At 63.1% G+C, this 57,671-nt stretch carries 48 protein-coding genes (1 of these 48 running past the window's edge); 16 read left to right on the top strand and 32 right to left on the bottom strand.

The annotated features are described in order from the left end of the window. The 5 genes from CN311_RS01315 to CN311_RS01295 all read left to right on the top strand — a co-directional run. Positions 1-1,097: the 3' portion of an aldehyde dehydrogenase family protein gene (locus CN311_RS01315; RefSeq protein WP_097571631.1), read on the top strand. Its footprint begins 337 nt before the window's first position; 1,097 of the gene's 1,434 nt are visible here — the last part of the coding sequence; its start codon lies beyond the left edge, outside the window; the stop codon is at positions 1,095-1,097. Positions 1,098-1,592: 495 nt separating this feature from the next. Further along, the gene (locus CN311_RS01310) at positions 1,593-2,318 is read left to right on the top strand and encodes an ABC transporter permease (RefSeq protein ID WP_097571671.1); all 726 of its coding nucleotides are present in this window, start codon (positions 1,593-1,595) and stop codon (positions 2,316-2,318) included. After that, positions 2,315-3,082: an ABC transporter ATP-binding protein gene (locus tag CN311_RS01305; protein WP_097571630.1), complete on the top strand. Its 768-nt coding sequence runs from the start codon at positions 2,315-2,317 to the stop codon at positions 3,080-3,082. The genes CN311_RS01310 and CN311_RS01305 overlap by 4 nt, the downstream gene beginning before the upstream one ends. Before the next feature lie 74 nt (positions 3,083-3,156). Beyond that, positions 3,157-4,119, top strand: coding sequence for an ABC transporter substrate-binding protein (locus CN311_RS01300; protein ID WP_097571670.1), 963 nt, complete (start codon positions 3,157-3,159; stop codon positions 4,117-4,119). 75 nt (positions 4,120-4,194) lie between these two features. Then, positions 4,195-4,875 (top strand): TetR/AcrR family transcriptional regulator, encoded by a 681-nt coding sequence (locus CN311_RS01295; RefSeq protein WP_097571629.1) that lies wholly within the window; start codon positions 4,195-4,197, stop codon positions 4,873-4,875. Between the two features lie 3 nt (positions 4,876-4,878). On the opposite strand, the gene CN311_RS01290 is transcribed toward CN311_RS01295, so the two are convergent. Together CN311_RS01290 and CN311_RS01285 are read right to left on the bottom strand one after the other, a co-directional pair. Next, positions 4,879-6,417 (bottom strand): trimethylamine methyltransferase family protein, encoded by a 1,539-nt coding sequence (locus CN311_RS01290; RefSeq protein ID WP_097571628.1) that lies wholly within the window; start codon positions 6,415-6,417, stop codon positions 4,879-4,881. Positions 6,418-6,423: 6 nt separating this feature from the next. Further along, the gene (locus CN311_RS01285) at positions 6,424-8,589 is read right to left on the bottom strand and encodes an oxidoreductase (RefSeq protein WP_245440678.1); all 2,166 of its coding nucleotides are present in this window, start codon (positions 8,587-8,589) and stop codon (positions 6,424-6,426) included. 204 nt (positions 8,590-8,793) lie between these two features. Here CN311_RS01285 and CN311_RS01280 point away from each other — a divergent pair, with 204 nt between their 5' ends. Both CN311_RS01280 and CN311_RS01275 read left to right on the top strand, forming a co-directional pair. Continuing rightward, a complete protein-coding gene (locus CN311_RS01280; protein ID WP_245440680.1) occupies positions 8,794-9,081 on the top strand; it encodes a type II toxin-antitoxin system RelE/ParE family toxin in 288 nt (95 codons plus the stop codon). Beyond that, positions 9,082-9,372: an addiction module antidote protein gene (locus tag CN311_RS01275; RefSeq protein WP_097571627.1), complete on the top strand. Its 291-nt coding sequence runs from the start codon at positions 9,082-9,084 to the stop codon at positions 9,370-9,372. A gap of 114 nt (positions 9,373-9,486) precedes the next feature. On the opposite strand, the gene CN311_RS01270 is transcribed toward CN311_RS01275, so the two are convergent. The 12 genes from CN311_RS01270 to CN311_RS01215 all read right to left on the bottom strand — a co-directional run bounded on the left by CN311_RS01270 (position 9,487) and on the right by CN311_RS01215 (position 25,455). Next, a complete protein-coding gene (locus CN311_RS01270; RefSeq protein ID WP_097571626.1) occupies positions 9,487-11,196 on the bottom strand; it encodes a trimethylamine N-oxide permease in 1,710 nt (569 codons plus the stop codon). Positions 11,197-11,516: 320 nt separating this feature from the next. After that, entirely contained in the window at positions 11,517-13,886 is a 2,370-nt protein-coding gene (locus tag CN311_RS01265; protein ID WP_097571625.1) for a trimethylamine N-oxide demethylase, read from the bottom strand. Between the two features lie 127 nt (positions 13,887-14,013). After that, positions 14,014-14,643 carry a sarcosine oxidase subunit gamma gene (locus CN311_RS01260; protein ID WP_097571624.1) on the bottom strand — a complete coding sequence of 210 codons (630 nt, stop codon included), beginning with the start codon at positions 14,641-14,643 and terminating at the stop codon, positions 14,014-14,016. Continuing rightward, on the bottom strand, positions 14,636-17,617 hold the full coding sequence (locus CN311_RS01255) for a sarcosine oxidase subunit alpha (RefSeq protein WP_097571668.1): 2,982 nt from the start codon (positions 17,615-17,617) through the stop codon (positions 14,636-14,638). Before CN311_RS01255 ends, CN311_RS01260 begins: the two co-directional genes overlap by 8 nt. After that, positions 17,617-17,892 (bottom strand): sarcosine oxidase subunit delta, encoded by a 276-nt coding sequence (locus CN311_RS01250; protein WP_097571623.1) that lies wholly within the window; start codon positions 17,890-17,892, stop codon positions 17,617-17,619. The genes CN311_RS01255 and CN311_RS01250 overlap by 1 nt, the downstream gene beginning before the upstream one ends. Positions 17,893-18,022: 130 nt before the next feature. Then, a complete protein-coding gene (locus CN311_RS01245) occupies positions 18,023-19,276 on the bottom strand; it encodes a sarcosine oxidase subunit beta family protein (protein WP_097571622.1) in 1,254 nt (417 codons plus the stop codon). 92 nt (positions 19,277-19,368) lie between these two features. Further along, entirely contained in the window at positions 19,369-20,676 is a 1,308-nt protein-coding gene (gene glnT, locus CN311_RS01240) for a type III glutamate--ammonia ligase (protein ID WP_097571621.1), read from the bottom strand. Between the two features lie 35 nt (positions 20,677-20,711). Next, complete coding sequence (locus CN311_RS01235) at positions 20,712-22,040, bottom strand: FMN-binding glutamate synthase family protein (RefSeq protein WP_097571620.1); 1,329 nt, start codon at positions 22,038-22,040, stop codon at positions 20,712-20,714. Positions 22,041-22,046: 6 nt separating this feature from the next. Then, complete coding sequence (locus tag CN311_RS01230; RefSeq protein WP_097571619.1) at positions 22,047-22,778, bottom strand: GltB/FmdC/FwdC-like GXGXG domain-containing protein; 732 nt, start codon at positions 22,776-22,778, stop codon at positions 22,047-22,049. 4 nt (positions 22,779-22,782) lie between these two features. After that, positions 22,783-23,679: a class II glutamine amidotransferase gene (locus CN311_RS01225; RefSeq protein WP_097571618.1), complete on the bottom strand. Its 897-nt coding sequence runs from the start codon at positions 23,677-23,679 to the stop codon at positions 22,783-22,785. A gap of 134 nt (positions 23,680-23,813) precedes the next feature. Then, a complete protein-coding gene (locus CN311_RS01220; RefSeq protein WP_006330135.1) occupies positions 23,814-24,032 on the bottom strand; it encodes a hypothetical protein in 219 nt (72 codons plus the stop codon). A 22-nt stretch (positions 24,033-24,054) separates the two neighbouring features. Then, positions 24,055-25,455, bottom strand: a complete 1,401-nt coding sequence (locus tag CN311_RS01215) for an ammonium transporter (protein ID WP_097571617.1) — start codon at positions 25,453-25,455, stop codon at positions 24,055-24,057. Positions 25,456-25,626: 171 nt separating this feature from the next. On the opposite strand from CN311_RS01215, the gene CN311_RS01210 reads away from it, so the two are divergent. The 5 genes from CN311_RS01210 to CN311_RS01190 all read left to right on the top strand — a co-directional run bounded on the left by CN311_RS01210 (position 25,627) and on the right by CN311_RS01190 (position 29,708). Further along, on the top strand, positions 25,627-26,760 hold the full coding sequence (locus CN311_RS01210) for an aminomethyl transferase family protein (RefSeq protein ID WP_097571616.1): 1,134 nt from the start codon (positions 25,627-25,629) through the stop codon (positions 26,758-26,760). Positions 26,761-26,800: 40 nt separating this feature from the next. Further along, positions 26,801-27,397 carry a dimethylamine monooxygenase subunit DmmA family protein gene (locus CN311_RS01205; RefSeq protein ID WP_097571615.1) on the top strand — a complete coding sequence of 199 codons (597 nt, stop codon included), beginning with the start codon at positions 26,801-26,803 and terminating at the stop codon, positions 27,395-27,397. Beyond that, a complete protein-coding gene (locus CN311_RS01200) occupies positions 27,394-28,359 on the top strand; it encodes a PDR/VanB family oxidoreductase (protein WP_097571614.1) in 966 nt (321 codons plus the stop codon). The genes CN311_RS01205 and CN311_RS01200 overlap by 4 nt, the downstream gene beginning before the upstream one ends. Positions 28,360-28,368: 9 nt before the next feature. After that, a complete protein-coding gene (locus CN311_RS01195) occupies positions 28,369-29,409 on the top strand; it encodes a heme-dependent oxidative N-demethylase family protein (RefSeq protein WP_097571613.1) in 1,041 nt (346 codons plus the stop codon). A 92-nt stretch (positions 29,410-29,501) separates the two neighbouring features. Further along, positions 29,502-29,708 (top strand): hypothetical protein, encoded by a 207-nt coding sequence (locus CN311_RS01190; protein WP_245440677.1) that lies wholly within the window; start codon positions 29,502-29,504, stop codon positions 29,706-29,708. 33 nt (positions 29,709-29,741) lie between these two features. On the opposite strand, the gene CN311_RS01185 is transcribed toward CN311_RS01190, so the two are convergent. Then, positions 29,742-30,458: a helix-turn-helix domain-containing protein gene (locus tag CN311_RS01185; RefSeq protein ID WP_097571612.1), complete on the bottom strand. Its 717-nt coding sequence runs from the start codon at positions 30,456-30,458 to the stop codon at positions 29,742-29,744. A gap of 345 nt (positions 30,459-30,803) precedes the next feature. On the opposite strand from CN311_RS01185, the gene CN311_RS01180 reads away from it, so the two are divergent. Next, entirely contained in the window at positions 30,804-32,162 is a 1,359-nt protein-coding gene (locus CN311_RS01180) for an NAD(P)-binding domain-containing protein (protein ID WP_097571611.1), read from the top strand. A gap of 19 nt (positions 32,163-32,181) precedes the next feature. Here CN311_RS01180 and CN311_RS01175 read toward each other — a convergent pair whose 3' ends face one another. The 6 genes from CN311_RS01175 to CN311_RS01150 form a co-directional block, all read right to left on the bottom strand. Further along, the gene (locus tag CN311_RS01175) at positions 32,182-32,559 is read right to left on the bottom strand and encodes a GFA family protein (RefSeq protein ID WP_097571610.1); all 378 of its coding nucleotides are present in this window, start codon (positions 32,557-32,559) and stop codon (positions 32,182-32,184) included. A gap of 35 nt (positions 32,560-32,594) precedes the next feature. Further along, on the bottom strand, positions 32,595-34,574 hold the full coding sequence (locus CN311_RS01170) for an ABC transporter permease (protein ID WP_097571609.1): 1,980 nt from the start codon (positions 34,572-34,574) through the stop codon (positions 32,595-32,597). Then, entirely contained in the window at positions 34,571-35,650 is a 1,080-nt protein-coding gene (locus tag CN311_RS01165; RefSeq protein WP_097571608.1) for a quaternary amine ABC transporter ATP-binding protein, read from the bottom strand. Before CN311_RS01165 ends, CN311_RS01170 begins: the two co-directional genes overlap by 4 nt. Positions 35,651-35,722: 72 nt before the next feature. Then, on the bottom strand, positions 35,723-36,697 hold the full coding sequence (locus CN311_RS01160; RefSeq protein WP_097571607.1) for an ABC transporter substrate-binding protein: 975 nt from the start codon (positions 36,695-36,697) through the stop codon (positions 35,723-35,725). 629 nt (positions 36,698-37,326) lie between these two features. Next, the gene (locus CN311_RS01155) at positions 37,327-38,217 is read right to left on the bottom strand and encodes a DUF427 domain-containing protein (protein WP_165779544.1); all 891 of its coding nucleotides are present in this window, start codon (positions 38,215-38,217) and stop codon (positions 37,327-37,329) included. A gap of 2 nt (positions 38,218-38,219) precedes the next feature. Continuing rightward, positions 38,220-39,875, bottom strand: a complete 1,656-nt coding sequence (locus CN311_RS01150) for an ABC transporter substrate-binding protein (RefSeq protein WP_097571606.1) — start codon at positions 39,873-39,875, stop codon at positions 38,220-38,222. A 116-nt stretch (positions 39,876-39,991) separates the two neighbouring features. On the opposite strand from CN311_RS01150, the gene CN311_RS01145 reads away from it, so the two are divergent. After that, positions 39,992-40,903 carry a LysR family transcriptional regulator gene (locus CN311_RS01145; RefSeq protein ID WP_097571665.1) on the top strand — a complete coding sequence of 304 codons (912 nt, stop codon included), beginning with the start codon at positions 39,992-39,994 and terminating at the stop codon, positions 40,901-40,903. A gap of 6 nt (positions 40,904-40,909) precedes the next feature. Here CN311_RS01145 and CN311_RS01140 read toward each other — a convergent pair whose 3' ends face one another. The 8 genes from CN311_RS01140 to CN311_RS01105 all read right to left on the bottom strand — a co-directional run bounded on the left by CN311_RS01140 (position 40,910) and on the right by CN311_RS01105 (position 50,713). Continuing rightward, a complete protein-coding gene (locus CN311_RS01140; RefSeq protein WP_165779543.1) occupies positions 40,910-42,973 on the bottom strand; it encodes a dipeptide ABC transporter ATP-binding protein in 2,064 nt (687 codons plus the stop codon). Further along, a complete protein-coding gene (locus CN311_RS01135; RefSeq protein ID WP_097571605.1) occupies positions 42,966-43,856 on the bottom strand; it encodes an ABC transporter permease in 891 nt (296 codons plus the stop codon). The genes CN311_RS01140 and CN311_RS01135 overlap by 8 nt, the downstream gene beginning before the upstream one ends. Further along, the gene (locus CN311_RS01130) at positions 43,853-44,806 is read right to left on the bottom strand and encodes an ABC transporter permease (RefSeq protein ID WP_097571604.1); all 954 of its coding nucleotides are present in this window, start codon (positions 44,804-44,806) and stop codon (positions 43,853-43,855) included. Before CN311_RS01130 ends, CN311_RS01135 begins: the two co-directional genes overlap by 4 nt. Before the next feature lie 70 nt (positions 44,807-44,876). After that, entirely contained in the window at positions 44,877-46,541 is a 1,665-nt protein-coding gene (locus CN311_RS01125; protein ID WP_097571603.1) for an ABC transporter substrate-binding protein, read from the bottom strand. 248 nt (positions 46,542-46,789) lie between these two features. Further along, positions 46,790-47,974 (bottom strand): mandelate racemase/muconate lactonizing enzyme family protein, encoded by a 1,185-nt coding sequence (locus tag CN311_RS01120; protein WP_097571602.1) that lies wholly within the window; start codon positions 47,972-47,974, stop codon positions 46,790-46,792. A gap of 1 nt (position 47,975) precedes the next feature. Then, the gene (locus tag CN311_RS01115) at positions 47,976-49,082 is read right to left on the bottom strand and encodes a mandelate racemase/muconate lactonizing enzyme family protein (protein WP_097571663.1); all 1,107 of its coding nucleotides are present in this window, start codon (positions 49,080-49,082) and stop codon (positions 47,976-47,978) included. Between the two features lie 34 nt (positions 49,083-49,116). Continuing rightward, positions 49,117-49,809: a GntR family transcriptional regulator gene (locus CN311_RS01110; protein ID WP_097571601.1), complete on the bottom strand. Its 693-nt coding sequence runs from the start codon at positions 49,807-49,809 to the stop codon at positions 49,117-49,119. Positions 49,810-49,924: 115 nt separating this feature from the next. Further along, on the bottom strand, positions 49,925-50,713 hold the full coding sequence (locus tag CN311_RS01105; protein WP_097571600.1) for a HalD/BesD family halogenase: 789 nt from the start codon (positions 50,711-50,713) through the stop codon (positions 49,925-49,927). 109 nt (positions 50,714-50,822) lie between these two features. Between CN311_RS01105 and CN311_RS01100 the strand changes: the two genes are divergently transcribed. Then, entirely contained in the window at positions 50,823-51,761 is a 939-nt protein-coding gene (locus tag CN311_RS01100; protein WP_097571599.1) for a LysR substrate-binding domain-containing protein, read from the top strand. Positions 51,762-51,770: 9 nt separating this feature from the next. On the opposite strand, the gene CN311_RS01095 is transcribed toward CN311_RS01100, so the two are convergent. Genes CN311_RS01095 through CN311_RS01085 form a run of 3 tightly spaced genes read right to left on the bottom strand, consistent with a single transcriptional unit; the run spans position 51,771 to position 56,385 of the window. Then, the gene (locus CN311_RS01095; protein WP_097571598.1) at positions 51,771-52,925 is read right to left on the bottom strand and encodes an efflux RND transporter periplasmic adaptor subunit; all 1,155 of its coding nucleotides are present in this window, start codon (positions 52,923-52,925) and stop codon (positions 51,771-51,773) included. A gap of 17 nt (positions 52,926-52,942) precedes the next feature. Continuing rightward, positions 52,943-56,131 carry an efflux RND transporter permease subunit gene (locus CN311_RS01090; RefSeq protein WP_097571597.1) on the bottom strand — a complete coding sequence of 1,063 codons (3,189 nt, stop codon included), beginning with the start codon at positions 56,129-56,131 and terminating at the stop codon, positions 52,943-52,945. Then, positions 56,125-56,385 carry a hypothetical protein gene (locus CN311_RS01085; RefSeq protein ID WP_097571596.1) on the bottom strand — a complete coding sequence of 87 codons (261 nt, stop codon included), beginning with the start codon at positions 56,383-56,385 and terminating at the stop codon, positions 56,125-56,127. Before CN311_RS01085 ends, CN311_RS01090 begins: the two co-directional genes overlap by 7 nt. 264 nt (positions 56,386-56,649) lie before the next feature. Here CN311_RS01085 and CN311_RS01080 point away from each other — a divergent pair, with 264 nt between their 5' ends. Beyond that, positions 56,650-57,231, top strand: coding sequence for a TetR/AcrR family transcriptional regulator (locus CN311_RS01080; protein ID WP_097571595.1), 582 nt, complete (start codon positions 56,650-56,652; stop codon positions 57,229-57,231). Positions 57,232-57,671: the final 440 nt, after the last annotated feature.

The raw sequence follows: 57,671 nt of genomic DNA, 5'->3' as shown, positions 1-57,671 counted from the left end.
CGGCGCTGCATGGCGAGACGATCGAAAACTCGCTGCCGGGTGAGGTCGTCTCTTTCACCCGCAAGGAGCCGGTCGGCGTCGTCGGCGCCATCATTCCGTGGAATGCGCCGACCGCCGCCTCCGTCTGGAAGATCGGGCCGGCGCTGGCGACAGGCTGCACCATCGTGCTGAAGCCGTCGGAAGAGGCGCCGCTGACGCCGCTCTTGATCGCCGACATCATGAACGAGGCCGGCGTTCCGCCAGGCGTGGTCAACATCGTGACTGGGACCGGATCCGAGGCGGGTGCGGCACTTGCCGAGCATATGGGCGTCGACAAGGTCGTCTTCACAGGTTCGACTGCCACAGGACAGTCCATCGTCCGCGCTTCGGCCGGCAATCTCAAGCGCGTCTCGCTGGAACTCGGCGGCAAGTCGCCGGTCATCGTCTGCGCCGACGCCGATCTCGACAAAGCGGTGCCGGTAGCGGCGATGTCGGTGTTCGCCAACTCCGGCCAGATCTGCATCGCCGGTTCGCGCCTGTTCGTCGAACGCTCCATCCATGACGAGTTCGTCGAGCGGCTGGCTGCCCATGCCAAGGGCCTCAGGGTCGGCGACGGCATCGACCCGACAACTGAGATCGGTCCGTTGGTTTCACTGCGGCAACTCGAACGGGTCACTGGTTTTCTCGAAGCCGGTACGGCCGAGGGCGCGACGCTCGTGACCGGCGGCGCACGGCTGACGGAAGGCGTGCTCGCGGCCGGCAATTTCGTCGCGCCGACCGTCTTTGCCGGCGTCTCGGACGAGATGAGGATTGCGCGCGAGGAAATTTTCGGGCCGGTTATTTCGGCGCTGCCCTTCGATACGCTGGACGAGGCGGTCGAGCGCGCCAACAATACGCCCTATGGCCTTGCCGCCGGCGTCTTTACCCAGAACGTCGCCAAGGCGCATCAGCTTTCACGGAAGATCCGCGCCGGCTCGGTCTGGGTCAATACCTATCACGCCATCGATCCGGCCGTACCCTTCGGCGGCTACAAGATGAGCGGCTACGGTCGCGAGGGCGGCGCCGAGCACCTCGATGAGTATCTCAGCACCAAGGGCGTGTTCATCAAAATCGACTGAGCAGGCCGCCAGTACAGACCAAACATTCGAAAAATGCTCACGGGGAAGTTTTGTGGTGCCGGCCCGCTCCTGGACACCGGTCATCCGCGTGGGACAAGCGGCGGCTCTCCTTTTTCAACGCCGCCGCAAACAGAAAAATTATCCGCGGTTTTCCGTCGTGGCGAGCATCCATTCCTTTCTCTCAATCGCAATGTCTATAAAAAGTGGACATCGCAGTCGGGCTGCTTCGCAGCCGCGTGCGTGCAAGGGTTGCCGCCGAACAGGCGAGGCCGACGTCTCCGAGGACGCCTTCAACTGACCACGGCAAAGTTGGCGAGGCGATCTGGCGAAATAGCGGAACTAAGGCTAGAGCGATCTGCCGGGGGGCATGATGCAAGTGAGATCCTCATGCTTGTCGACTATTCGCCTGTTTCCAGGATCGTGGGGCAACTGACCAGTCCCGGAAAGCGCCTTGGCGCCGCAATCAGCGCGGCCTGGCCAGCGACGGTCCTCGTTATGACGATAATACTCGTTTGGGAGTTCTATACCCGCTATTCCGGCATCAAGCCGACGACGCTGCCGGCGCCGTCGCGCGTCCTCCAGCAGATTGTCGAAAACCGTCAGGCGCTGATCGACAACGCGCTTCCCACGGTCGCCGCGACGTTGAGCGGTTTTGCGCTTTCGGTGGCGTCCGCCTTCATCTCTTCGATCCTGGTCGATTTCGTGCGGCCGCTGCGCCGTGCGCTGTTCCCGGTGTTCATCATCAGCCAGACGCTGCCGCTGGTGGCGATCGCGCCGCTCGTCGTTCTCTGGTTCGGCTTCGGCCTGCTGCCCAAGATATTGCTGGTCGCGCTGGTCACCTTCTTCCCCATGATGGTGGCGCTGGTCCAGGGCTATGACTCGACCGACAAGGACATGGAGTGGCTGCTGCGCTCCATGGGCGCCACCCGCGCGCAGGTGTTCCTCAAGGCGCGGCTGCCATCGGCCATTCCCTTCTTTTTCACCGGACTGCGCATTTCGATCACCTATGCGGTGGTCGGTGCGATCTTTGCCGAATATTCAGGTGCGGCGAAGGGACTCGGCATCTACATGCTTGCCGCCAAGAACAATTTTCGTCCCGACCTCGTGCTGGCGGCGGTCTTCTGCAGCGCTCTCATCACGCTTGTCCTCTTTGGCTGCACGGTCCTGATCGAGCGCTTGTCCATGCCTTGGGAGCAAGTGCGCAAGGACGACCGCAAATGAGCGCGCCCAGGCTTTCGTTACGCCATGTCGCCAAACGCTTCGACACGCTCGACGTGCTGGGCGGCATCAACCTCGATGTCGCGCCCGGCGAATTCGTCGCCATTCTCGGCCCGTCGGGAGCCGGCAAGTCGACCCTGTTCCAGATCCTGACCGGCGCCACCACGCCCGGCGCGGGAACCATAGCCTTCGACGGAGCTGACCTGACCGACCCTGCCGGCAAATTCGCCTTCATGCCGCAGCGCGACGCGCTGATGCCGTGGCGGCGCGTCATCGACAATGCCGTGCTCGGCCTCGAAGTGCAGGGCATGCCGCGCCGTGAGGCGCACCGGCGTGTCGTCCCGTTGTTGGAGCAGTTCGGGCTTGCCGGCTTCGAGCGGCACTACCCCAGCCAATTGTCGGGCGGCATGCGCCAGCGCGTCGCGTTGTTGCGGACCGTCGTCCAGGACCGGCAGATGCTGCTGCTCGACGAGCCGTTCGGCGCGCTCGACGCGCTGACGCGCACCTCCATGCAGCAATGGCTCGAACGGATGTGGGAACACCATCGCTGGACCGCGCTGCTCATCACCCATGATGTGCGGGAGGCGGTCTTTCTGTCCGACAGGATCTACGTGCTTTCTGCACGTCCGGCCCGCGTGATCCACGAGATCGCCGTGCCGCTCGGCCGTCCGCGCACCGTGCGCGACCTTTCCGCTCCCGAAGCGACGCGGATAGAAGCCGAGCTTCTCGACGCGCTGCTTGGCAGCGCTTCGCCCGAACTTGCCTGAATTCAACAAAGGAGACTGAATTGATCGATCGCCGCAACGCAATCAAACTCGCCGCCACCGCATTGACCGGGGCTATGGTCCTTGCAGCCCCCGCCCATGCGCAGGAGGCAAAGAAGGTGACCGTGGCGCTCGACTGGACACCGAACACCAACCATATCGGCCTCTACGTCGCGCGCGAGAAAGGCTTCTACAAGGAGGCCGGCCTCGACGTCGAGATCCTGCCCTATTCCGACACCGCCGCCGGCACGCTGGTCAGCAATCGCCTCGCCGATTTCGGTGTCGCCGGCGTCGGCTTCTATACCCAGCACGCGGCCGGCGCCGACCTCAAGGCGGTCTACGCGGTGGTCCAGCATGAGACCGGCCGTGTCGTCTTCAACTCCGACCGCGCCGATATCAAATCGCCGAGGGATCTCGACGGCAAGATCTATGGCGGGTTCGGCAGCGCCTGGGAGACCGCGCTGATCGGCAGCATCATCAGGCACGATGGCGGCAAGGGCGACATCAAGACCGTCACGCTGGGCACCTCCGCCTATGAGGCGCTGGCCAATGGCTCGGTGGACTTCACGCTCGAGGTCGTGACATGGGAAGGCGTCAAGGCTCAGCTGATCGGCGAGAAGCAGAAGGCGTTCAAATACGCCGACTATGGCGTGCCCGACCAACACACGACGCTTCTGGTTTCCAGCGACGCCTATCTCAAGCAATCGCCTGATGCCGCCAGGGCGTTCCTCGCCGCGACGCAGAAAGGCTATGCCTACGCCGTGGATCATCCCGACGAGGCCGCCGATCTTCTGATTGCCGCCAACCCGGACGCGCTGACCGACAAGGATCTTGTCCATGCCTCGCTGAAGGCGCTTGTCGACGGACACTATCTTCGCGGCGAGGATGGCGCCATCGGCACGATCGACCCCGCCAAGAACGCCGGCATCGGCGAATATCTCTTCGCCAATAGAATCCTGAAAGACGGCAATGGTGCTGCGCTGGCCACCAAGCCGGATTTCGCCAGCTACATCTCCAACGACTATCTGCCGAAGGACTGAACGGTCCGTGGCGGCAGGCAGCGCTTTGACGGCAGGACGTGGACAGGTTCACGGCAATCGATTAGCTGAAGTTCCATGACGGAAGCAGAACCGGCAACTCCCAAACGCAAGCGCGTCGCGAAGAAATCGCCGCCGCGCTTCAGCCGCGAGCAGCCGGATGTGCGCCGCGCCATGCTGATCGAGGCGGCAGCTCGATGTCTCTCGGTCGGTGGCATCGGCGCCTTCACCGTCGACCGCATCTGCAAGGAGGCGGGCGTCTCGCGCGGCCTGATCAACCACCATTTCGAAGGCCGCGACGGGCTCCTGGTCGAGGTCTACAAATCCTCGCTCTACGCCAGCGTCAACAACCAGATCGCCGAGGCCAAACGGCGGCGCGCCGAGAAATCCGACTGGCCGCCCGAGGCGTCGCTCGCCGCCCTGGTGCGATCCAATTTCTCACCCGACTATTTCAGCCGGAATAACCTTTTGATCTGGCTATCCCTATGGGGCGAGATCGCCGTCAACCCGCGTCTCAAGGCGGCGCATCGCGAACTCTATGACGTCTACCGCGCCGAACTCGCCGAGGACATCGCTGCGGTCGCCGTTCCGCGCGGCAGGAATGTCGATGCGCCGGCGTTGGCGCGCAATTTCATCGCCCTGGTCGACGGGCTCTGGCTCGAATGGTGTCTCGACGAAAGCGTGGTGACGCCGCCAGCCGCCGAAGCCGCCGGCTTCGAGATGCTCGAGGCACAGGTTGGGCCTTTGCGGGGCGTGTAAGGTTCAATTCAGCGGCGAGCCACCTTCGCGCTTGCGGCGCTCCATATAGTCCCGCAATGCCTCGTCGATACCAGGATCGATCGGTGGCTGCTCATATTCGGCGACCATGCGTTTCCAGACGACATTGGCGCGCTCGCGTGCCGTGACCTGGCCACGCTCCATCCAGGTGTCGTAATTGTCCCAGTTGGACACCAGCGGCGAATAGAACGCCCGCTCATAGCGCTGCATCGTGTGTGCCGCGCCGAAGAAGTGCCCAGCCGGGCCAACTTCGCGCACCGCCTCCAGCGCCAGCGTGTCGATGTCGACCACCGGCGGATCGAAATAGGCCGACATCATCTGCAGCATCTCGGCGTCGATGACCAGTTTCTCGAACGACGCCGTCAAGCCGCCGCCGAGCCAGCCTGCCGCGTGCAGCACCAGATTGGCGCCGCCCATCAGGCAGCCCCACAGCGACATCGCGCTTTCATAAGCAGCTTGCGCGTCGACGGAATTGGCAGCCGTGACGTTGCTTGAGCGGAACGGCACGCCGATCAGCCGGCACAGCTGGCCGGTGATTTGCGCGGCCTGCGTATATTCGGGCGTGCCGAAGGCCGGTGCGCCGGTCTTCATGTCGACATTGGAGGTGAAACCGCCATACATCACCGGCACGCCCGGCCGCACGATCTGGGTCAGGACAATACCGGCCAGCGCTTCGGCATGCTGCTGCGACAGCGCCCCGGCCAGCGTCACCGGGCTCATCGCGCCGGCCAGCGTGAATGGCGTGATGACATTGACCTGGCCATGCTCGGCCAATGCGATCAGCCCTTCGGCCATTGGCTCGTCGAGCTGCAGCGGCGAATTGGTGTTGATGATGCCGGTGAAGACAGGCATCTCCTGGGCAAGGTTCTCGCGCGTCGTGCCGAGCGATATCGCCACCATTTCCAGCGCGTCGATGGCGCGACCCCGACCAAGGGTTTGCGGCTGCCAGTTCTTGTCGAGCAGCGTGATCTCGGCATAGTAAAGGTCGAGGTGGCGCGTGTTCTGGTGCAGGTCGAGCGGCTCGAATGGCCCGCCGCCTTCCTGGTGCAGCACGTTGAACGACTGGATCAACTTGAGGTAGTCGCACATCTCGGCATAGGTGCCGGGGCGGCGGCCGCGATCATTGTCCATGACATAGGCCGGCCCACCGACCGACGACAGGATGCAGTGGCGGCCGCCGACCTTGACGTTCTTCGCTGGGTTGCGGGCGCGCAACTCGAAAGACGACGGCACAATGGCGACGCGCTCCATGACCATGGCACGGTCGAAGCGTACCCGCATCTCGCCTTCGTCGACATCGCAGCCGGCCGCGCGATAGAGCTGGCGCGCCTGCGGCTGCAGCACCCGCATGCCGATCTCCTCGAGAATGGTAAGACCCATCTCGTGGATGGTCTGGACCTGGTCGGCCGACAGGATCTCGATCGGCGCGTAAGGCCGTGTCAGCTGCTTCCACGGACGTTGCTCGATGCCGCCAACCTCGCGCTGCGGGCGGCCGGGTCTGCGACGTGCCGTGATGCGTTCCATGGCGTCCTAGAACTCCTTGTTTGACGCAATTCCGAAGGAAGACCGCCTCACACTTTTCCTGGAATTGCTGTATTCGGCTGCCGTGCGCATGTCGAAATCCGCCACCGCATCGACGATCGGCGTGTCGCGGCGATAGTGCTGCCAGCGGATATCTGTGCCGATCTCGCGAGCGAGTTTATGACCACTGTGGACGGCATGGGCGATGGCGCCCGGGGCCAGCGCGTCGCCGATGCGATCGACACCGCGGATGCCGGCGGCCGCAAGCCCGTCCGCCCGTTCCGTCAGCGTCTGGAAGAGTTCGCCGCGCGGCAATCTCAACCCCACGATCACCAGCGAGCGGCAGGCCACGCGAACCTCCTCGCCGGTGAACAGATGCGCCAGCGTCGCCGTCTCACCGTCGAAGGCTTTTAAGAGATGCAGCGTGGTGACAGCCACCTTGCGTCGCGCCAGCGCCCGATGCACCAGGGGCAGTTCGTTGGTCATGATCGTCCAGGCGGACGCCTGGCCTGCCGGCGTCACGTAGCTGACCGGTATCCCCTGCGCCGCAAGATGTTCGGTGAGGACGCCGCCCATGTAGTAATTGTCGAAATCGAAGACGAGAGCCGGCCCCTTTGGAAGCCGGCCCCCAGCTATATCGTCCGGGGTCAGGACATCGGGATGGTCGAGCCGGCCGACCGGAATCTCCAGCGAGGAATAGAGCATATCGGTCCAGCGCGCGCCGGTTGCCAGCACCACTCGATCCGGTGAAAGCTCGATGATCTCGTCCGCGCCCAAGGGACTCTCAGGATAGAGCGAGACATTGCTCATCTCGTTGAGGCGCCCGAGCCGGTAGTCGACGACACGGTTCCAGGCCGAGAGGCCGGGCAGCGTCTTCTCGAAGGTCAGCCGCCCGCCGAAGGTCCGGCTGCTGTCGGCGAGCATCACCTCATGACCGCGACGGCCGAGCGTGAGCGCGCATTCGAGCCCGGCCGGTCCGCCGCCGACAATCAGGATCCGCTCCGGCTTGTCGGTACGCCCGACACGCTCGGGATGCCAGCCGCGCCGCCACTCTTCTCCGGCGGTCGGGTTCTGGGTGCAGCGCACCGGCACACCGTCATGCCAGCTCGAAATGCAGATGTTGCAGCCGATGCATTCGCGGATTTCGGCCTCGCGACCCTCGCGGATCTTGGCCGGCAGGAAGGGATCGGCGATGGAGGGCCGCGCGCCGCCGATGAAGTCGAGCACGCCGCGCCGGATCTGCGACACCATGGTGTCGGGCGAGGTGAAACGCCCGACGCCGACCACCGGCTTTTTCGTCAGCGATTTGACGAAATCGATCACGGGCTCGTGGCTGCCTTCGCCGGTGAAGCGCGACGCCGAACAGTCGGTCGGACTGGAATCCATCTTGACGTCGAACAGGTCCGGCACGTCGGCCAGCAGCTCGACAAGCTCGTGCGCCTCCGAGGGCTGGTTGCGGCCGGGCCGGCCGCGCAGTTCCTCGAGGCTCACCCGCAAGGCTACGCCGCAATCCTTGCCGACGGCATCCTTGGTGATCTCGATCATCTCGCGCACGAAGCGCACCCGGTTCTCGATCGAGCCGCCATAACGGTCGGAGCGATGGTTATATTCGGGCAGCAGGAACTCGTAGCCGAGATAGCCCATGCCGGCATAGACATAGACGATGTCGAAGCCGGCCGTGCGCGCCTTGCGCGCCGCGTCCGCCTGGCATCTCAGGACGCCGCGGATGTCAGCCTTGTCCATCGTCTTCGGCCTGAGATTGCCCATGAAGCCGACATGCGTGGCCATCCACGGAATCCCGGACGGCGACAGCGGCGGCAGGCGGCTCGTTCGGTTCATCACCGATGCGCCACCATGCCATAGCTCCACGCCGGCAAGCGCGCCGTGGCGGTGCACCGCCTCCGTCATCAGCGCATGCGCCCGGATATCGTTGCCGTCCCACATCGTAGCGAAAGGCAGCGGCGCATCGTCGGAGCTGGGGTCGATCGAACAGGCGCCTGTGCAGATGACGCCCCAGCCGCCCTCGGCCTTGGCTTCGCGGAAGGCGGCGCGAACCCGCGGCAGCGCGTTGGTCATGCCGCTGGCATGCGGCACTTGATAGAAGCGGTTCGGCGCCGTGACAGGCCCGATGCGCACCGGTTCGAACAGGATCTCGTAGCGGGGATTGCAGGGCATCTGGGCTTCGCGATAGGCTTGTTGAACGATCGTATAACAAGATATTCTTGCGCGTGGAATAACGCAATGGCCTGCACCCAGCATAGTTGCCCGTGGCATATCAAGCGGCGGGGATGACGCCGAAACAGGCTCGTCCGAATGGCCGACAATCATTTTCACAGCCGGATTGATTTTTTCCCGACCGTGAACTATAGTTCACAAGTGATCGTCGTCGTTCAACAAACCGCCGAATTCCGAGATTGGCTCAAGGGTCTGAACGATAAACGGGCAGCCGAGCGAATTGCCATTCGCATTGCCCGTGTCCAGTCCGGGCTGGTGGGAGACGCGAAGTTCTTCGATGGCATCGGCGAGCTTCGGATAGACTACGGTCCAGGCTACCGGCTGTACTTCGTCAAGCGCGGCAGCGCGATCATCATCCTGCTTTGCGGTGGCGACAAGTCCTCGCAGAAGCGCGACATCAGGAAGGCCATCGAAATGGCCAAGGAGATCTGAATGCCCCTCGACACCATCCCTTTTGATCCTGCCGAACATCTGGGCCGTGCGGAGGCCCAGGCCGAACTCCTTGCCGACGCCTTTGCCACGGGCGATACCGGCTATATCGCGAATGCTCTCGGCATAGTTGCCCGGGCCCGTGGCATGTCCAAGGTGGCGAAGGATGCCGGCGTCACCAGGGAGGCCTTGTACAAGGCACTGAGTCCTGACGGCGATCCACGCCTGTCGACACTGCTCGGCGTCGTCAAGGCATTGGGGGTGAAACTCACCACCGAAAAGACTGAAGCCTGAGGTCGTTACGCAACCCGTCGAGCGGCGGAAGCCAATGGCCGCGAGCTTCCGACTAGCCTTTGGAAGCAGGAGGATCGAGCGCTCCGACACGCGCCCGATCCATTCAGCTTCCCGTCAGATGACGAAAAACCAGTTGGCCAGCAGCATCACCACCACGCCGGCGACCAGCGTCAGATAGGGCAGGATACCTGCCTTCCTGACCCTCAGATCCGACGACTTCATGCCGAGGTCGGCCAGCATATGATCGGGAAATTTGCCCTTGTCCTGGATGTAGTGGCGGAAGCAAAACACCGGGATGATCAGGGCGGCGGTGATCAGCCCGGCCCACAGCGCCATCGGGTTCCAGACCTTGGCGCCTGCGCCCATGAAGATCGCATTGACATAGGCGAAGATCGCTCCGACGCCGAGCAGCCAGCTCGGAGCGCGCCATGGCCGCTCGATATGGCCGTTGTCCATCCGATGAATCCAGCCGGCATTGAGGTTGAGGAAGTTGAAGATGATGTAGCCGCAATTCGACACGGCGAGGATGAAGAAGAAGCTCGTCGCGTCGGCCGAGGCGATGGCCAGCACGATCAGGTTGAAGATCAGGTCGGTCCACATCGCCCGCGTCGGCGCGCCATGTTCGTTGACATGGCTGAGATAGCGCGGCAGCCAGCCGTCGACCGAGCCCTGGTAGAGCGTGCGCGAGGAGCCGGCCATCGCCGTCATGATGCACAGCACCAGCGCCAGGATCATCAGCATTACCAGCAGGCTGTGGATGAGCTGTCCGCCGCCGACCATGCCGGCCAGCGCGTCGGCAACGCCGGAGCCGTCGACGATCGGCGTCGCCAGCATGCCGTTGAGGCCGAGCACGCCTTGGAAGGTGAAAGGCACCAGGATGAACAGCAGCATGCAGAGCAGGCCGGAATAGAAGATCGCCTTGAACGTGTCGGTGCCGGGGTTCTTGAACTCGGACGTGTAGCAGACGGCGGTCTCGAAACCGTAGGTCGACCACGCCGCGATGAACATGCCGCCGAGCACGAGCGTCCAGCCGGCGATGTTCCACGCGCCGGGCTCGGGCGCATAGGCGGCCGCCAGTGGCACCAGTGGCGAGAAGTTCGCCCAGTTGATCTGGCCGGTGAAGATCGGCACTAGGCCGACGATCAGCATCGGGATGATGACCAGCAGGCCGATATATTTCTGCACATTGGCCGTGCCAAGAATGCCGCGATGCTGGATGGAGAAGATGATCAGCATCAGCAGCGCGCCGATGAAGAAGGTAGCGTTGAGGGTGAAGGAGACCGGCCCCAGCGTGTGACCGTAGAGCGTCCAGCTGCGGATCACTGGTGTGGCGGCGGCGGTCACCGCCGCAATCGCGTCGGCGGCACTCGTTCCCGCATGCGCCGCGATATAGGCAGCCACTTCCGGCGAAGTGTCGGTGAACAGCGGCACCGGCGCCAGCGCGTTGAGGATGTAGGCGGCGGCGATCGAGCAGCCGAGCGACAGCACCGGCGACCAGGCGAACCAGTTGCACCACACCGACAGCGGCGCGATGAACTTGGAGTAGCGCAGCCATGCGGTGGCGCCATAGATCGAGGCGCCGCCGGACTTGTTCGGGAACAGCCCGGCGATCTCCGCATAGGTGAAGGACTGCAGGAAGCCCATGATCATGGACACCGTCCAGATCAGGAAGGCCAGCGTGCCGGTGGTGCCGGCAATGCCGCCGATCGAAAACAGGACAAGGGCGGGAACGCCGCTTGCCACCCAGAAGGCGCCACGCCAGTCAATGTGCCTGAGCAGCCTGCCTTCGACAGGCTGCTCCAGGGCAGTCGTTATCGTGCTCATGTGTTTGGCTTCCCCATTGGTTATTCCCGTGGCGACGGCCCCGGCTGCACGGAGCTCAATCGTCATTTCAACGACCGCGTGTGTTTCCGCACAGTCGTATTTTTTTCTTAACAGTAAAGATTGATCCGTCGCGCTTTCACGTCAAGCGTTTTGTGAGCTTGTGCACATCACGGTTGTGAGCGCGAGCTTTTGCGGCGCTGCCCGGTAGTCTGAAACGAAAAAACCCGCCTGAGGCGGGTCGCGGCGCAAATCAGCACCATACGCAAATCAATAGCATAACTGCCGTCAATTGTCGATGACCATGGCTTGGCTGCGATGCCTCAGGAGCGCGGTCTGGTCTTCTGCGGATCGTAATGCGCAAAGGCCACGACGCGCGCCGGCAGCCGCTTGGCATGGCCGTCGAGCTTGCCGATCTCGACCTCGGTGCCGATGGCGGCATGGGTCACGTCGAGCCTTGCCAGCGCGATGTTCTTGTTCAGCATCGGCGAGCGCATGCCCGAGGTGACGACGCCGATCTGGGCGCGGCCGACATGCACGCAGTCGCCATGGCCGACGGCCGCATTGGCGTCGATGTCGAGGCCGACCAGTTTCGTCCGCGGGTGTTCCTTGCGCCGGATCAGCGCCTCGCGGCCGATGAAATCGTCGGACTTGGTCTTCAGCGGCACGGTGAAGCCGATGCCGGCCTCGAACGGATCGGTCTGGTCTGAGAATTCATAGCCGGCAAAGATCAGTCCGGCCTCGATGCGCACCATGTCGAGCGCCTCCAGCCCCATCGGCTTCAACCCGTGCGGCTGGCCGGCTTCCCATATGGCGTCGAACACCTTTTCGGCGTCGCGCGGATGGCACCAGATCTCGTAGCCGAGCTCGCCGGTATAGCCGGTGCGCGAGACGACGACCGGAACGCCATTGCCGCCGCCGATGCGGGCGACCGCGAAGCGGAACCATTCGAGCTCGTCGATCGACGGCTGCAGCGGCGAGGTCCAGATAACCTCCCTCAGGATGTCGCGGCTCTTCGGACCCTGTACGGCGATGTTGTGCATCTGGTCGGTCGACGAGCGCACCAGCACGTTGAGGCCGAGTTTTGTCGCTGTCTCGCGCAGCCATTCGCCGGACAGGTCGTCGCCGCCGACCCAGCGGAAATTGTCCTTGCCGAGCCTCAGCAGCGTGCCGTCGTCGATCATGCCGCCATGCTCGTAGCACATCGCGGAATAGACGACCTGGCCGACGCCGAGCTTCTTGACGTCGCGGGTCAGCGTGTATTGCAGCAGCGCTTCGGAATCCGGGCCGGTGACCTCGAACTTGCGCAGCGGCGACAGGTCCATGATCACGGCGGCCTGCCGGCAGGCCCAATATTCGGCGATCGGCCCCTCCTTGGCAAAGGAATTGGCCAGCCAGTAGCCCCTGTACTCGACGAAGTTGCGGGTGTGTTTGGCGAAGCTCGAATGAAATGATGTCTCGCGGGTCATTTTCGGTTCCGAATCGGGCGTCATGCGTCTGGCGATCGCTCGCGAGAATTTGTGCTGGCCGGAATAGGTGCGCACATGGATGTCGGTCGGGTTCCAGCCGTTGGCCGGCGTCGTGTCGTCGGGGCAGGCGGAGGAAACACAGACGATGTCGGTCAGGGCTCTGAGCAGCACATAGTCGCCCGGCCGCGACCACGGCTCGTCGGACACCATCACGCCATGGGCGTCGATCGCCGTGTTGAAGAAGAAGTTGATCGCCATCCAGCCGGCGCGGGGCGTGACGCCCTTGTCGGCCAGCGCGCCGTTGAAATTCTCGGAGCAGTTGGTGTGACCGGGATAGCCTATGTCGTCGTAATATTTGGCCGCGCAGGCGAGCGCGAACGCATCGTGCCGGCCGCATGTGTCCTGCACCACCTCGACCAGCGGCTCCATGTCCTGGTCGTAATATTTCGAATGCAGCCCGGGCATCGGATAGCTCGCGCCCATCAGCGTGCGGGTCGTCGTCACATCGAGCGGATGGTCGCGGCCCTTGTCCAGCTTGCGCGCCGAAAAACACTGGAAGTCGGTGCATTGCCGCCCGTCGACATCGATGATCTGCAGATAGTCGCCCGCCTTGACGAAGTAGGATTCCGCCGTCGCCGAATGGACGCGCAAATCGAGCACCGGGTCGGCCAACGGGTCGCCAAGCTGCGACTTCGCCGCAGGGCGGATCGTGGCGCGCCGCACGATCACACTGAGCGGCGTCGCCGTGTCGTGGCCGTCGACCAGCATCGGTCCGCCGGGGGCGGCTATGAGCATCGATCCATCCCGGGTGACGGTAAAACCTTGTTCGGCGCCGGCAGGGGTGACGCCGCTGAAGATGCGCACCGCCTTGGCCTGATCGAGCTGCACCTGCCGGCGCTCGAGCCCGCGGCGCAAGGAAGCGAGGCTGTCATCGCCATCGGCCAGCAGCGCCTTGATGCCGGCGGTATTGCTGTTCGATTTTTCACCGAAGATGCCGGGATCGGTCACGCCGGCCCCGTCCCATGCCAGCAATTCGCAAGCCTGTCCGCCCTCGACATTGCGCACCGTGACCGTGTCGCCGGCCTCGACCTCGATAAGCACCGCGCCATTGCCCTGCACGGTATAGCGCTCCATGCCCGGCGGCAACGCGATCTGGCCGGGCCGCAGGATGAGGCTTGGCCGGGGTGGTCCGGCTGCAACAGCGGGGTAGGGCGACTGGCTCATCTCAGCCTTGCGGTTCGAGAAACAAGTTTGCCTGTACGTGAAATTATTTTAGCAGCAAGAATAGGCAGCAAGACTCGAGTTGGCAAGGCGGAGGTGCCGCCCACTCACCGCCGACGCGGATGAAAAGCTACGCCAATCTCTCGGAGTATCGGATATCGATGCCATATTCGGCACCGGCGTCCAGCACCGTGTGCCAAAGGCTTTCGGCGAAAGTCGCGAAGACCAGAAGGTTGAACACAGAATGCCCATCCGGCTGGTCGCCGCCGCGCCAGAGCGTGACGCTGGTATGGTCGATCGAGGTCGCGGCGGCTGCGCCAACCGGGAATACCGCCGGGTGCAGATCGAGCGACGACAGCTTGGCGAGCATGGTGCGCGCCTTGGCTCCGGAGATGCTGATCAGGGCGCGTGCGTGCGACTGGTCGGACAGCGAGGCGAGGCCGGAGAACACTGGCGCCAGAGTGTTCATCGTGTGCTTGCCGTCTTTCGACAGCACGAGGAACTGATCGGGACCGGACCAGATCAGTGCGGCGTCCTTGGCCTGGATGGCTTTGGGCCCTTCCGGAACCGCCACTTCGAAGCGCGTTTTGGCGGCCTTTGCCAGTTCGGCCCAGTTGCCGCGCCGCGCCATGACCTGAATCAGGTCGAAATTGCGGATTTCGGTTAGCGATACGCCAGCCTCGGTACCGCGTGCGCCATGCACGCCGGTGGCAAGAGCGTGCTCCAGGGGACTGCGGCTAGACCAGGAAAATTCAGCCACGCTGGCGCCCTCCTTCCGGATCGTAGAAGACGGGATTGCAGAGCTCGACATCGTAGCCTTCGCCGCGCAGCGGATCATGCGCATGGACGATCTCGCCGATGCGTTCGCGGCCGCGTTCGACCAGCCCAAGCCCGATCCACTGGTCGAGCATCGGCGAGAAGCAGACCGAGGTGACGTAGCCCTGGTCGTTGCCCGGGCCTGGAATCTCGCCCTTCGGAATGACATGCGCGCCGGAGCGCAGGCGGCTTGCCTTGTTCGTCGGCTTGATGCCGACGACGACCTGCCGGTCCGGCGCGATCAGCGCCTCGCGCCCGGCCATGACGCGGCCGATGAAATCCTTCCTGGTCGACATCATCTTGCCCAAGCCCAGGTCGGCTGCGGTTGTCGTGCCGCTCAGTTCCGGCCCGGCGACATGGCCCTTTTCGATGCGCATGACACCGAGCGCCTCGGTGCCGTAAGGCGTCACGCCGAACGGCTTGCCGGCCAGCATCAGATTGCGCACCAGCGCATCGCCAAAGCGCGCCGGCACGGAAATCTCGAACGCCATTTCGCCGGAGAACGAGATGCGGAACAGCCGCGCCCTGATGCCGCCGCGCAGCGCCACTTCGCGCGCGCCCATGAACGGAAAGCCTTCGTTGGACAGATCCTCGGCTGGATCGACGAGTTCCCGGAGCAGATCACGTGTCCTTGGCCCTGCGATCGAGAACTGCGCCCACTGGTCGGAGACTGATGTGAGCTGCACGTCGAATTCGCTGAACAACACCTGCCGGCAGAATTCGAGATGCTGCATCACCGGCCCGGCCTTGGCGGTGGTGGTGGTCAGGAAATAATGGTCCTCGGCCAGCCGCGATGTGGTGCCGTCGTCATAGACCATGCCATCCTCGCGCAGCATCAGCCCGTAGCGCGCCTTGCCGACAGCAAGATTGGAGAAATTGTTGATGTAGACGCGATCAAGGAAGGTGCCGGCATCGGGGCCGTGCACGTCGATCTTGCCGAGCGTCGAGACATCGCAGAAGCCGACGCCGCCACGCACCGCCCTGACTTCGCGCGTGACGGATTCCAGCCAGTCCTTCTCACCAGCGCGCGGATACCACTGCGCCCGCTTCCACAGGCCCGTGTCGACGAAGATCGCCCCCTGTTCGGCCGCCCAGTGATGCGATGGCGTCAGCCGCGTCGCGTGGAAATTCTCGTCGCGGTGATAGCCGGCGAAGGCGCCAATGGCGATCGGCACATAGGGCGGGCGATAGATCGTCGTGCCGGTCTCGGGAATGGATTTGCCCGACACGGCAGCCATGATGGCCAGCCCGGCGACATTCGAGGTCTTGCCCTGGTCGGTCGCCATGCCGAGCGTCGTGTAGCGCTTCAGATGCTCGACCGATTCAAAACCCTCGCGCTGCGCCAGTTCGATATCGGAAGCAGTGACATCGTGCTGCTGGTCGACAAAGGCTTTGCCCTTGCCGGCGACATGCCAGAGCGGAGTGAGCGAGAACGCCTCATCCTCGGCCACTGGTGCCGAACCTGCCTTGCCGCTGTGGCCGGTATCCCGCGCCGCTTGCGCGCCTGCCGCAAAGCCTTCACGAAGGCAGGCGCCGAGGCTAAAGTCGCCATTGGCGGCACCCACTGCCACCATGCCCGGGGGCGCACCATCCGGCACGAAAGCTGCGATGCCCTCCCGCCATTTCGGCCGGCCGCGATGGTAGGAGGTCAGTCCGACCGCCGGGTTCCAGCCGCCGGAGACAGCGAGCCCGTCGGCCTCGACTTCGGCGCGTGCGCCGCCCGTCAGGGATACCGAGATCTTCCTGACACCGTCCTTGCCGCCATCGACTGCGGCGACCGAACCGTTCAGCACCGGGAAACCGCCTTTCGAGGCAAGCGAGCGATGCGCAGCCGATACATCAGGCCGCGCGTCGACAACGGCCGCGATCTGCAATCCCGCGTCAAGCGCGGTTTCGACCGTGCGCCAGCCGTTCTCATTGTTGGTGAACAGCGCGACGCGTTTCGCCGGCGTTGCCGCATAGCGCGCGATATAGGTCCGCATTGCCGACGCCATCATCACGCCGGGCGTATCGTTGCCGGCAAAGACGATGGGCCGCTCGATGGCGCCGGCTGCGACCACGCAGCGCTTGGCCACGATCCGCCACAGCCGCTGCCGCACTTGGTGCTCGGGCGGCGAGGGCAGGTGGTCGTTGACCCGCTCGATTGCGCCATAGGTACCGCCATCATAGACGCCGAACAATGTCGTTCGGGGCATGAGGCGGACGTCGGGCAGTGCCGCAAGTTCCGCCAGCGTCCGCGAAATCCATTCGGCCGCCGGCATGCCGTCGATGGTGCCGCCATCCGACAGCAACCGGCCGCCGGGCACAAAATCCTCCTCGCACAGGATGACGCGGGCGCCGGCGCGGCCAGCGGCGAGTGCGGCCGCAAGGCCCGCAGGGCCGGAGCCGGCGATCAGCACGTCGCAATGCGCCCAGGCCTTGTCGTAGTGATCGGGGTCGGCAACACCAGCGGCGCGGCCGAGGCCGGCGGCGCGGCGGATCGCCGGCTCATAGATCGCTTCCCAGAATTTCGCCGGCCACATGAAGGTCTTGTAGTAGAAGCCGGCGACAAAGATCGGCGCGAAGAACTGGTTCACCGCCATCAGATCGTTGCGCAGCGACGGCCAGCGGTTCTGGCTGGCGGCCTCGAGCCCTTCATAGAGTTCGGCGGTGGTCGCCTTGGTGTTCGGCTCGCGCCGTGCGCCGCTGCGCAACTCGACCAGCGCATTGGGCTCCTCCGAGCCAGCCGTCAGGATTCCGCGCGGACGATGGTATTTGAACGAGCGGCCCACCAGCTTGACGCCATTGGCGACGAGCGCCGAGGCGAGCGTGTCGCCCTGGAAGCCGGAAAAATTCTTGCCGTCGAAACGGAAATTCAGCAACACCGAGCGGTCGATGAGACCACCATTGGCCAGCCGGTTTGCCTGCACGCCGGCCATCATGCGCCAACCTTCGCGGCGCCAGCGCCCGCCGCCGGTTCGATCGCCGAAATCTCATGCGTCAGCGTGTTGCGGGTGATCTTCAGCCAGCTCCGGCAGCCGCCGCCATGATACCAGTGCTCGCTCATCATGCCGGCGACATTGTCGCGCAGATAGACATAGTCGTAGACGGCGTCTTCGCCGGCATCCGCCGCCGGGCGTTGCGGCTTGGCATCGCCGAGATAGGTGAACTCGCCGAGTTCTCGTTCACCGCAGAAAGGACAGACAATACGCATGATTTCCTGGCCGTCCTCAGAGCATGATGCCGAAAAGTGTGAAGCGGTTTTCGGAGAACATCATGCTCTATCTCTTTGATTTAGAGCCGGATTCAGATTTCAGGTCGACCCGACCTGAAATCATCCGGCTCTAGTGCAGGTTCGGTTGGGCGCCGACGCCCTTTTCATCGATCACAACACCCCGGCGGAACCTGTCGAGGCGGAACCTTGCGGCTTCCTCGTGCGTCTCATCGCGTGCCAGCAGATGGGCAAAGACAAAGCCGGAGCCCGGCGTCGCCTTGAAGCCGCCATAGCACCAGCCGGCGTTGAGGTAGAGCCCGTCCACCGGCGTCTTGTCGATGATCGGCGTGCCGTCCATCGACATGTCCATGACGCCGCCCCACTGGCGCAGCAGCCGCACGCGGCCGATCATCGGCATCAGCGCCATGCCGCCCTCGCAGACATCCTCCATCACAGGCATGTTGCCGCGCTGCGCGTAGGAATTGTAGCCGTCTATGTCGCCGCCGAAGACCAGCCCGCCCTTGTCGGACTGGCTGACATAGAAATGGCCGGCGCCGAAGGTCATGACATTGGGCAGCAGCGGCTTGATCGCCTCGGAGACAAAGGCCTGCAGCACATGGCTTTCGATCGGCAGGCGCAGTCCCGCCATCGAGGCGACGCGCGAGGAGGAGCCGGCGACCGCCATGCCGACCTTGCCGGCGCCGATCCTGCCGCGTGAGGTCTCGACGCCGGTTACCTTGCCGTTGGCATCTCTGGCAAAACCGGTGACTTCGCAATTCTGGATGATGTCGACGCCGAGCGCGCTCGCCGCATGCGCATAGCCCCAGACCACGGCGTCGTGGCGCGCCGTGCCGCCGCGCCGCTGCAAGAGCCCGCCTTGCACTGGAAAGCGCGCATTGTCGAAGTTCAGGAACGGCATCATCTTCTTGACCGCGGCGAGGTCGAGCAGCTCGGCGTCGATGCCGTTGATGCGCATCGTGTTGCCGCGCCGCGCATAGGCATCGCGCTGCGCGTCGGAATGGTAGAGGTTGATGACGCCGCGCTGGCTGACCATCGTGTTGTAGTTGAGGTCCTGCTCCATGCGCTCCCACAGCTTCATCGACAATTCGTAGAAGCCGGTATTGCCGGGCAGGCCGTAATTGGAGCGGATGATGGTGGTGTTGCGGCCGGCATTGCCGGAGCCGATCCAGCCCTTTTCCAGCACGGCGACATTCCTGATGCCGTGTTCGCTGGCCAGGAACCAGGCGGTCGCCAGCCCATGGCCGCCACCGCCGATGATCACGACGTCGTAGCGGTCCTTCGGCGTGGCGTCGCGCCAGGTGCGTTGCCAGTTCTTGTGGCCGGAAAGGGCGGCACGGGCGAGCGAGAAGATCGAATATTTCATTGCGTCATTCCAAGGCCGCTCGCCCCACTCCGGATCATTCTTAACGCATCGGATTCATCCGAAAACCGCTTCACACTTTTCGGTCCGATGCTCTAGATGTCCAGCGTGTGGTCGCGCTCCCACTGCGTGAAGTGCGAAGCATAGGAATTCCATTCCTGGTGCTTCAGCTTTAGATAAGCCGACGAGAATTCCTCACCCAGCGCCGTCTTGAGCGATTTGTCCTTGTCGAACTCGCGCAGCGCGTCGAGCAGGTTGAGCGGCAGCTTGGGCGCGCCCTTCACCGTATGGCCGAACTGGTACATGTCGATATCGTAGCGCTTGCCGGGATCGGCTTTCGAGCGGATGCCGTCCAGCCCGGCGGCGATGATGACCGCCTGCAAGAGATAGGGGTTGGCCGCGCCGTCAGGCAGCCTGAGTTCGAACCGGCCGGGTCCGGGCACACGCACCATGTGGGTGCGGTTGTTGCCGGTCCAGGTCACCGTGTTCGGCGCCCAGGTCGCGCCCGAAATCGTGCGCGGCGCATTGATGCGCTTGTAGGAATTCACCGTCGGGTTGGTGATCGCGGCAAGTGCCGAGGCATGCTTCATGATGCCGCCGAGGAAGTTCCTGCCTTTTGCCGACAGGCCAAGCTCCATCGCATTGTCGGCAAAGACATTGGTCTTGCCTGCCTTGTCCCACACCGAGATATGGGCATGGCAGCCATTGCCGGTCAGGCCCTGGAAGGGTTTGGGCATGAAGGTGGCGCGCAGGCCGTGCTTCTCGGCAATCGACTTGACCATGAACTTGAAAAAGGAGTGCCTGTCGGCGGTGGCCAGCGCGTCGTCGAAGGCCCAGTTCATCTCGAACTGGCCGTTGGCGTCCTCATGGTCGTTCTGGTAGGGCCCCCAGCCGAGCGCCAGCATATGGTCGCAGATCTCGGCGATGACATCGTAGCGGCGCATCACCGCCTGCTGGTCGTAGCAGGGTTTCGAGGCGGTATCATATTGGTCGGAGATGACGCTGCCGTCGGGCGAGATCAGGAAGAACTCGGCCTCGACGCCGGTCTTGATGTGCATGCCGTCGGTCGCGGCTTCGGCGATCAGCCGCCTCAGCGTGTTGCGTGGCGTCTGGTCGACCTCCTTGTCGTCCATGATGCAGTTGGCGGCGACCCAGGCAACCTCGGGCTTCCATGGCAGCTGGATGACAGAATCCGGATCCGGCACCGCCAGCATGTCGGGATGCGCTGGCGTCAGGTCCAGCCAGGTGGCGAAACCGGCAAAGCCGGCGCCGTCCTTCTGCATGTCGGCGATCGCCTGCGCCGGCACCAGCTTGGCGCGTTGCCCACCGAACAGGTCGGTGTAGGAAATCATGAAATACTTGACGCCGTGCTTCTTGGCAAAAGCGGCGAGATCGTTCCCCATTATAGTTCCTCGCTTACGGTATTTTGGATTGTGTCTTAGAAGCCGTTCTTCCCCGGTATCCAGTTGGTGCCAGCCAGCGGCACGCCGGCCATGGCGGCGGCTTCGATGGTGAGCGCGACGAGATCCTCGGGCTCGAGATTGTGCAGGCTGTTCTTGCCGCAGGCACGCGCAATCGTCTGCGCCTCCAGCGTCATCACCTTGAGATAGTTCGCCAGACGCCGCCCTGCCGCGATCGGGTCGACCCGCTTCATCAGTTCGGGGTCCTGCGTGGTGATGCCGGCCGGGTCGCGCCCTTCGTGCCAATCGTCATAGGCGCCAGCGGTGGTGCCGAGCTCGTTATAGTCGGCCTCCCAGCGCGGATCATTGTCGCCGAGCGCGACGAGCGCCGCCGTGCCGATCGACACCGCGTCGACGCCGAGCGCCAGCGCCTTGGCGACATCGGCGCCGTTGCGGATGCCGCCGGAAACAATGAGCTGCACCTTGCGGTGCATGCCGAGATCCTGCAGCGCCTGCACCGCCGGCCTGATGCAGGCAAGCGTAGGCTGGCCGACATTTTCGATGAACACCTCCTGCGTCGCGGCGGTGCCGCCCTGCATGCCGTCGATGACGACGACATCGGCGCCCGATTTCACCGCAAGTGCGGTGTCATAATAGGGCCGCGCGCCGCCGACCTTGACGTAGATCGGCTTCTCCCAGTCGGTGATTTCGCGCAGTTCCAGGATCTTGATCTCGAGGTCGTCGGGCCCGGTCCAGTCGGGATGCCGCGAGGCCGAGCGCTGGTCGATGCCCTTGGGCAGCGTCCGCATCTCGGCGACGCGGTCGGAGATCTTCTGGCCAAGCAGCATGCCGCCGCCGCCGGGCTTGGCGCCCTGGCCAACCACCACCTCGATCGCATCGGCCCGGCGCAAATCGCGCGGGTTCATGCCATAGCGCGACGGCAGATATTGGTAGACCAGCACCTTGGAATGACCACGCTCTTCCTCGGTCATGCCGCCGTCACCGGTGGTGGTCGAGGTGCCGGCCAGCGTCGCGCCGCGCCCTAGCGCTTCCTTGGCCGGGCCGGACAGCGAGCCGAAACTCATGCCGGCGATGGTGATCGGGATCTTCAGCTCGATCGGCTTCTTGGCGTGGCGCGAGCCCAGCACGACGCCGGTGTCGCAGCGCTCGCGATAGCCTTCGAGCGGATAGCGCGAGATCGAGGCGCCAAGAACCAGCAGGTCGTCGAAATGCGGCAGCTTGCGCTTGGCGCCACCGCCGCGGATGTCATAGATGCCGGTCGCCGCGGCGCGGCGGATCTCGGAAAGCGTGTAGTCGTCGAAGGTCGCGGATTTGCGCGGCGTCGTCGGCGGGTTGCGATAGGTCATTTTGCCTCAATATGCGTCGGCATTGTCGATATTGAAATTGTAGAGCGTGCGCGCCGAGCCGTAGCGCTTGAACTCGGCCGGCTTGACGCCGGTCACGCAGGCGCGGTCGAGCAAGCCTTGCAGTAGCTCCAGATGCTCAGGCCGCATCTCCTTGGCGATGCAGTCGGCGCCGAGGCTGTCGACCTTGCCGCGCACGAACAGCCGCGCCTCGTAGATGGAATCGCCCAGCGCATCGCCGGCATCGCCCAGCACCACCAGATTGCCCGATTGCGCCATGAAGGCCGACATGTGGCCGATATTGCCATGCACGACGATGTCGATGCCTTTCATCGAGATGCCGCAGCGCGACGAGGCATTGCCTTCGATGACCAGCAATCCGCCCCGTCCGGTGGCGCCGGCATATTGGCTGGCGTCGCCCTTGATGGTGATCGAGCCCGACATCATGTTCTCGCCGACGCCCGGCCCGGCCGAACCGTGGACGGTGATCGCGGCGCCATCGTTCATGCCGCCGCAATAATAGCCGACGCTGCCGCGCACATCGATGGTGACCGGCTGGTCGACGCCGACGGCGACCGAGTGGCTGCCTTTTGGATGGAGCACCTCCCAGGCGGTCTCGTTGGAGCCGGGGGTCAACTTGTGAAGCGCCTGGTTGAGCTCGCGCAGCGACATCGCGTCGAGATCGAAGACCCGTGATGCGTTATCGTGCGCTGCCGTCTTTGAAAGCTTGGTTGCCGGCATCAGCTCAATGCTCCCAGAAATAGACGGTCGCGGGCTCGGGTTCCCAGACCCTCGCATTGTCTATGCCGGGCAGTTTGGTAAGCGCACGATATTCGGAACCGAAGGCGACATATTGGTCGGTCTCCGCCATCACGGCAGGCTTGCAGGCGATCGGGTCGCGCACCACGCCGAAGCCGTTCTTGGTACCGACGACGAAGGTGAAGAAGCCATCGAGATCGCTGAGCGTGCCTTCCAGCGCCTCGCCGAGATTCTTGCCATGCGCCATCTGCGAGGAGAGATAGGCGGCCGCCACTTCGGTGTCGTTCTCGGTCTCGAATGTCATGCCTTCGCGGACCAGCTCGCGCCGTACATTGTTGTGGTTGGAGAGCGAACCATTATGCACCAGGCACTGGTCGGCGCCAGTCGAGAACGGATGCGCGCCCATCGTTGTGACAGCCGATTCGGTCGCCATTCGGGTATGGCCGATGCCATGCGTGCCGGTCATCTTGCGGACGTCGAAACGCTCGACGACGGCTTCCGGCAGGCCGACTTCCTTGTAGATTTCCACCACGTCGCCGGCGCCCATGATGCGGATATCGGGCCTCAGCGCCTGGATCGCCTCACGCGCCTCGTCGATCTTGTCGGGCCTGGTCCTGACGACTGCATGCGTCGACTTTATCGCCACGCTCACCGGCGCGCCGATGGCCTTGGCGAGTTCGGTATCGAGACCGCGGAAATCGCGTTCCGGCTTCGCCGACTGGATGGTGATCTTGGCCTCGTTGCCGATCGGCGCACCGTAGATGGCGATGCCGGCGCTATCGGGACCGCGGTCGCTGAGCGAGATCAGCATCTCCGAAAGCATTGCGCCCAGCTTGGGTTCCAGCGCCTTGTCCTTCAAGAAAAGTCCGACGATTCCACACATGTCAGCCTCCGACGTTTTGTAGCTTCCGGATCATGTATCGAATGAGTCCCTGGAATTCAACTCACATGAAAGTTTTTTTCATAAGAAAAAACAAGTCACCTGGCGCAGGCGGCGCCAGGTGACAGATATTGAGACTAATAGCGGTCGATCGCCTCTCGTGTCTCGTCGCCGCTGCGGTCCGCGGCCATGTCGGCCTCGATTTCAGCGTTCTCGTGGCGCGTCTGGAGGACGTGCCAGCCGATCCAGAAAACGAGGCCGATGATGACCATCAGCACTTCTGAACCCTGAAACGGGTAGATTGCGCCGACGTCCTTGAGGTCGACGGCCCAGCTTTCCATGCCATTGGTGGACATTGCGAGTTCTCCTGTCGGTTGGCTATTTGATCATGGCCTTTTCGGCAGATCCCACTTCTCGCACCGATGCCTCGAACGCATGGTTGAGGGCAAAGTCGACGCCCTCGAGTTCGACCTTGGCAGGCACACGCAGCAGGTTCATCCCGTTGAGGATCTTGCAGACAACAAGGGTGGGGACGAAGCCGAGCGCGAACATCAGCACCGCGCCCGCGAAATTGCCGAGCGGATTGATGTGCGCGAACCCCTCATAGGGCGAGGACGGCTGTCCCCACAGCATGAAACCCGCCACCACGACGCCGAGGAAACCGCCATAGCCGTGCACGGCAACGGCGCCCACCGCATCGTCGATCTTGAAGCGGCGCTCGACGAAGTAGTGCAGCTTGTAGCAGATGCTAGGGACGATCGCGCCGATCAGCATCGCCTGGATCGGGTGATAGAGATCGTTGCCTGCCGAAGCCGAGATGACGCCGCAAAGCCCCATCGAGAACGTCCAGAACGGGTCGCCCTTGGAGACGATATAGCCGGCCAGCATCCCGCCCGACAGCGACATCAGGAAGTTGAAGGTGATCGCCGAGAGCGTGGTCGGCCCGAGGTAGATGTTGGTCGTCGTCCAGGTCTCGCCGGTGATCTGGCCGGCAATGACCTCCGGGCTGATCAGCGGAATGTTGCACGCGGCGTAGAAGCCCCAGAAGCCGGTGTAGATCAGGAACAGCCCGATCGTGACCAGCCACACATTGTGGGGCGGGATGTCTCGGGCCGTGCCGTCGGGCCTGAACTTGCCGATGCGCGGACCGAGCACGATGAGGAAGGCGAGCGCCGCTCCGCCCGCTATGGCGTGCACGACGCCCGATGCATAGGCGTCATGATAACCCCAGAGCTTCACCATCCAGCCTTGCGGATGCCAGCCCCAGGATGCGTCGAGGATCCACAGGACCGAGCCGACCAGCACCGCGACGATCCAGAACGCGCCCGAGCGCGCGCGTTCTATGATCGAACCCGAGATGATCGACGCCGTCGTGATGGAGAACAGCAGGAAGGCGCCCCAGAACACGCCGTTGAGGCGATGCCACAGCGCGGCATCGGCCGGCGTGACCCCCGATTCGCCTGGATTGACGCCGGAGAGATGGGCGCCCATCAGCGGATTCCACGGTTCGGCGAATGGTGCCGCGACAAGTCCGCCCGCGACCATGCCCGGTCCGTTGGGGAATCCGAAATAGATCCACCAGCCGAAAAGATAGAACGTCACCGTGACGAGCGGGATCGCCATCGCGTTCTTCATAAGCGTTTTCAGGTGATTGCGACGGCGTGACACCCCCACCTCGTAGGTGCAGAACCCGACGTGGATGAGGAACATCATGACGATGGTCACCCAATAATAGAATTCCGTGAAAATGGTCGTTAGAGCGTTGAGATTCCCTTCCATTTTATGTCCCCTCTCTTCAGCTGAGTTCCTTGCCTCCTAGTAAAACTTTTTGCATCTTAGTATTGCGCGCTTTTGGAGTTTTGAGTCAATATGGTTCGCAACGTTGCCCCGGCTCATGAGGGCCTTGAAGCGGCGAAACGTTGGCAATTATGTTGAGGGAGAAGCAGGCCCATGACGGCATCCTGGAGATTTTCGACCCTGGCGGATCGCCATCGCGCGCTCGGCTCGAAGCTCGAAGACTGGAGCGGCATGGGCACCGCCTGGACCTACGACAAGGATGCCGACGAGGAATACATCGCCATCCGCACCAAGGCCGGGCTGATGGACGTCTCTGGCCTCAAGAAGGTCCACATCACCGGGCCGCATGCCTCGCACCTGATCGACCTCGCTACGACGCGCGATGTGGAAAAGATCTATCCCGGCAAGTCGGCCTACGCCTGCATGCTCAATGAGGCGGGAAAATTCACCGACGACTGCATCCTCTACCGCACCGGCCCGAATTCCTGGATGGTCGTGCATGGTTCGGGCACCGGCCATGAGGAGCTGCAGCGGGCAGCGATGGGGCGCGACGTCTCGCTGCGCTTCGACGACAATCTGCACGACCTGTCGCTGCAGGGTCCGACCGCTGTCGACTATCTCTCGAAGCATGTGCCGGGCATTCGCGATCTGCCCTATTTCCATCATATGCAGACGCAGCTGTTCGGCTTTCCGGTGATGATTTCGCGCACCGGCTACACCGGCGAGCGGGGCTACGAGATCTTCTGCCGCGGCCAGGATGCCGGCGCGATCTGGGACAGGATCCTCGACGAGGGCAAGGGCGCCGGCATCATTCCTTGCCGCTTCACCACGCTCGACATGTTGCGCGTCGAGAGCTACCTGCTGTTTTATCCCTACGATAATTCCCAAAAGTATCCGTTCGACAATGAAGGCCCCGGCGACACGCTGTGGGAGCTCGGCCTCGACTTCACCGTCAGCCCCGGCAAGACAGGCTTTCGCGGCGCCGAGGAACACTACCGCCTCAAGGGCCAGGAGCGCTTCAAGATCTATGGCGTGCTCCTCGACGGCAAGGAGCCGGCCGACGAGGGCGCGCCGGTCTATCGCGACGGCAAAAAAGTCGGCGTGGTGACCTGCGCCATGTATTCGCCATTGGTCAAGAAATCGATGGGCATCGCCAGGCTTGATGTCGACTGCGCCGTCAAGGACACCAAGCTGGAGATCCGCAACAAGAGCGGTGCGATCAATGCCACCGCGCAGCCGCTTCCCTTCGATGATCCGAAGAAGACCAAGCGCACGGCGAAAGGCTGAGGCATAGTCAAAGGCGAGCGGTTCGAGGCATAAACAGAGAATGGCAGCCAAAAGTATCATTAGCCGGCCCGTTTACGGAACCTTGTCTCCGCAGCCCGGCAAGCACCATCTTTTCATCGCGGATGCCGAGGGCGCGCTGGCAATAACGGACATGGCCGCCAAGGCGCCCGTCGGGTTTTTTGACGGCGCCCACATCATCTTCATCCCCGGTCCTGACGGCAAGTATGTCGAAGCGCTCGAAGCGTTGAAGCCGGCGCAGTTTTACCAGGGATATTCCTTCGCCAGTGCCTTGCCACGGCTCAAACAGACGCTGGCCAACGCGCATATGGGGCTGCGCCTCTATCTCGCAGGCACTGAGGGGCTGATCGGCCAGGCCATGCAGGTCGCGCTCGAAGCCGGCATCGACCATACCTCGATCCAGACCGAACATCGCGGTTCGCTGGCGCGGCGCATGCAATGCGTGCATTGCAAGGGCATCACCGAAAACGTGACGACGCAGCCGGCGACCTGTTCGCATTGTGGCCTGCTTCTTCTGGTACGCGATCATTACTCGCGGCGTCTTGCGGCCTTCCAGGGGGTCTGCATCAACGCCGAGGATCGTAGCGAAATTCCTCCCATGGAGGAGATATTTCGATGAGCACCGGCACCACCAAGCTTGATGTCGTCGTCTCCGATGTCGTCCCGGTCAACGATCTGGTGACGCGCTTCCATTTTCGCCGGCGTGACGGCGAGCTTTTGCCGACCTTTTCCGGCGGCGCCCATGTCGTGGTCGAGATGCGCGATGGCGAGCGGACCAGGCTCAATCCCTATTCGCTGATGGGCTCGCCGCTCGACACCCGTGAATACACGATCTCGGTGCGCCGTGACGATGTCGGGCGCGGCGGCTCGCTGTTCATGCACCGGAGCGTCAAGCCGGGCCTGGAGATGGTGATCAGCTATCCGGTCAATTTGTTCTCGCTCGATTTGCGCGCCAAGAAACACCTGATGCTGGCCGGCGGCATCGGCATCACCCCGTTCATGGCGCAGACCGCGCAACTGGCGGCGGAAGGCGGCAATTTCGAATTGCACTACACGTGCCGCACCGCCTCGCTCGGCACCTATGCCGATGTGCTGCGGGAACGCTACGACCGCCGCGTCAGGCTCTATCACGACGATCGCGACGAGCGCATCGATCTCGACCGGCTCTTATCCTCGCAGCCGCTCGGCACGCATCTCTATGTTTGCGGTCCATCCGGGATGATCGCTTGGGTGCGCGACCGCGCCGCCGCCTTGGGCTGGCCGTCGGAAACCGTGCATTTCGAGCATTTCGCGGCACCGCAGCCCGGCGCACCCTTCGACGTGACGCTGGCCGTCACCGGCAAGACGATCCGCGTCGACGAGCAGCAGAGTCTGCTAGAAGCGATCGAGGCGGCCGGCGTCGATCCACCCTATCTCTGCCGCGGCGGCGTCTGCGGCCAGTGCGAAACCAACGTCATCGCGCATGACGGCAAATTCATTCACAACGATCACTGGCTGAGCGAGGAAGACCATCGTTCCGGCTGCAAGATCATGCCGTGCGTGTCGCGCTTCGAGGGCCGGTCGCTGGTCTTGGAAAGATAGGAGGCGAGCTTGGGCATCACCTTTCGCAAGGAAACGTTCCGCGACGACTTCACTTTCAGGAACAGCCCGGAGCACATCAGGCGGTTTCCGTTTCCATTCCACGAAGACAGCTACATGTATGCGGTTAACATTGAGCCGCATGTTGTCGGGCCGAAGGGCAGCGTGCTCGAAAACCTGATCGACGTCGACGAGCACTATGTCTCCGAGATGCAGGACCGCGCTTTGGTGCTGGCCGAGGATCCGCTGCGCTGCCAGTCGCTGCCGCACATGACGCTGGCCGGCTGGGACCTGCTCGAACTCCTGATGGAACAGCAAGCGCTGGGCTACCCCGAGCATTTCACGCTCACCCGCGACGGCGACCGCTGGCGCTGGATCAACCGCCCGCTCGGCATCGACGACACCTTCACCTTCGGCGATGTCTCGACGCTGCCTTACGGGCCGATGGAATACATCACCAGGCAGAGCCAGGGCGATTTCTGCATCCTCGACCAGCGTGACGGCAATCTGTGGATGGATGCCGGCATGGTCACCACCCAGGCCGACTGGTCGCTCGATTTCGACATCGGCATGAACTTCTTCGAGTGGCACGCGCCGGTGCCGCTGGCGCATGAAAAGGGGATTTTCGTCAGGGCCTTGAAGTTCCTCACCAATATCCAGCAAGGCAAGCCGGCACGGCGGTTGAACTGGACCATGACCATCAACCCGCGCCTCGACACCAGCCCGGAAAATTATCACAAATGGGGACCGGACCGGACGACGGTGACGGCGGAGAACGTCGGTGATAAGGTGCATCTGCGCGTCGAGCTGCAAAGCTTCTGGCGGCTGCCACGCTCCAACGGCATAGTCTTTCCGATCCGCTGCTACCTGATCAAGATGGACGAGCTGGTGACGCAGCCGAAATGGGCGCGGCGTCTGCACCGCGTCATCCGTGACCTGCCTGAGGAACTCGCCACCTACAAGGGCCTGACCCGCTATCGCCCGACACTGGTCGAATGGCTGTCGAAGCTGGATGACGGCAGCCCGACGAGTCCGGGGTTTGGGCCGGATTGAGTTTGATTTGTAGTGTTTGCGCTGCCTCTCACCGGGCATAGTTGCTCGCGCCGGTCATTGTGGGGCGATGGCAGATTTGAACCGGAGTTCTAATGATGCCAGTTGTTCAAGAAGAGCCTTCGCCCTCGCATCCTGAAGAAATCAAATCAGTTTTCGATCTGCGAGTAGGGAAGCATATCACGTTGCAGGGCAGTGCCAGGATAACACCGGCAGGCGTGATCTGCACCGGGATCGCGGTTGCCGCCATGACGCTCGCGCTTGGGTACCTTGCCTCAACAACCAGCCGTCGCGGGCGCTAGTGCATCTCGCCCAAAACTGGCCCCGATTTCGCCTCAACCCGCGCTGTTCTGCGCATAGCAGATGATCGAGAGGTAGCGCATCGGCAACTGGGTCAACTGTTCCGGCCCGTGCGGCGCGTCGGCGTCGAAGAACAGGCTGTCGCCCGGCTTCATCGGATAGAGGTGGCTGCCGTGCCGGTAAACGACTTCGCCTTCAAGCATGTAGAGGAACTCCATGCCCTCATGCTGGAAGGTCGGGAACACATCGGAATCCTCGGTTAGCGTGATTAGATAGGGTTCGACGACGACGCCACTGGTGTTGGAGCCGATATGCCCGAGCAGATTGTACTGGTGGCCGGCGCGCGTGCCGCGGCGTTCGACATCAAGCCCTTCGCCCGCCTTGACGAAGACAGCGCTGCGCTCCTCCTCGAAGCGGCGGAAGAAGGCGGTGACGGGAACGCCGAGCGCCCGCGACAGCGCCTGCAGTGTCGTCAGCGACGGCGAGGTGATGCCATTCTCGATCTTCGACAGCATGCCGAGCGAAATTTCGGTGGCGACCGCCAGGTCGGCGACGGTGATGCCGAGCTTCTTGCGGAACGCCCGGACCTCGCGGCCGATCGCGACTTCCAGCACCTTTTCACGGGTGTCGCGAATGGCGTGCGGGTTTTGGGTGAGTGGTGTGCGGATGGTTCGCCCATCGGCGGCCTTAGGCAATGGCTTGGCCTTGGCCGCGGCGATGCCAGGCTTGGACTCTGAAGACTTTTTCGCCATGTCGCCGCCCCGAACCCTGTGGATTTATTTCACTCAAGGTGAACATATTCGCTGCCGATACAATAGCGCAACCGCCGCAACAAGCCCCGCGTGATGGATCACGCGGTTTTTCCCGATGTTTGGTCCGCGACCGCTTTTCCCCCTGAAAGTTGCGATCGCGCAACGCTGTTTCGACGCAAGACCTGTTGACAGCACGGGAGCGCCAATTACTGTCCCTGTCAGTGAAATTTGTTTCGTAAGAGCAATTCCAGGAAAAGTGTGAAACGGTTCCCGGGAAAAGCTCGTAGCGCTTTCCCTTGGGAATTGCGTCAAGACAGAAGTCGAAATCAGGACGGGAGGTCCGCAATGAAAAGTCGTGTTGCCGTCATTGGTGCCGGACCGTCCGGTATGGCCCAGCTCAGGGCCTTCAAGTCAGCCGCCGACAAGGGCGCCGATATTCCCGAGATCGTCTGCTTCGAAAAGCAGTCCGACTGGGGTGGCCTCTGGAATTACACCTGGCGCACCGGTCTCGACGAGCATGGCGATCCGGTCCACGGCTCGATGTACCGCTATCTCTGGTCGAATGGGCCGAAGGAATGCCTCGAATTTGCCGACTACACGTTCGAGGAGCACTTCGGCCGGCCGATTGGCTCCTATCCGCCGCGCGCCGTGCTGTGGGACTACATCAAGGGCCGCGTCGAAAAATCCGGCGTGCGCAAATGGGTGCGCTTCAACAGCCCGGTGCGCATGGTCACGTTCTCGGATCAGACGAAGAAATTCACCGTCACCGCGCATGACCGCGCCAACGACGTGACCTATTCGGAAGAGTTCGACAATGTCGTCGTCGCCTCGGGGCATTTCTCGGTGCCCAACGTGCCTTATTTCGAGGGCTTTTCGACCTTCAACGGCCGCATCCTGCACAGCCATGATTTCCGCGACGCCATGGAATTCAAGGGCAAGGACATATTGATCATCGGCCGCTCCTATTCGGCCGAGGACATCGGTTCGCAATGCTACAAATACGGCGCCAAATCGATCACCTCCAGCTACCGCTCCAAGCCGATGGGCTTCAAATGGCCGGAGAACTGGAAGGAAGTGCCGCTGCTGCAGAAGGTCGTCGGCAAGACCGCGCATTTCAAGGACGGCAGCACCAAGGATGTCGACGCCATCATCCTGTGCACCGGCTACCTCCACTCCTTCCCCTTCCTTACCGACGATTTGAAGCTCAAGACCGCCAACCGCATGTGGCCGGACGGGCTCTATGAGGGAGTCGTCTGGGAGAAGAATCCGCAACTGTCCTATATCGGCATGCAGGACCAGTTCTACACGTTCAACATGTTCGACGCGCAGGCCTGGTTCGCCCGCGACGTCATCATGGGGCGCATCAAGTTGCCTTCGGCAGAGGCGATGGCGGCGCACGGCGCGAAATGGCGGGCGCGCGAGGAGACATTGGAAGACGCCGAGCAGATGATCTGGTTCCAGGGCGATTACACCAAGGAACTGATGGACCAGACCGATTATCCCGGCTTCGACGTCGAGGCAGTCAACCAGACCTTCATGGAATGGGAACACCACAAGGTCGAGAACATCATGACCTTCCGCGACAATGCCTACCGCTCGCTGATGACCGGCACGATGGCGCCGCTGCACCATACGCCGTGGCTGCAGGCGATGGACGATTCGATGGAGAGCTATCTCGAGGTGAAAGGCGTCGCGGCGGAATAAGGCTTCCGCGTCAATCTTTTCAGGCCGGCGCCACGATCCAAGCATGGCGGTTTTCACCATACACGGCCTGAGTAGGCTGTGGGAACAAAGGGTCGGCGAAACAACCCACAGCGATGGCAACGGCCGTGGGCTTTCGCGATGGATACCAGAAGACCGTCGAGCCGCACGTCTCGCAGAAGTGGAACGTGACGGGAAATCCGCTGTCGGAATCGCGCTGATACGTCCGGGAAGCCCCCTCAATTTCGGTTGATCGGGCTTCGAAAAATGCCGCGATCCCGAACGGGCTTCCGGTTCGCCTTTGGCAAGCGAGGCAATGGCAAAGCGATACCTTGGCCGGCTCCTGCGGGCAGCGGATCAGCAATTGGCCGCAGGTGCAGCGGGCTGTCCGGCTGGTCATGGGTTCTCTCCGTGATCGAGATTCGAGCTCGAGTTCTATCCCAGCCTTGCCCGTGCCTTGGCCGTCCAGGCGTTGAACAGCCGGTCGGCAACGATGCCGATGAAGGCGATGGCGAGACCCGCGACGATGCCGCGGCCGGCATCGGCCTTGGACAGCGCGATGAACACCTCCTGACCGAGATCGCGTGTGCCGACCATGGCGCAGATGATGATCATCGCCAGCGCCATCAGGATCGTTTGGTTGACGCCGAGCATGATCTCCGGCAGCGCCAGCGGCAATTGCACGCGAAAGAATGTCTGACGCGGCGTGCAACCCGAGACCTTGGCTGCCTCGATCAGCGCCGGCGGCACCTGCCGGATGCCGAGATTGGTGTAGCGGATGGCCGGCACCACGGCGAAGGCGACGGTGGCGATCATAGCGGTGACGTCGCCAACTCTGAACAGCATCACCACCGGGATGATGAAGCAGAAGGACGGCAGCACCTGCAGCGTGTCGATGACGGGCGTGACGATCTTTTCGAAACGGTCGCTGCGCGCCGCCATCAGCCCCACCGGAATACCGATCAGGCAAGCGATGAAGGCCGAGATGCCGCAGAGATAGACCGTCGCCATGGTCTTTTCCCACAGGCCGGTGATGGCGCAGAAAGCGGTCAGCGCGGCGACGAGAGCAGCGAGACGCAAGCCGGAGAGCTGGTAGCCGGCAAGGCCGAGCAGGAATACTGCCCCCAGCCACGGAAAACCCTCGCAGAAGGCGCGCACCGGATTCAGCACATTGAGGATGAGCGCCACCCGGAAGGCTTCGATCGTGTCGAAGAAATTGAGTGTGATCCAGTTCACCGCCGCCTTCCACAGCGGCGCCGTGGTCAGGGTCATCGCTTTCGGCAGTGCCGCGAAGGCCGGCAGGAACAGGCCAAGCAGCGTGGTGATGGCGAGGATGGCGATTGCCAGCGTCAGATTGGGATAGCGCTGCCAGAAGTTGCGGCTGGCCTCCTGAGGGACACCGCCCTTGGCCTGCTTGTGCGCGATGGCCTGGCTTAGCCGGTCGAGGGCGATGGCCAGCGCGACGATGGCGAGGCCGGCTTCCATGGCCTCGCCGACCTTCAGCGCGCGCAGCGCCAGGAGCACGTCGTAGCCGAGACCGCCGGCGCCGATCATCGAGGCGATGATCACCATGTTCAGCGCCAGCATGATGACCTGGTTGACGCCGACCATCAGCGTCGGCCGCGCCGACGGCAACAGCACCTTCCACAGTTTCTGCCGTGCCGTGCAGCCGGCCATCTCGCTGAAATCGTCGATTTCGGACGGCACCCTGGACAGGCCGAGCATCGTCGCCCGCACCATTGGCGGCGTCGCGAAAATCGCGGTTGCGATCATCGCCGAGACCGGGCTGTTGCCGAACAGAAGCAGCATGGGGATGAGATACGCGAAGGTCGGGATCGTTTGCATCAGGTCGAGGGCAGGGGAGATGACGAGCCTCTCTGCCCAGGGCTTGCGCCATGCCCAGATGCCGACGAACAGGCCGGTGACGATGCAGAACGGCACGGCGATGGAGATCAGCCCGAGCGTCAGCATGGCGCTGGTCCATTGCCCGAACAGCGCGATGTAGAGGAAACAGCCGCCGACCAGGGCGCCGAGTTTCCAGCCGCCGGCGGCCCGTCCGGCGAGATATGCGGCGGCGCAGACGCCGACCCAGGACAGGCGCGGCAGGACGACCATATCGGCGCCATGGCCGATCTTGAAATTCTTGGCCAGAAGATTGAGCGCGAAATCCAGCGGCACGCCGAGCACCACGGTGATCGAGCGGGTCAGCCAGGAGAAGTTCGACTTTATCCAGCGCATCAACGCACTGACCCAGTCGGCGACGGGGACAATCGCCTCGGCCGGATAGCTGACGGCCCACGGCACGCTATCCCGCAGCAGGAACACGACCAGTACGGCGCCAAGCGCCAAAGCCCAGATCGCCAGCCAGCGCTGAACCGGCGGCCTGGATGCGCTGGCGCTTGCCGTCACCGTCATGTGCCGGCTCTCGGACGCTCTATGCCGGCCAGAAGATCGATAACCGCTTGCGGCGTCACTTCGCCGATCGGCTTGCCGGTGCCGTTGACCACGGCGAATGGCTTGCCGGCGGCAACGATATCAGCCGAGAAGCTTGCTATTCTGGCCTCCGGCGCCACCGTGCCGCCATGCTCTGAGCCATCACAGGCGCGCATCAGGCTGCGCGCCGAGATCACCTTGGCGCGGTGGACGTCGCGGGTGAATTCGGCGACATAGTCGGTCGCCGGATTGACCACCAACTCCTCCGGCGTGCCGATCTGGATGACCTCGCCGTCCTTCATGATGGCGATGCGGTCGGCCAGCCGGATGGCCTCGTCGAAATCATGGGTGATGAAGACGATGGTCTTGTGCAACATGGTCTGCAGCCGCATCAGTTCGTCCTGCATCTCGCGGCGGATCAGCGGATCGAGCGCCGAGAACGGCTCGTCGAGGAACCAGACTTCCGGCTTGGTGGCGAGGCTGCGGGCGATGCCGACGCGCTGCTGCTGGCCGCCGGAGAGTTCGCGCGGATAGAAATGTTCGCGGCCGCGCAAGCCGACAAGCTCGATCACCTCCCGCGCGCGTCCCTCGCGCGTCGGCCGGTCCTGCCCCTGGATGCCGAGCGGAAAGGCAATGTTCTCCAGCACATTGAGATGCGGCAAAAGCGCAAAATTCTGGAACACCATCCCCATGCGGTGCCGCCTGAGCTCGATCAGCGCGGCATCTGAAATCTTGAGCAGATCCTTGCCCTCGAACTCGACCTTGCCATGGGTCGGCTCGATCAGCCTCGACATGCAGCGCACCAGCGTCGACTTGCCCGACCCCGAAAGCCCCATGATGATGAAAATTTCGCCCTGGCGGATTTCGAGGTCGACGGCGCGCACCGCGCCGACCAGTCCGGCAGCAGTGACTTCCGCCATGCTGGCCTTGCCGTCGCGCTGGCGGATGAAAGGCGCCGCATTCGATCCGAACAGCTTCCAGACATTGCGGCAGGCAAGTTTGACCGGCCGGGCATCCTTGCCGGCTGTCTTCGGGTCCTGTTTAGTCGCTTCGCTCATGCAGCCGTCCTTCTGGAATAGCGAATGGGATCCAGCCCGATGGCCGGATCCCGCAATGTCCAGTCGGAACGATCACTGCGCCCAGGCTTTCCAGTCGGCTTCGTGGGCCGCGATCCAGGCGGCGGCGACGTCTTCCGGCGTCTTGCCGTCGAGATCGATCTCGCCGCTCATCTTGTTGAGTTCGTCAGTGTCGACCGTATAGGCCTTCGCCACCTTGTAGGCGACCGGCCATTTATCCTTCATGCCGGCCCAGGAATATTTCCAGATCTCGCCATGCGGCTTGCCGCAGTCATATTTGGCGTCGGGGTTCGTGCCCCATTTCGGGTCGCTGTAGCACTCCGGCGTGTATTCGGGGAATTCGACCCATTCGCCCTTGTATTTTGCTGGCGCCCAGTGCGGCGAATAGACCCAAAGCATGATCGGCGCCTTGCGCTGATAGGCTGAATCGAGTTCCGCGAACATCGCCGCGTCGGTGCCGGCATGGATGACGGTGAAGGGCAGTTTCAGCGCCTCGACGCGTTCGTCGTCAAAGCCTTCCCAAGTCACCGGGCCGCCGAGGTAACGACCCTTCGGCGCCGTCTCGGCCGTCGAGAAGGCCTCGGCGCATTTGGGATCCTTCAGCGCTTCCCAGTTGGGCAGGCCGGGGCATTTCTCCTTCATGTATTCGGGATACCACCATTCTTCCTTGGCCTTGGGCCCGAGCGCGCCCAGCCGTTCGGTCTGGCCGGTCGCATCGGAGGCCTTCATGGCTTCGCCGGCCGTCGTGTCCCAGAACTCCATGCCGACATCGAGGTCGCCATTGGTGAGGCCGGTGGTCAGGCTGGAGAGATAGTCGGCTGTCGGGTACTCGACCGTGTAGCCGAGCTTTTCGAGGATGCCGCCGAGGATCTTGGCGTTCAGGTTGACGCTGGTCCAGTCGAACAGCGCGATCTTGATCGGGTCGTTGGATTCAGGCGCGGCCGCTTGCGCCGCCGGCGTCAGCGCGCTTGCGGCGGCCAGCGTGAAGGCTCCCATTGATACCTTAGAAATAATGCTCCGAAGTGACATGCTTGTTCTCCTGTCAAGCTCTGGTGAAGATTCGTTCGTTCCCTCTGGCGTCTTTTTTTGATTGTGTTGGAAAAGCCGGTCGTTGCGCAAGGCCCAATGGCCCGACATTACTGTCGGCGCGCAGGAAATAGTGCCCAATTCGATAAGGATGTCGTGTGGGACGGATCGCGTCATGACTGCCGGGCAGCGAAGCAGTGATCCGCGGATCGATTGCCGGTCTTGCGGCGCCCTCAAGCTTACGAGCCATCAAGGTCCCATGCTATCGGCTGTCGGCAATCACCGAAGCCATTTTCATGGGATGAAATTATATATACCAACGTTCATGTCGCGCAACGCATATTGCTGTTAGCAGCGGGCCGCTAAGAACCAGGCTCCGAAGGACGGATCGACGTTGCGCCTCGCGCGTCTCTTCCTTCTCCCTTGACAAGGGGAGATCGCAGCTTCGGCGATCCGTTCAGTCTTCGACGCTGCAGCGTGGCGAAAGCCGACATGATGGCCAATCTCCCCCCTTGCGGGGAAGATGTCTGGCCGGACAGCGGGGGGGGGAAGGATTGCTACAGGGACGCTATTTCGCGTCCTCGCCTTCTTTGGCCGATGTCATAGCATAGACCCACGATGTTCACTCCCGCTCAGAAATAACCGTCCGACGCGGCCGTGGATTCCTTGGGGATTTCGACGCCGTCGACCAGGATCTTGTCGACCAGTTCGTGGTGGAAGCACACCAGCCCCTTGATGCGCTCGGCCTCGTGCACCGGTTCGGGATAGTACCAGACGAGGTTCTCGTGGCGCTTCTTGGGAGTCGTCACATGGTAATAATTGGAGATGCCCTTGTAGGGGCAGCGCGAAATGTAGCGGCTGGGCGCGAACATATCGAGCCTGGTGTCGGAGATCGGCAAATAGTGACGCACCGGATGCCCGGTCTCGAACAGGAACACACCGCGGCGGGAATCCGCCACCTGCTCGCCGTCGAGGATCACCTGCACGCGCCGTGACGAGGGCAGGCAGTCGACGCGGCGGAACGGGTCGCGGGCATGGACGAAGATTTCCTCGTCCTCTTCGAACCAGTGGCCCATCTTGCTCCAGTAGAAGGACATGTAGTCCGCTATCGGCGGGCAGCCCTTGACCGGATCTAGATAGCGCCAGGCGCCGTCCTCGACCAGCGTGATGCCGGTGTTCAGCGAATAATGGGTGGCAACACCCTTGAACGGGTCCTCCGTCGTCGTCCGGCTTGGCAGCAGGAACTCCTCGCGCACGTCGCCGATCGGGAAATAATAGACCGGCAGATGATCGGATTCGTAGAAGACCAGCGCCTTGGTCGTGTCGGCAACGGTCATCGAGCCGACCTGCACGCGTAGCCGCTTGGGGCAGGGCATGGTGAAGGCGACATAGCCCGGTTCGAACTCATACTGCACGATAGTGTCGAGCAGGGGGAAATGCGGCCCGCGGCCGCGCAGATGGGGTTTGCGAATGGTAGTCTCCCGTTTCTTTTCTTTTGCGATCGGGCGTTGGTGCGCGGTCATGATCAGCCTATGGACACGCGGTCGAGCAGCAGCCCGGCGGCGATCGGCGGCAGCCCGCTGACATTCTTGCGCACCGGCACCAGAAGGTCGGGGAAATAGCTGAAGATCACCGGCGTCTCGTCGAGCAGCAGTTTCTGGATGTCTGACGCTGCACTTTGTTGCGCACCGATATCGAGCGCCTTCAGATAGCTGGTGACCATGCCGTCATAGGTCGAATTCTTGAAGTGCGCCGCGTTCCACGGCCCGTCGCTGACCAGCGGGCTTTTCAGGAACACGTTCGGCACGCTGCGATGCGCGTAGTCGGTGATGCCTAGCGGGCTGTCCAGCCAGTCCGATTGGCCGAACACCGCCTTCCCGTAATATTTGTCCTGATCCTCGATGTTGAGCGCGATGCGGGCGCCGATCTCCTTGGCGAAGTTCTGGAACAATTGCGCGTAGCCGGGGATGTCGGAATAGCGCAGCGTCGTCAGCGTCATGTCGAAGCCGCTGCCAAGTCCCGCCGCTTCGAGAAGCTGTTTTGCCTTGGCGATGTCCTGCGTGCGCTGCGGCACCGATTTGTCGGTCGCCGGGAAGGCCGGCGCGAACGGGCTGTCATTGCCGGTCGCCGCCATGCCGCGGCAGAGGCCATCGACCAGTTTGCTGCGGTCGATGCACAAGGCGAGCGCCTGGCGCACGCGCTTGTCGGTGAAGGGCGCCATGTCGCAGCGCATGTGCAGTTGGCGATGCGCGGTCGAAGCGACGCGCAGGACGGTGATATCGGGATTGTTCAGCACGACCTGGCTGACATCGAGCGGGACGGCATCGAGAAGGTCGACCTCACCGGCCTGCAGCGCCAGGATGCGCGGCTGGACGTCGCCATAGAACTTGAATTCGAGGCGGTCTGGCAGCGCCTTCTCGCCCCAATAATCGGGATTGCGGATAAAGGTCGCGCCGACCTTCGGCGTGTAGCTCTCCAGCCGGAACGGACCGGTGCCCTCGAAGGTCTTTTCGTAGTCGCCCTTGTAGCTCGCCGGCAGGATGACGGCGTTGTAATTGTCGATCGACACCGAATAGGGAAAGCTGCCGTTCGGCGCGTCGAGATGGAAGGCGACGGTATGGTCGTCGACCTTCCGGGTGCCGCCTTTCGACAGCAGTCCCTTGAACACCGAGAGCGCGTTGGACGAGCCGCTCGGGTCGGCCAGCCGATCGAAGGTGGCCACGACATCGTCCGCCCTGAAGTCTTCGCCATTGTGGAACTTGACGCCCTTGCGCAGCTTGAAGGTCCAGACGCTGCCGTCCTCGTTCGGCGACCAGCTTTCGGCCAGCACCGGCTTCAATGTGAGGTCCGGCTGGGTGATGCAGAGGAATTCGGCGGTCTGGAAAACCAGCTGGTAGCTGCCGCTGTCGTAATAGGTGACGGGATCGATGGCGCCGCCGGGTGTCGCCACGCCGGCGCGCACGGTGCCGCCCGGTTTGCCTTCAGCACGCGCCTGCGGCGCGCCAAGGCCGACCGCCGAGGCGATGCCTCCGAGGAATGGCAGCGACAGGCCAAGCAAGCTGCCATGCCTGAGGAAATCGCGGCGGCCTAGCCTGCCGGCCAGGAGTTCATCGATAGCGGAATTTTCGATTGCAGTGAGGTTTCTGCGGGCGGTGTCGATCGTCCTGAAATGCTTTGGCATGGCGGCATTCCTTGCTTCTCATGGGGGCTCCGCTATCTAGTTCACTGTTGATCCCACCCGGAAAGCGATATTTTTTGATAGGGGTCATCGAAATTTTCGATGCAAGGGGCTCGAACATGGACACCGAAAATCTGCGCAGCTTCCTCGAGGTTGCCGCCCATGGCAGCTTCACCGTCGCGGCCAACCGGCTCCACCTTGCCCAGTCCACGGTCAGCGCGCGGATCAGGGGTCTGGAAGAGCAATTGGGACGCCGGCTTTTCGTTCGCGACCGCGATGGCGTAGCGCTCACCCCGGCAGGCCGGCAGTTCCTGCCGCACGCCGCCTCGATCACCCGCACCTGGGAGCAGTCGAGACAGGACATCGCTGTCCCCGACGGCTATGAGACGCTGCTCAGGCTCACCGCTCCCGCCTATCTGTGGGACCACATCACGTCGCCCTGGATCGCCTGGATGCGCGAAAGGCGGCCGAATGTTGCGCTCAGGCTGGAGGGCAGTTTCCCCGACCTGGCGATCGACCAGATGGCCGAGGGCCTGCTCGACATCTGCATTCTCTATCTGCCACGGCCTCACCCCGGCATCGTCTACGAAACACTGGCGGTCGATCAGGTCGTTCTCGTCCAGCATGCCGGGCAAACCGGGTCGTGGACCGAGAATTACATTCTCATGGACTGGGGGCTGGAATTCCGCATCGAGCACGACCGGGCCTTTGCGGCGATGGTGACGCCGGCAATATCGGCCGGGCTGGTTTTCATAGGGCTTCAGCATGTGCTGTCGCAAAAGGCCGCCGCCTATCTGCCGCTCAGCGCGGTCAGCGGCCACATCGAGCGTGGCGAGTTGCGACGCATTGAGGACGCGCCTGTATTCCAGCGCCCGATCTACCTCGCCTATCCCTCGAACCCAACCTCCTCCGACATTCTGGAGGTTGCCCTGGAAGGATTGCGGACGCTGGCAAAGGATTGGTCGGCAGGTGAGGGTTTTGCAGAAGGCGACCGTGCCTTCAGCATGGCAGACGCGCTGCCGGGCGCGTAGCCGTCATCAGGCAGGTTCCGGCTCGACGGCCTTCTTCTGCAGTCTTTCCAGTTCCTCGTATGGGATATGGCAGCGGATGGCATGACCGGGCTTTGCTTCGCTGAGTGGTGGCTCCTGCGTCTCGCAGATCGGGCCGATCTTGCGCGGGCAGCGCGTGTGGAAGACGCAGCCGGATGGCGGATTGGTGGCGCTGGGGATTTCGCCGTCGAGGCGAATGCGCACGGTCTCGCTCTGGTCGAGCTTGGGCACGGCCGACAGCAGCGCTTCGGTATAGGGATGGTGCGGCCCGGCAAAGACATCTTCGGAGGGTCCGATCTCCATGATGCGGCCGAGATAGAGCACGGCGATCTGGTCGGAGAGATAGCGCACCACGGCAAGGTCGTGCGAGATGAAGATGTAGCTGACATCTTCCTTCGACTGCAGGTCGGCGAGCAGATTGAGGATCGCCGCCTGCACCGAGACATCGAGCGCCGAGGTTGGTTCGTCGCACACGACGATGCGCGGCTCGCCGGCGAAGGCGCGCGCGATGGCGACGCGCTGCTTGAGCCCGCCCGAGAGCTGGCGCGGCTTGAGGGCGAGATGGCGCTCGGTCAGCCGCACCGAGCGGACGAGGTCGTCGAGGCGTGCCTGCAGTGCGGCACCGCTCAAGCCCGCCAGCCGCTTCAGCGCGCGGCCAATGATATGCCGGATCGAATGCGAGCGGTTGAGTGCGGAGTCCGGGTTCTGGAAGACGATCTGCATGGCCTTGACCTGGTCGTCGCTGCGGCTTTCCAGCCGTGGCGCCAGTTGCTTGCCTTCGAGCTCGATCATGCCGCCTTCGTCCGGCGGCACCAGGCCAAGCAGCAGCCTGGCGAAGGTGGTCTTGCCGCTGCCGGATTCGCCGACCAGGCCGAGTGTCTCGCCCGGCCGCAGGCTGACCGAGACATCCTTGACCGCCCGCAAGGGGTGGCCATGGCTGGCATAGGTCTTGTTGAGGCCCTCGACACGCAGCACCGCCGGCGATGCCGCTTGTCGTGCTGGAGCAGCGACATTGCTCGGCGTGGCCCGCGGCAAGGATTGCGCCTGCTCGTGATAGTGGCAGCGCGACAGCCGCCGCCCCCGATCGTCGCCCAGTTCGTAGAGCGGCGGCGGTTCTGTGCGGCAGCGCTCGGTGGCGAGCACGCAGCGGTCGGCGAAGGCGCAGCCTTTGATGTCGGCGCCGATGCCGGGCAAAAAGCCCGGTATGGTGTCGAGCCGGCCCTGGTCCTTGCGCTGGCCGCCGCGCGGCAGGCAACGCAGCAGCGCCACCGTGTAGGGGTGGCGCGGATCGTTGAACACGGCCTGCGTCGGTCCTTCCTCGACCAGCATGCCGGCATAGAGCACGCCGACCCGGTCGCACATCTTCGAGACGACGGCGAGATTGTGGCTGATGAACAGGATCGAGGCCGACAGTTCCTGCCTGAGCTGGCCGATCAGGTCGAGCACTTCGGCCTCGACCGTGGCGTCGAGCCCCGTCGTCGGCTCGTCGAGGATCAGCATCGAGGGGTCGTTGGCCAGCGCCATGGCGATGGCCACACGCTGCTGCATGCCGCCTGAAAGCTGGTGCGGATAGCGCTGCATGACGCTGACCGGATCGGAGATGCGCACGCGGTTGAGCATGGCGATCGCGCGATCCTCGGCTGCCTGTCCCGAGACGCTGGCAAGCTCAAAGATCTCGGTCAGCTGGCGACCGATGCGGATCGACGGGTTCAACGCCTTGCCGGGATCCTGATAGACCATCGATACGCTTTCCGCACGCGCCCGCCGCAAGGCTTCGGCGTCGAGCTTCATCACATCCTGGCCGTCGAGTGCAATCGCGCCGCCGGTGATGGAGCCATTGCGCGGGAGATAGCGCACCACCGACAGCGCTACGGTGGATTTGCCGCAGCCGGATTCGCCGACCAGCCCATAGGCCTCGCCCTGGCCGATGGTGAGATTGAGATTGCGCAGCACCGCCCGGTTGCGGCCGCCGACACGGTAGGCGACCGAGAGATCGCGGAGTTCGAGCGCGTTGGCGGCCTTCCCAGTCATTGCCTTGGCGGGTTCAGTCATTGAACGCTCCATGGACGCCGTCCGCCGCCAGATTGACGCCGATCACCAGCGAGGCGATGGCCAGCGCATCGAACAACACCGTCCACCAGAAGCCGCCACCGATCATGCCGTAATTGCTGGAGATCGAGAGCCCCCAGTCGGGTGATGGCGGCTGGATGCCGAAGCCCATGAAGGAGAGCGTGGCAACGGCGAAGATGGCATAGCCGAGCCGCACCGTCGTCTCGACCAGGATCGGCGGGATGACATTGGGCAGGATCTCGACGAACATCGTATGCAATGCGCTCTCGTGCCTGAGCTGGGCGGCGGCGACATAGTCGAGCTCGCGTTCGGCAAGCACGGCCGAGCGCACCGTGCGCGCGATGATCGGCGCGAAGCTCAGGCCAATGACGACGATGACCGTCGTCTTGGAGGTGCCGAGTGCGACGATGGCGAGCAGCGCCACGATGACCACCGGAATGGCCATGAAGGCTTCGAGGATGCGGCTGATGACATCGTCGACGATGCCGCGGAAATAGCCGGTGAACAGGCCGAGCGCGGTGCCGGCTATGGTGGCGAGCAAGGTGGCGAGCGGTGCGACGGTGAGGATGTCGCGCGAGCCGACGATGACGCGCGAGAAGACGTCGCGGCCGATCTGGTCGGTGCCGAACCAGTGTTCGGCCGACGGCGGCGCCAATGCGTTGATGATGTCGTCGGCGAGCGGATCGTAGGGCGCGAAATGTTCGCCAAACAGCGCGCAGGCAACCCAGAACGTAACGATGGCAAGGCCGGTGAGGAAGGTGCCGGACCTCAGCAGCGAGAAAAAGACTTCTGCCAGCGGCCCACGCCGGTTGGTATCGTTCGGCGGCGGAGCCGGAATGCCGGCGGAACTGTCGGTTGTGCTCATTGGTCTGTCCCCAGCCTTATGCGTGGATTGAGCACGGAATAGAGAAAATCGGCGGCCAGGGTCGCCACCGCATAGACGATGCCGATGGTCAGGATGCCGGCCTCCAGAACCGGAAAATCCTTACCGCGCGCGGCGGTGAAGATCAGCGAGCCGATGCCCTGGTAGCGAAACAGCGTCTCGATCACCACGAGGCCGCCGATGAGATAGCCGGTCTGGGTGGCAATGACGGTGATGGTCGGCAACAGCGCATTGCGCAGCACATGGCGCCAGATCACCGTGCGCCATGGCAGGCCCTTGAGCACGGCGGTGCGGGTATAGTCGGAATCGAGCGCCTCGATCATGCCGGAGCGCGCCATGCGGGCGATGTAGCCAAACAGCACCAGAAACAGCGGCAGCGACGGCAGGATCAGATAATAGAGCTGGGTGAAGAAGCCGGCATCTCTTGGCCAGGCGGCCGAGATTGGCAGCCAGCGCAGCCAGACGCCGAAGATGAGGATCAGGATGATGCCGGTGACGAACTCCGGCAGCACCGTCACCGACAATCCACCCAGGCTGATGATGCGGTCGAGCGGCCGGTTGAGGTTGAGCGCGGCAATGACGCCGCCGAGGATGCCGATCGGCACCACCAGCACGAAGGCGACCGCCGCCAGCTTCATCGAATTGCCGAGCGCATCGATGACGAAGGGGGCGACCGGCGAGCGGAAGATATAGGACGTGCCCATGTCGCCCTGAATGAAGTTGGAGATCCAACTCCAGTACTGGGTCAGCAGCGGACGATCGACGCCAAGCGAGTGATTGAGCGCGTCGACCGCGCGTTGGTCGGCGAACGGACCCAGTATCGCCCGCCCGACATTGCCCGGCAGCACCTGGCCGCCCAGAAACACCATGATGCTAAGCAGGAACAGCGTGACGAGCGATAGAGCCATACGCCGGACGAGGAAGGAGAGAATGGCGAATACTCCCGTTGGAGCCGGCTCTCCGCGGACAGCCGGCTATTAGAGGATTGTTCTTCTCTCCCGATCAGGCCTTCGCGGCCTTTTCCAGGAACAGCTGCGACATGGCGGTCGGTTGCACGCCGGTCAGGCCCTTCGTGGTCGCCGTCAGATAGTCGTAGAAATAGCCGAAGATGACCGGCGTTTCCTCGAGCAGCAGCTTCTGGATCTTGCCGGCATCCGCCTTTTGCGCTTCGAGATCGAGGGCTGCGATGTAGCTGGTCGCGAGTTGGTCATAGTCCTTGTTCTTGAAGTGCGCCGCATTCCAGGTGCCGTCGCTCCTCAGCGGCGCGGCCAGGAAGACGTTCGGCACGCCACGGTGGCCGTAGTCGGTGATGCCCATCACCGAATCCAGCCAGTTCGACTTGCCGAACACCGCGTCGCCGTAATAGGCGCCCTGGTCGAGGATGTTGAGTTCGAGCTCGACGCCGATCTCCTTGACCCAGTTCTGGATGAGCTGGGCATATTCGGGGATTTCCAGATAGCGCTCGGTGGTCAGCGTCACCTTGAAGCCCTTGGCCGCACCCGCCGCTTCCATCAGTTGCTTGGCCTGCGCGATATCCTGCTGGCGCTGCGGCACGGTCGGATCGGTCGAAGGGTAGGCAGCGGCGAATGGGCTGTCATTGCCTTCGATAGCGCGCCCCTTCATCAGGCCGGCGACCAACTTCTTGCGGTCGAGGCAAAGCGCGATGGCTCGGCGCACGCGTGGATCCTTCAACGGATCGGAATCGCAGCGCATATGCAGTTGCTGGTGCGCAACCGATTTCAGGCTGATGATGTCGATGGCCGGATCGGTAAGCAGGCCGACGCCGGCCAGCACCGGCAGCTGGTTGATGATGTCGACCTGGCCGCCCTGCAGCGCCAGGATCATCGGCTGCGTGTCGGCGAAGAAGGTGAACTCAGTGCGGTCGGGCAGCGCCTTGTCACCCCAATAATCGTCGTTGCGGACAAACGACGCGCCGACCTTCGCCGTGTATTTTTCCAGCTTGAACGGCCCGGTGCCGTCGAAGCTCTTCTCGTAGTCGCCCTTGTAGCTCGCCGGGATGATGACGGCGTTATAGTTGTCGGACGACACCATGTAGGGAAAGTTGCCGTTCGGCGCGTCGAGGTGGAATTCGACGGTGTAGTCGTCGACTTTCTTGGTGGCGCCCTTCTGCAGGATGCCGGTGAACACCGACAGCGCGTTGGACGAATTGGCCGGATCGGCGAGCCGGTCGATGCTGGCCACGACATCATCCGCCTTCATCTCGCCGCCGCTGTGAAATTTGACGCCCTTGCGCAGCGTGAAGGTCCACACCGTGCCGGTGTCGTTCGGCTTCCAGCTTTCGGCCAGGGCAGGCTTGAGCACCAGGTCCGGGCCGTCGATGCAGAGGAATTCGGCAACCTGCTGCAGCACGACAAGGCCGCCGGCATCGGCGATGGTCACCGGGTCGATGGCCGCGGCAGGCACGCTGCTCGCCACGCGTATGGTGGCGCCGGGCGCGCCCTGGGCGCGCGCGAGGGTCGGCATGGCGCCGAGGCCGGCGGCAGCACTGATGCCGCCCAGAAGCGGCAGCGACAGGCCGAGCAGGCTGCCGTGGCGGACGAAATCGCGGCGGCTGACACGGCCGTCAACGAGGCCGTCGATGAGATGGTTTTCGAGCGGTGAGCGATTGCGCCGGATGAGATCGAGAATGCGATAGTTCTTGCTCATGGGTTCTACCCTTTCCCCTGTGTTCTCTGGATTGACGAATTTGTTCCTGTGATCGACGAATTCGGGATGTTCTCCGTATCCCGGCCGTCAACGAGGTTCAGTCGAGACTGTAGCATCTGGTCTTGGCCGGTCCATCCCGTCCTTGCGCCGGAGGGGCCGGTTTTTTGAGGCACTGCTTCCACCTGTTCCCATTCGTGGCTACGGCTTTTCCTGTTGTATCTGTCTCCTGTCGGTTCGTGTGATCACTCCTAGTTCAACGGCAGGCGCCGGTAGGTCCCGGGCTTTGCCGGGTCATGATATTTGTTGCACGGCCCGTTCTCGATGAAGTCGCGATGGCAGGCGGCGAGATTTTCGCGCGACAGGGCGACGCCGAGGCCATGGCCTTCGGGCACCCGCACGACGTTGTTTTTGGGCGAAAACGGCCCTTCCTCGATGACATCCATCGGCAGCATGCGAAACAGCGACTGGTTAGGCTCCCTGATCCAGCCAAGTGCCGCGCACAGATGCAGATAGGCGGCGCTGCCGACGCCGCTGTCTCCGCTGTAGCACCAGAAATCGATTCCTGCGTGCTCGCAGGCGCCGACGAAGCGCAACATGCGGCCGATGCCGCCATGCACCGTCGGATTGCCGACGAAGGCGTCCGGCACTTTGATCTCCATGGCGCGCGCAATGTCGATATTGTGGGTGGAGAAAGGGATTGAACAGTGGCGGCGCAGTTCGCGCATCTCCTCGATGGTCGTCACCGGGTCTTCCCAGTTGCGCACGCCGAGTTCCTCCAATGGCCGCACCAGCCGCCTGGCAGTCGCCAGCGAATAGGCCTGGTTGGAATCGATGCGGATCATCGCGTCGTCGCCGAGTTTTTGGCGGATCAATTCCACCATCTTCAGCGAGAGCTTCGGATCCTGCGTCGAAAACTTGCCCTCGAAGAAGGTCGTGCCATGCGTCTCGTGCAATTGGACGCAGTAGTCGGCGACTTGTTCCGGTGTCTTCTCGCCCTTCACCCCGGGCCCCTCGCCGCGCAGCGAGAAATAGTCGGTGAAGGGGATGTCCTTGCGCACGGCGCCGCCAAGCAATTGGTAGAGCGGCTGCTTCCACGCCTTGCCGCGCAGATCCCACAACGCCATTTCTATGGCGCCGAAAGCCATGATGCGGCTGCGGTCGTTGATCGACTGCACGCCGGTCCAGTAGGGCAGGCAGACCTCTTCGGCGCCGGCGATGTTGAAAGCGTCGCGGCCGATCAATCGAGCCGCCAGATTGTCATTGATGATCGCCGCGGCGGCCGGCGTCGGCGCCTCGCCAAGGCCGATCAACCCGTCCTCGGTCTCGACTTCGACGATGGTTGGCGAAAACCCGTCGAGTTCGCCGAACACCCATGCGTAGGGCGCCTCCAGCCGGAGGTTTATGGGTGTGGCCTGGATGCGGCGGATCTTCATCTCAACGGCCGACTTCGAAGAAGGGCCTGCCAAGCAGGTCGGGAAGGACGTCGATGCCGAGGCCTGGTCCATCCGGGATGCCCATGCGGCTGCCCGTGACCGGCGGCATGTTCGATGCGGTGCGCACCGTCACCCATTCATGGAAGGCGATGGCATGCAGCTGGCGCTCTTGCGGCGTCGACAGCGACAGATGCGCCATGGCTGCCGTGTCGATCTCGGCGCCGCCTGTGTCTTCGACGGTGATCATGAAGCCGAGGTCGACGGCGAGGTCGCGGATCTGACGCGTCTTGGTCACGCCGCCCAGCCGCGAGATCTTCAGCGTCAGCCCGTCGGCGGCACCCTTGCGGTGGATCTCGAGCATGTCGTCGAGCGAAGCGACGGATTCGTCGAGCACCATCGGCTTGTCCAGCGAGCGGCGCACCGACATGTTTTCGTCGATCGTCGTGCAAGGCTGTTCGAACGTGTAGTCGATGGCGCGCGTCGCATCGGCGAACTGACGCGCCTGGTAGGGCGTCCAGCCGGCATTGGCATCGCAGAAGATGACGGTGCCTTTCGGCACCGAAGCGGCGACGGCACTGACGCGCTCGATATCGTCATGGACATTGCCGCCGACCTTGACCTGCAGCCGGTGGAACCCATCCTTGACGATGCGCTTGGCAAGCGCCGCCATGGCCTCGACCGTGCCATGGGTGACGACCTTGTAGAGTTCGGCCGTCTCGCTTTCGCGCCCGCCGAGCAGCGTGACCAGCGGCACATCGGCCGCGCGCGCCACCAGGTCCCAGCACGCCATGTCGAGCGCCGACTTGATATAGGGGTGGCCCTTGAACACCGTGTCCATCAGCCGGCCGATGCTGGCCAAGCCGCGCGGATCGTGCCCCAGCAGATGCGGCGCGATTTCGATGATCCCGGCGCGGGTGCCGGCGGGGAAGGCGGGCGAGTAGAAATTGCCGAGCGGCGCCATCTCGCCCCAGCCGGTCACGCCGCTGTCGGAGGTTATGGCAACGATCACCGCGTCGAAGCAGTCGGCGACGCGTCCTTTCGACATGCGGTAGGGCCCGTCAACGAAGGGCTGCACGACATGATAGGCCTTGATGGTTTTGATCTGCACTTTGCGGTCCGTTGTCAGCAAGATGTGGGGATGGTCAGGCGCCTTTCGACGAACGCTTTTCGAGGCTGCGCGCGTAGGCAAGCAGCTCTTCGAAATCGAGATCGATGTGCTCGCGCGCATGGCGCTGGGCGGCGCGCATGTCGGCGCCCTTGAGCAGCCGCACATAGGTCTCGTGCACGTCCTCTGATGGCACCGGTTCGTTTCGCGCCCGCTGATGCAGGGCAAAATACATCTGCAGCCGGCTGGTCAGCCGCTGCCAGGTCTCCAGCAGCACCGAATTGTCGGCCCATTCGTAGATGAGGCCGTGCAATTGCAATGCGGTTTCGATCTGGCGGGTGGTGTCAAGGTCGCGGGTTGCCTGCTTCACCGCCTCGTGGCGCCGGTCGAGATCATCAAGGAAGCGCTGGTCGCGCAGCTTCCAGGTCAGTTCGATGGCGAATTCGTCGAGCACCTTGTTGAGCGAATAGGCATCGTCGATATCCTTGGCGGTGACGTCGATGACGAAGGTCCCCGCATAGGGAATGCTGGTCAGTATGCCCTCCTGCACCAGCTCGCGCATCGCCTCGCGCAGCGGCGCGCGGCTCACCCGCATCTGTTCGGCAATCCTGAGTTCGTTGAGCTTCTGCCCCGGTTCGAGCTGGCCGGTCAGGATCGCGCGCCGCAGCAGCGCCACGATCTCGGCTCTGCGTGTCGTATCCGCGATCGGACTGAAATCCAGCTTGCCCATTCGGCCAACTCCAGGGACCCGAAAGCCAGACAAGCAGATTGTCGACAATCTAACAAGAGTGTATTTCTTGATTGGGCCGCGCTTTCCTCAAATGGGCATTCGACACGCGGGTGCCTCAAGCCGCTCGGCCATAGAAGCCAACCCGCTCCTCGGCGCTGAACATCACGCCTGGCTTCTCGTAGTAGGAAAACACCGCGATCAGGCGTTCGCGCTCGCCCTCGACGGTGGTGACGCGATGCGCGGTGTTCTTGCCGCGGAAGACGTTCAGCGTGCCTGCCTTCATGCGCAGGATCTTCGCCTCGGGATCGCGACCTTCGAGCAGCCTGGCCACGCCGTCGTAATTCGGATTGTCGTCGGAGCGCAGATCGGTGCGGTATTCGAGGTCGCCACCTCGCTCCGCCGCTTGCAACAGGAGCGTGGTTGTGAACTCCGAGCGGTCGAAGTGCCAGTTCAGCGCCTCACCGGCGCGATAGGCCATGACATTGGTGCGGGCGAGGGGATCCTGCATGACGTGCAGACGCGGCTTGCCCATTGCCGCCGCCAGGAAGCGCAGCAGCGGCTCATACTCGTAGACGGCGAGCACAGTGCTGCCCGGAATCTGGTCGGCGCAGACCGTGTGGCTGATCGTCTCGACCTTGCGCAGCGCCGGATGGTCGGGCGCCAACTCCGGAATCTCAGGCTTGAAATAGATGTTGTGCATGCGCTTGTGCACATGCGAGCGCGTGTCCATCACCGGCCGGATTTCAGAGGCCGCCCGCTCGGCTATGCCCGGGCGCAGGAAGCCCTCCAGGTTGAACATGCCGTCGGTTGCCAGCGCGGAGGCGGAGGCCTCCACCAGCCGCTGCCATTCGGGGCTGCCCTCGCGGTCGAGCGGGTAGCGGTCCAGGTCGAGAATGTCTTTCATCGTCGCGTCCTCGTGAAATCCTGTATGGACTAGACAGCAAGGAAATCTTTCTCTCAACGCGGAAAATTGTTAGGCTTGCATAAGGAAAACTACAGGATGAGGGACGAGCATGGAAAAACTTCCGCCGCTGAATGCGGTGCGGGTCTTCGAGGTCGCGGCGCGCGCCGGCAGCTTCACGCTGGCCGCCACGGAGCTCGGCGTGTCGTCGGCGGCGGTCAGCCAGCAGATCCGCAATCTGGAAAACTGGTTCGGCAAGCAGCTGTTCGTGCGCACCGGCAACCGCATCGCACTCACCGATGCCGGTCATGCGATCTATCCGCAGACCGCGCGCGCTTTGGGTGATATTGCGGCCATTGGCCGGCGCATGCTGGAAGGGGGCTTGAGGACGCGTCTTGTTGTCAGCGTGCCGTTTTCGCTGGCCGAACTCTGGCTGGCGCCGCGGCTGGCCGTGCTGCTCGAAGCCTTTCCGCAGATGGCGATCGACGTCCGTGTCGAGGACGACCCTGTCGATGTCGTGCGCCAGAACATAGATCTGCGCGTCAGCTATGGCGATTATCACTATCCGGCGCTCAGGATGGTCCGCCTTGTCCATGACGATGTGCTGCCGGTCTGCGCTCCGGACTTCTGGCAACGAGCCGGCAGCGGCTCATCCAGCCTGGCGGACATGCACGAGAGCCTGTTCATCCACACCAATTGGGGGCCGAACTATGCCTCGCATCCAAGTTGGGCTGATTGGTTCGCGGCCGCAGGCGGCAATCGTGCGCCGGATCCGTCGCACGGGCGCCGCGTCGGATTGTCCAGCCTGGCGATATCAGCGGCGAGGCTGGGTCTCGGCATTGCGCTTGGCCAGCGGGTCATGGCGCGTGCCGATCTGGAAGCCGGACGCCTGATCGCGCTCTCATCCGTTTCTGTCCGCCTCGGCCAGCCCTATTGCGCCTTCATGGTTCCCGCCAAGGCCGAGCGCGCCGACGTCGCCGGTCTGGTGGACTTGCTCAGCAAAACGGCGCCCTCGACGTGGGGGTCGAGGGCGCCACAGGACCGGGTCTGATGGGGGTTATCAGCTGGCCGGTTTTTGTTGTGGCAGGGGCGAAACCGGCATTCCCGGTCCGATCTTCTGCAGATTGCCGGTGATCACCTGGTCGCCTTCCGAGACGCCGCTCGATATGGCGATGAGATCGCCGTTGGTCGGCCCTAGCGAGACGATGCGCTGATCGACCGTGTTGCCCTTGCCGAGCACATAGAGGTACTTGCCGAGCTGGCTCGAGCCCAATGCGACCTGCGGCACCATCAGCGCATCGGGCTGCTGCTTGATATGCAGCCTCACACGCACATATTGCCCGGGTAGCAGCGTGAACTTCGCATTGCCGATCGTCGCCCTTGCCGTGATGGTGCCGGTCGAATGATCGATCGTGTTGTCGATGAAGGTAAGTTGGCCCTTCTGGCGCGGCTCTGTGTCACCGGGAAGCAGGACATCGACATCGACAGGCCCCGCCGCACGGGCTTCCTCGAGCTGCGCCAGATCGGTTTCGCTCGGATTGAAGGTGACGTAGATCGGATCGAGCTGCACCAGTGTGTTGAGCACGGTGCCGGCGACACTGACCAGCGTGCCGACCGAGGCCTGGTTGCGGCCGATGCGCCCGGCGAATGGAGCACGGATTTCGGTATAGCCAAGATTGAGCTCGGCCGTCCGCATAGCGGCCTGGTTGACCGCCAGCGAAGCCTCGGCCTCGCGCAACGTGCTGGTACGCTGGTCGAAGCTGTCCTTGGCGAGATAGCCGCTCTTGGCGAGCTCGGTGCCGCGGCCGAGATTGGAGCGCGCATAGTCGACCGTCGCCGTATCGCGCTGCACCTGCGCCTTTGCCTGGTCGAGAGCCGCCTGGAAGTCTTGCGGGTCGATCTTGTAGAGAAGATCGCCCTTCCTGACATCGCTGCCGTCATCCGCGCTCTGCTCCGCGAGATAGCCCGGCACGCGCGCCTGCAGCGTGATGCTGCGGATGGCCTCCACCCGTGCCGCATAGTCGAGATAGATCGGGATCGTCTTCTTGACGACGTTCACCACCGGCACCGGCATAACGAATGCCGCCGGAGCAGGTGTCGCGGACGCTGTGCCGGCATTGAGGCTGAGATTGCCCATGTCGAGCAAGTGAACGCTCGCCATCGAGATCGCACCCAGCGCGACAGCCGTTCCCAAAGCGATTTTCCATTTACGCATGATTGATGTCTCCAATCCTATTCGGCCGCTTCCGCCAGTCGCACAAGCGTTGGTTCGGCAGTCGGTTCAATAGTGTCTTGTTCATGTTCGGCGGCGGGCTCGCTCCGCTGACGGCCCTCGCGCAGTTGCTCGATCACCGCATAGAAGACCGGCACGAACACCAGCGACAGGATCGTCGCCGCGACCATGCCGCCGAAGACGGTGGTGCCGATCGATTGGCGGCTCGCTGCTCCAGCACCTGTGGAGAACATCAGCGGCAGCACGCCGAGGATGAACGCGAAGGCGGTCATCAGGATGGGCCGCAGTCGCAGCCGCGCCGCTTCCATTGCGGCGTCGACGATGCTCAGGCCTTCCTCGCGCCGGCGCCGGGCGAATTCGACGATCAGAATCGCGTTCTTTGCCGCCAGGCCGATCAGCATGACGAAGCCGATCTGCGAATAGACGTCGATCTGCATGCCGCGCACCAACAAGGCGACAAAGGCACCGAACAGGGCAAGCGGCACCGCGAGCAGGACCATGAAGGGCATGGCCCAGCTCTCATATTGGGCGGCCAGGATCAGGAAGACGAAGATCATGGCGAGGCCGAAGACGATCGAGGCGATCGATCCGGCCTTGAGCTCCTGATAGGTGATGCCGGTCCATTCATAGCCGAAATCCCTCGGCAGTGCCGTGGCGGCGGCACGTTCCATCGCGGCAACCGCCTGGCCGGATGAGAAGCCGGGTGCCGCGCCGCCATTGATCAGGGCGGACGCATTGTTGTTGTAATGCGGCACGGTTTCCGGGCCGACGATGGGCACCAGCTTGCCGAGCGTGCTCAACGGCACCATGCCGCCGGAGGCATTGCGCACGTAGAGCCTGGAGATGTCCGCCGCCCCCGCCCGCGCGTCCTTGTCGGCCTGAATCGTCACACGAAACGTGCGGCCGAACAGGTTGAAATCGTTAACATAGAGCGAACCGAGATAGATCTGCAGCGTGTTGAACACATCAGGCAGGCTCAAGCCCAGCAGCTTCGCCTTGTTGCGGTCGAGGTCGTAGTTGAACTGCGGCGTCGAGGTCGAGAACGAGGAGAACAATTGCTGCGGGTTGAGCTCGGGCTGCTTGCGCGCCTCGGCGAGCACGGCTTGCGTCGCGTCGTCGAGGGCGGCGCTGCCGCGGCCAGTCAGATCCTCGACCTGGAATTCGAAACCGCCGGTCGTGCCGATGCCCGGGATGGAAGGCGGATCGAAGCTCAGCGCGAAGGCTTCCGGAATCTGCATCAGCTTGCCGCGCACGTCGGCGACGAGCTTCGAAGCGCTCTGGTCAGGGCCGCGTTCTTCCCATGGCTTCAGGATGGCGAATTCCACCGCCGAGTTCGATTGGGCGGCACTGGTCAGGAAGTTCAAGCCGCTGATCGAGCCGACGATATCGACGCCGGGCGTGCTCTGCAGGATGTCGCGTGCCTTCCGGGCCACCGCGTCGGTGCGTTCCAGCGACGCTCCGTCGGGCAATTGGATAACGACAAAGAAATAGCCCTGGTCCTCAACCGGAAGGAAGGTCGAGGGCAGCTTCTGCCAGACGAAATAGGTCGCTACGAGTCCGGCCGCGAACAGTCCGAGCATGATCCAGCGCAGGCGAATGAGGAAGCGCACGCCATGGGCATAGGCGTGCGACAGCCGGTCGAACCCCGCATTGAACCAGCGGAACGGCGCGAATTGCGTTTCCCCGCGATGACGTAGGAAGGCGGCGCTCAGCGCCGGGGTGAGCGTCAGCGAGACGAAGGCGGAGATGCCGAAGGAGATCGCCACCGTCAGGGCAAACTGGTTGTAGAGTCGGCCGGAGACGCCGGGGATGAAGGCAACCGGCACGAACACCGCCATCAGCACGGCGGTCGTGGCGATGATCGGGCCTGTGACTTCGGCCATCGCCGCGCGCGTGGCGGCCAACGGTTTGAGGCCCGCCTCGAGCTGTCGTTCGACATTCTCGACCACGACGATGGCGTCGTCGACGACCAGGCCGATCGCCAGCACCATGCCGAGCAGGCTGAGCATGTTGAGCGAGAAGCCGAACATGTACATGACGACCAGTGTGGCCACCAGCGACACCGGAATGGCGATCGTCGGGATGATCGTGGTGCGCCAGCTCTGCAGGAAGATGAACACCACTGCAACAACCAGAACCAGCGCCTCGCCGAGCGTGACCAGCACGTCATGCATCGAAGCCGAGACGAAGCGCGTCGTGTCGTAATGCATGGCGTAGCTGACGCCCTTCGGGAAACGGCTCGACAGTTCCTGCATCTTGTCCTTGACGCGCTGCTGCAGATCAAGCGCGTTCGAACCCGGCATCTGGTAGACCGCGAGCACCACGGTCGGATCCTTGCCAAAGAAGGCCGACGACGAATATTGCAGGGCGCCGAGCTCGATGCGGGCGACGTCGCGCAGCCGCACGAGCGAGCCGCTTGCGGCGTCGGCGCGCACGACGATGTCGCCGAATTCCTTGGGATCGCTCAATCGGCCGACTGCATTGACCTGCATCTCGAAGGCGGTGCCGGCCGGCGCCGGCGACTGTCCGATCTTGCCGGCTGCCACCTGGACGTTCTGTTCTGCGATGGCGTTCTGCACATCGACCGCGGTGATGCCGAGATTGGCGAGCTTGTCGGGATCAAGCCATACGCGCATCGAATAGCGGCGCTCGCCGAAGATCTGCACGTCGCCGACGCCGGGCAGGCGCTTCAGCGGGTCCACCACCTGCAGGTAGGCGAGGTTGCTCAACGCCACCGGATCGACGGAGCTGTCGGGCGAGGTGAGGTTGACGATCAGCACGAAATTTGGGTTCTGCTTCTTGATCGTCACACCGCCCTGATTGACGATGGCCGGCAGCGAGGACGCTGCCTGCGACACCCGATTCTGGACGTCGACGGCGGCGGTGCTGAGCGAATAGCCGACCTCGAAGGTGATGGTGATCGTCGAGGAGCCGTCATTGGAGCTCGACGACGACATGTAGGTCATGCCCTGCACGCCGTTGATCTGCTGTTCGAGCGGCGTCGTGACGGTGTCGGCTACGACTTGCGCGCTGGCGCCGGGATATTGGGCGCTGACCACGACCTGAGGCGGGGTGATGTCGGGAAACTGAGAGACCGGCAGCAGGAAATAACAGATCGCCCCGGCGAGCACCATGATGATGGCGATCGCCGATGCAAAGATCGGACGGTGGATAAAATAGTTCACCATGAAACGCACGCCTCGTTAAATGCTTTTGCTTCACCAAATGCCTTGGCGATCCTGGACAACTGCCGGCCATGCCCGGATCCCGCATCTCCCGGAAAACGAGACAGCGGCGTCTTGCGGCCCGGATACTGTTCATCCGCCAGCGACCGCAGCATCCTTTCGAATGCATGCGGGTCAACGCGGTCCGCCTTCATCACCAGCCGGATCATCGGATCCCGGATGGCTTCATCGATGGTCAAATCCTTGCGCTGCGACATCGAAGCGGCTCCTTGCTGGCGATTCGCATCGAATGATCGCGAATCGCTTTTCGTGTTCTCACCGGCCGAAGCCGCATGACAGGCAGTTTCCTTGCCCCGGTTCCGTCCCGGCTGTGCCCAACGGCGATGCCAATCGTTGACGGGGTGCAAGATAGGTGTTACCAGTAAGTAACATTCGTGACGTTACAGACCGGTAACACCCTAGTCAAGAGGTGTGCTGAATTTTTAGGGAGCCCCCACTCTTAGGGAGCCAAGGAGACTGAGATGGCAGACGGCATTTCGGAACGCGTTCGGCCCCGGGATCGAATCCTGGAGACGGCTCAGGACATGTTCCACAAGCATGGCATCAAGGGCGTCGGCGTCGACGCCATCACCGAAGCCGCCGGCACCAACAAGATGACGCTGTATCGTCACTTCGAATCCAAGGACGATCTGATTATCGAGTGCCTGCGCGCCACCGCATGCAAGGCCGCCGCAATATGGGATGCGTTCGAGGCCGAATATCCTGGCGACAAGCTTGCGCAACTGCATGCCTGGGTACGCAAGGCCTCCGAGATGCTGGCGAACGACAGCCGCGGCTGCGACATGGCCAATGCCGCTGTCGAGTTGAGCGAGACCAATCATCCGGCAAGGCGTGTGATCAAGGAACTCAAGGAAGCCCAGCGCGAACGCCTGGTGAATTTGTGCCGGGAGGCTGGCGTCGGCCAGGCCGAACTTCTCGCCGACACGTTGTCGCTATTGCTCGAGGGCGCGCGTGTCAGCCTGCAAAGTGTCGGCGCCGAAGGCCCCAGCGCGCAGTTCGTACGCATGGCTGAAGGCCTGATCGCATCGTTCAAGGCGCGATAGGATCCGGCCATACGAGTCCGCGTTTCGGACGCGGACGACATCTCCATGAATGGAAAGAAAAAAGCCCGCTGCCGGGAGGAGGTGGCAGCGGGCTTGATTTCGAATGCGGCGCGGGAGGAGGTGCACCGAATTCTAGGCCGGCATCGCATCTGGGAGGAGTAGATGGCCGACAGCTATGAACTTACGGACTGCCTAACGATTCGGCAACTGCGAAAGATGCATAGCAGATGTGCATATTTGCGGTATCACCTGTGATCTGAAGCCGGAACGCCACGTTCCCTCCCATTTGAACGTGACCTCCACATCGAGCGATCTGGGCAAAGCCCTGACCTTACCTCCTGTCATCGCCGATCCGGACGTCGCAAGAGCATTCCCTTTTTCGGTCGATGGCAAGCCTCCATCCGCCAAAGGATGTTGGCGCAAGGCACAGCGCCATCAGC

The organism is Mesorhizobium sanjuanii (assembly GCF_002529485.1).
GTDB classification, from domain to species: Bacteria; Pseudomonadota; Alphaproteobacteria; order Rhizobiales; family Rhizobiaceae; genus Mesorhizobium; species Mesorhizobium sanjuanii.
The sequence above is the reverse complement of the archived record's forward strand: the minus strand, read 5'-3'. Positions and strand labels throughout refer to the sequence as shown.

Coding starts and splice junctions, on each gene's coding strand:
- CN311_RS01200 (WP_097571614.1), top strand. CDS start 27,394: ATGAGCACCGGCACCACCAAGCTTGATGTCGTCGTCTCCGATGTCGTC.
- CN311_RS01275 (WP_097571627.1), top strand. CDS start 9,082: ATGCCCCTCGACACCATCCCTTTTGATCCTGCCGAACATCTGGGCCGT.
- CN311_RS01310 (WP_097571671.1), top strand. CDS start 1,593: ATGACGATAATACTCGTTTGGGAGTTCTATACCCGCTATTCCGGCATC.
- CN311_RS01135 (WP_097571605.1), bottom strand. CDS start 43,856: ATGAGCACAACCGACAGTTCCGCCGGCATTCCGGCTCCGCCGCCGAAC.
- CN311_RS01180 (WP_097571611.1), top strand. CDS start 30,804: ATGAAAAGTCGTGTTGCCGTCATTGGTGCCGGACCGTCCGGTATGGCC.
- CN311_RS01285 (WP_245440678.1), bottom strand. CDS start 8,589: ATGCCCTGCAATCCCCGCTACGAGATCCTGTTCGAACCGGTGCGCATC.
- CN311_RS01085 (WP_097571596.1), bottom strand. CDS start 56,385: ATGTCGCAGCGCAAGGATTTGACCATCGATGAAGCCATCCGGGATCCG.
- CN311_RS01215 (WP_097571617.1), bottom strand. CDS start 25,455: ATGGAAGGGAATCTCAACGCTCTAACGACCATTTTCACGGAATTCTAT.
- CN311_RS01305 (WP_097571630.1), top strand. CDS start 2,315: ATGAGCGCGCCCAGGCTTTCGTTACGCCATGTCGCCAAACGCTTCGAC.
- CN311_RS01205 (WP_097571615.1), top strand. CDS start 26,801: ATGGCAGCCAAAAGTATCATTAGCCGGCCCGTTTACGGAACCTTGTCT.
- CN311_RS01155 (WP_165779544.1), bottom strand. CDS start 38,217: ATGACCGCGCACCAACGCCCGATCGCAAAAGAAAAGAAACGGGAGACT.
- CN311_RS01190 (WP_245440677.1), top strand. CDS start 29,502: ATGATGCCAGTTGTTCAAGAAGAGCCTTCGCCCTCGCATCCTGAAGAA.
- CN311_RS01165 (WP_097571608.1), bottom strand. CDS start 35,650: ATGAGCGAAGCGACTAAACAGGACCCGAAGACAGCCGGCAAGGATGCC.
- CN311_RS01295 (WP_097571629.1), top strand. CDS start 4,195: ATGACGGAAGCAGAACCGGCAACTCCCAAACGCAAGCGCGTCGCGAAG.
- CN311_RS01225 (WP_097571618.1), bottom strand. CDS start 23,679: ATGTGTGGAATCGTCGGACTTTTCTTGAAGGACAAGGCGCTGGAACCC.
- CN311_RS01300 (WP_097571670.1), top strand. CDS start 3,157: ATGGTCCTTGCAGCCCCCGCCCATGCGCAGGAGGCAAAGAAGGTGACC.
- CN311_RS01100 (WP_097571599.1), top strand. CDS start 50,823: ATGGAAAAACTTCCGCCGCTGAATGCGGTGCGGGTCTTCGAGGTCGCG.
- glnT (WP_097571621.1), bottom strand. CDS start 20,676: ATGGGGAACGATCTCGCCGCTTTTGCCAAGAAGCACGGCGTCAAGTAT.
- CN311_RS01110 (WP_097571601.1), bottom strand. CDS start 49,809: ATGGGCAAGCTGGATTTCAGTCCGATCGCGGATACGACACGCAGAGCC.
- CN311_RS01150 (WP_097571606.1), bottom strand. CDS start 39,875: ATGCCAAAGCATTTCAGGACGATCGACACCGCCCGCAGAAACCTCACT.
- CN311_RS01255 (WP_097571668.1), bottom strand. CDS start 17,617: ATGGCCGGCGTGCAGGCAAACCGGCTGGCCAATGGTGGTCTCATCGAC.
- CN311_RS01095 (WP_097571598.1), bottom strand. CDS start 52,925: ATGCGTAAATGGAAAATCGCTTTGGGAACGGCTGTCGCGCTGGGTGCG.
- CN311_RS01265 (WP_097571625.1), bottom strand. CDS start 13,886: ATGAGCCAGTCGCCCTACCCCGCTGTTGCAGCCGGACCACCCCGGCCA.
- CN311_RS01270 (WP_097571626.1), bottom strand. CDS start 11,196: ATGAGCACGATAACGACTGCCCTGGAGCAGCCTGTCGAAGGCAGGCTG.
- CN311_RS01125 (WP_097571603.1), bottom strand. CDS start 46,541: ATGAGCAAGAACTATCGCATTCTCGATCTCATCCGGCGCAATCGCTCA.
- CN311_RS01290 (WP_097571628.1), bottom strand. CDS start 6,417: ATGGAACGCATCACGGCACGTCGCAGACCCGGCCGCCCGCAGCGCGAG.
- CN311_RS01160 (WP_097571607.1), bottom strand. CDS start 36,697: ATGTCACTTCGGAGCATTATTTCTAAGGTATCAATGGGAGCCTTCACG.
- CN311_RS01175 (WP_097571610.1), bottom strand. CDS start 32,559: ATGACCAGCCGGACAGCCCGCTGCACCTGCGGCCAATTGCTGATCCGC.
- CN311_RS01140 (WP_165779543.1), bottom strand. CDS start 42,973: ATGACTGAACCCGCCAAGGCAATGACTGGGAAGGCCGCCAACGCGCTC.
- CN311_RS01120 (WP_097571602.1), bottom strand. CDS start 47,974: ATGAAGATCCGCCGCATCCAGGCCACACCCATAAACCTCCGGCTGGAG.
- CN311_RS01250 (WP_097571623.1), bottom strand. CDS start 17,892: ATGCGTATTGTCTGTCCTTTCTGCGGTGAACGAGAACTCGGCGAGTTC.
- CN311_RS01230 (WP_097571619.1), bottom strand. CDS start 22,778: ATGCCGGCAACCAAGCTTTCAAAGACGGCAGCGCACGATAACGCATCA.
- CN311_RS01105 (WP_097571600.1), bottom strand. CDS start 50,713: ATGAAAGACATTCTCGACCTGGACCGCTACCCGCTCGACCGCGAGGGC.
- CN311_RS01080 (WP_097571595.1), top strand. CDS start 56,650: ATGGCAGACGGCATTTCGGAACGCGTTCGGCCCCGGGATCGAATCCTG.
- CN311_RS01170 (WP_097571609.1), bottom strand. CDS start 34,574: ATGACGGTGACGGCAAGCGCCAGCGCATCCAGGCCGCCGGTTCAGCGC.
- CN311_RS01210 (WP_097571616.1), top strand. CDS start 25,627: ATGACGGCATCCTGGAGATTTTCGACCCTGGCGGATCGCCATCGCGCG.
- CN311_RS01235 (WP_097571620.1), bottom strand. CDS start 22,040: ATGACCTATCGCAACCCGCCGACGACGCCGCGCAAATCCGCGACCTTC.
- CN311_RS01245 (WP_097571622.1), bottom strand. CDS start 19,276: ATGAAATATTCGATCTTCTCGCTCGCCCGTGCCGCCCTTTCCGGCCAC.
- CN311_RS01090 (WP_097571597.1), bottom strand. CDS start 56,131: ATGGTGAACTATTTTATCCACCGTCCGATCTTTGCATCGGCGATCGCC.
- CN311_RS01185 (WP_097571612.1), bottom strand. CDS start 30,458: ATGGCGAAAAAGTCTTCAGAGTCCAAGCCTGGCATCGCCGCGGCCAAG.
- CN311_RS01220 (WP_006330135.1), bottom strand. CDS start 24,032: ATGTCCACCAATGGCATGGAAAGCTGGGCCGTCGACCTCAAGGACGTC.
- CN311_RS01145 (WP_097571665.1), top strand. CDS start 39,992: ATGGACACCGAAAATCTGCGCAGCTTCCTCGAGGTTGCCGCCCATGGC.